49 protein-coding genes and 3 tRNA genes (1 of these 52 running past the window's edge) are annotated in these 57,671 nt (G+C 37.3%); 23 read left to right on the forward strand and 29 right to left on the reverse strand.

Annotated elements, in window-relative coordinates; all coding sequences use genetic code 11:
• Nucleotides 1-171: 171 nt before the first annotated feature.
• Nucleotides 172-1,710 carry a YifB family Mg chelatase-like AAA ATPase gene (locus EO244_RS14690; RefSeq protein WP_129255448.1) on the reverse strand — a complete coding sequence of 513 codons (1,539 nt, stop codon included), beginning with the start codon at nucleotides 1,708-1,710 and terminating at the stop codon, nucleotides 172-174.
• 249 nt (nucleotides 1,711-1,959) lie between these two features.
• Here EO244_RS14690 and EO244_RS14695 point away from each other — a divergent pair, with 249 nt between their 5' ends.
• Both EO244_RS14695 and EO244_RS14700 read left to right on the forward strand, forming a co-directional pair.
• Nucleotides 1,960-2,754, forward strand: coding sequence for a thymidylate synthase (locus EO244_RS14695; RefSeq protein ID WP_129255449.1), 795 nt, complete (start codon nucleotides 1,960-1,962; stop codon nucleotides 2,752-2,754).
• A gap of 47 nt (nucleotides 2,755-2,801) precedes the next feature.
• Nucleotides 2,802-3,287: a dihydrofolate reductase gene (locus EO244_RS14700; RefSeq protein WP_129255450.1), complete on the forward strand. Its 486-nt coding sequence runs from the start codon at nucleotides 2,802-2,804 to the stop codon at nucleotides 3,285-3,287.
• A gap of 70 nt (nucleotides 3,288-3,357) precedes the next feature.
• Here EO244_RS14700 and clpX read toward each other — a convergent pair whose 3' ends face one another.
• The 8 genes from clpX to EO244_RS14740 all read right to left on the reverse strand — a co-directional run bounded on the left by clpX (nucleotide 3,358) and on the right by EO244_RS14740 (nucleotide 12,668).
• Nucleotides 3,358-4,572, reverse strand: a complete 1,215-nt coding sequence (clpX, locus tag EO244_RS14705) for an ATP-dependent Clp protease ATP-binding subunit ClpX (RefSeq protein ID WP_129255451.1) — start codon at nucleotides 4,570-4,572, stop codon at nucleotides 3,358-3,360.
• 178 nt (nucleotides 4,573-4,750) lie between these two features.
• On the reverse strand, nucleotides 4,751-5,431 hold the full coding sequence (gene clpP / locus EO244_RS14710) for an ATP-dependent Clp endopeptidase proteolytic subunit ClpP (protein WP_129255452.1): 681 nt from the start codon (nucleotides 5,429-5,431) through the stop codon (nucleotides 4,751-4,753).
• 199 nt (nucleotides 5,432-5,630) lie between these two features.
• A complete protein-coding gene (tig, locus tag EO244_RS14715; RefSeq protein WP_129255453.1) occupies nucleotides 5,631-6,980 on the reverse strand; it encodes a trigger factor in 1,350 nt (449 codons plus the stop codon).
• A 104-nt stretch (nucleotides 6,981-7,084) separates the two neighbouring features.
• A tRNA-Leu gene (locus tag EO244_RS14720) sits at nucleotides 7,085-7,166 on the reverse strand.
• A 150-nt stretch (nucleotides 7,167-7,316) separates the two neighbouring features.
• A complete protein-coding gene (gene lptB / locus EO244_RS14725) occupies nucleotides 7,317-8,048 on the reverse strand; it encodes an LPS export ABC transporter ATP-binding protein (protein ID WP_129255454.1) in 732 nt (243 codons plus the stop codon).
• A 126-nt stretch (nucleotides 8,049-8,174) separates the two neighbouring features.
• Nucleotides 8,175-10,685, reverse strand: a complete 2,511-nt coding sequence (locus tag EO244_RS14730; protein ID WP_129255455.1) for a DUF5686 and carboxypeptidase-like regulatory domain-containing protein — start codon at nucleotides 10,683-10,685, stop codon at nucleotides 8,175-8,177.
• A 114-nt stretch (nucleotides 10,686-10,799) separates the two neighbouring features.
• The gene (tatC, locus tag EO244_RS14735) at nucleotides 10,800-11,612 is read right to left on the reverse strand and encodes a twin-arginine translocase subunit TatC (protein ID WP_129255456.1); all 813 of its coding nucleotides are present in this window, start codon (nucleotides 11,610-11,612) and stop codon (nucleotides 10,800-10,802) included.
• Between the two features lie 87 nt (nucleotides 11,613-11,699).
• Entirely contained in the window at nucleotides 11,700-12,668 is a 969-nt protein-coding gene (locus EO244_RS14740; protein WP_129255457.1) for a KpsF/GutQ family sugar-phosphate isomerase, read from the reverse strand.
• Between the two features lie 358 nt (nucleotides 12,669-13,026).
• On the opposite strand from EO244_RS14740, the gene recQ reads away from it, so the two are divergent.
• The gene (gene recQ / locus EO244_RS14745) at nucleotides 13,027-15,204 is read left to right on the forward strand and encodes a DNA helicase RecQ (protein ID WP_129255458.1); all 2,178 of its coding nucleotides are present in this window, start codon (nucleotides 13,027-13,029) and stop codon (nucleotides 15,202-15,204) included.
• Nucleotides 15,205-15,276: 72 nt separating this feature from the next.
• On the opposite strand, the gene EO244_RS14750 is transcribed toward recQ, so the two are convergent.
• Entirely contained in the window at nucleotides 15,277-16,458 is a 1,182-nt protein-coding gene (locus EO244_RS14750; protein WP_129255459.1) for a hypothetical protein, read from the reverse strand.
• 24 nt (nucleotides 16,459-16,482) lie between these two features.
• Complete coding sequence (locus tag EO244_RS14755; RefSeq protein WP_129255460.1) at nucleotides 16,483-17,481, reverse strand: lysylphosphatidylglycerol synthase transmembrane domain-containing protein; 999 nt, start codon at nucleotides 17,479-17,481, stop codon at nucleotides 16,483-16,485.
• A gap of 324 nt (nucleotides 17,482-17,805) precedes the next feature.
• Here EO244_RS14755 and rsmA point away from each other — a divergent pair, with 324 nt between their 5' ends.
• From rsmA to rodA, 8 genes are all read left to right on the forward strand, one after another.
• Complete coding sequence (rsmA, locus tag EO244_RS14760; RefSeq protein WP_129255461.1) at nucleotides 17,806-18,585, forward strand: 16S rRNA (adenine(1518)-N(6)/adenine(1519)-N(6))-dimethyltransferase RsmA; 780 nt, start codon at nucleotides 17,806-17,808, stop codon at nucleotides 18,583-18,585.
• 245 nt (nucleotides 18,586-18,830) lie between these two features.
• Nucleotides 18,831-20,189, forward strand: coding sequence for a magnesium transporter (gene mgtE / locus EO244_RS14765; protein ID WP_129255462.1), 1,359 nt, complete (start codon nucleotides 18,831-18,833; stop codon nucleotides 20,187-20,189).
• 375 nt (nucleotides 20,190-20,564) lie between these two features.
• Nucleotides 20,565-22,097 (forward strand): bifunctional phosphoribosylaminoimidazolecarboxamide formyltransferase/IMP cyclohydrolase, encoded by a 1,533-nt coding sequence (purH, locus tag EO244_RS14770; RefSeq protein ID WP_206734577.1) that lies wholly within the window; start codon nucleotides 20,565-20,567, stop codon nucleotides 22,095-22,097.
• A gap of 128 nt (nucleotides 22,098-22,225) precedes the next feature.
• Nucleotides 22,226-23,248, forward strand: coding sequence for a rod shape-determining protein (locus EO244_RS14775; protein WP_129255464.1), 1,023 nt, complete (start codon nucleotides 22,226-22,228; stop codon nucleotides 23,246-23,248).
• A 110-nt stretch (nucleotides 23,249-23,358) separates the two neighbouring features.
• Nucleotides 23,359-24,186 (forward strand): rod shape-determining protein MreC, encoded by an 828-nt coding sequence (gene mreC, locus EO244_RS14780; RefSeq protein ID WP_129255465.1) that lies wholly within the window; start codon nucleotides 23,359-23,361, stop codon nucleotides 24,184-24,186.
• The gene (gene mreD, locus EO244_RS14785; protein WP_129255466.1) at nucleotides 24,183-24,686 is read left to right on the forward strand and encodes a rod shape-determining protein MreD; all 504 of its coding nucleotides are present in this window, start codon (nucleotides 24,183-24,185) and stop codon (nucleotides 24,684-24,686) included. Before mreC ends, mreD begins: the two co-directional genes overlap by 4 nt.
• 16 nt (nucleotides 24,687-24,702) lie before the next feature.
• Complete coding sequence (mrdA, locus tag EO244_RS14790; RefSeq protein ID WP_129255467.1) at nucleotides 24,703-26,577, forward strand: penicillin-binding protein 2; 1,875 nt, start codon at nucleotides 24,703-24,705, stop codon at nucleotides 26,575-26,577.
• Nucleotides 26,570-27,994 carry a rod shape-determining protein RodA gene (rodA, locus tag EO244_RS14795; RefSeq protein WP_129255468.1) on the forward strand — a complete coding sequence of 475 codons (1,425 nt, stop codon included), beginning with the start codon at nucleotides 26,570-26,572 and terminating at the stop codon, nucleotides 27,992-27,994. Before mrdA ends, rodA begins: the two co-directional genes overlap by 8 nt.
• 403 nt (nucleotides 27,995-28,397) lie before the next feature.
• Here rodA and rpsT read toward each other — a convergent pair whose 3' ends face one another.
• The 4 genes from rpsT to EO244_RS14815 form a co-directional block, all read right to left on the reverse strand.
• Entirely contained in the window at nucleotides 28,398-28,649 is a 252-nt protein-coding gene (gene rpsT, locus EO244_RS14800; protein WP_129255469.1) for a 30S ribosomal protein S20, read from the reverse strand.
• Between the two features lie 30 nt (nucleotides 28,650-28,679).
• Nucleotides 28,680-28,751 (reverse strand) — tRNA-Glu (locus EO244_RS14805).
• A 43-nt stretch (nucleotides 28,752-28,794) separates the two neighbouring features.
• Nucleotides 28,795-28,866 (reverse strand) — tRNA-Glu (locus EO244_RS14810).
• Nucleotides 28,867-29,086: 220 nt separating this feature from the next.
• A complete protein-coding gene (locus EO244_RS14815) occupies nucleotides 29,087-30,028 on the reverse strand; it encodes a hydrogen peroxide-inducible genes activator (protein WP_129255470.1) in 942 nt (313 codons plus the stop codon).
• Between the two features lie 495 nt (nucleotides 30,029-30,523).
• On the opposite strand from EO244_RS14815, the gene EO244_RS14820 reads away from it, so the two are divergent.
• A complete protein-coding gene (locus EO244_RS14820; RefSeq protein ID WP_129255471.1) occupies nucleotides 30,524-31,840 on the forward strand; it encodes an acetyl-CoA hydrolase/transferase family protein in 1,317 nt (438 codons plus the stop codon).
• A 79-nt stretch (nucleotides 31,841-31,919) separates the two neighbouring features.
• On the opposite strand, the gene EO244_RS14825 is transcribed toward EO244_RS14820, so the two are convergent.
• Nucleotides 31,920-32,717 carry a BtpA/SgcQ family protein gene (locus tag EO244_RS14825; RefSeq protein ID WP_129255472.1) on the reverse strand — a complete coding sequence of 266 codons (798 nt, stop codon included), beginning with the start codon at nucleotides 32,715-32,717 and terminating at the stop codon, nucleotides 31,920-31,922.
• A 15-nt stretch (nucleotides 32,718-32,732) separates the two neighbouring features.
• On the reverse strand, nucleotides 32,733-33,740 hold the full coding sequence (locus tag EO244_RS14830) for an OmpA/MotB family protein (RefSeq protein ID WP_129255473.1): 1,008 nt from the start codon (nucleotides 33,738-33,740) through the stop codon (nucleotides 32,733-32,735).
• Between the two features lie 292 nt (nucleotides 33,741-34,032).
• Here EO244_RS14830 and dxs point away from each other — a divergent pair, with 292 nt between their 5' ends.
• Entirely contained in the window at nucleotides 34,033-35,934 is a 1,902-nt protein-coding gene (dxs, locus tag EO244_RS14835) for a 1-deoxy-D-xylulose-5-phosphate synthase (RefSeq protein WP_129255474.1), read from the forward strand.
• A 100-nt stretch (nucleotides 35,935-36,034) separates the two neighbouring features.
• On the opposite strand, the gene EO244_RS14840 is transcribed toward dxs, so the two are convergent.
• Nucleotides 36,035-36,502, reverse strand: a complete 468-nt coding sequence (locus EO244_RS14840; RefSeq protein ID WP_129255475.1) for a Dps family protein — start codon at nucleotides 36,500-36,502, stop codon at nucleotides 36,035-36,037.
• A gap of 359 nt (nucleotides 36,503-36,861) precedes the next feature.
• Between EO244_RS14840 and EO244_RS14845 the strand changes: the two genes are divergently transcribed.
• Complete coding sequence (locus EO244_RS14845; RefSeq protein ID WP_129255476.1) at nucleotides 36,862-38,514, forward strand: SulP family inorganic anion transporter; 1,653 nt, start codon at nucleotides 36,862-36,864, stop codon at nucleotides 38,512-38,514.
• A 135-nt stretch (nucleotides 38,515-38,649) separates the two neighbouring features.
• On the opposite strand, the gene EO244_RS14850 is transcribed toward EO244_RS14845, so the two are convergent.
• Nucleotides 38,650-39,843, reverse strand: a complete 1,194-nt coding sequence (locus tag EO244_RS14850) for a C1 family peptidase (protein ID WP_129255477.1) — start codon at nucleotides 39,841-39,843, stop codon at nucleotides 38,650-38,652.
• Nucleotides 39,844-40,013: 170 nt separating this feature from the next.
• On the opposite strand from EO244_RS14850, the gene EO244_RS14855 reads away from it, so the two are divergent.
• On the forward strand, nucleotides 40,014-41,660 hold the full coding sequence (locus EO244_RS14855) for a dipeptidyl-peptidase 3 family protein (RefSeq protein ID WP_129255478.1): 1,647 nt from the start codon (nucleotides 40,014-40,016) through the stop codon (nucleotides 41,658-41,660).
• Between the two features lie 100 nt (nucleotides 41,661-41,760).
• Here the strand turns inward: EO244_RS14855 and EO244_RS14860 are convergent, their stop codons facing one another.
• Complete coding sequence (locus EO244_RS14860; protein WP_129255479.1) at nucleotides 41,761-42,189, reverse strand: globin domain-containing protein; 429 nt, start codon at nucleotides 42,187-42,189, stop codon at nucleotides 41,761-41,763.
• A 193-nt stretch (nucleotides 42,190-42,382) separates the two neighbouring features.
• Between EO244_RS14860 and EO244_RS14865 the strand changes: the two genes are divergently transcribed.
• Nucleotides 42,383-42,736 (forward strand): TM2 domain-containing protein, encoded by a 354-nt coding sequence (locus tag EO244_RS14865; RefSeq protein WP_129255480.1) that lies wholly within the window; start codon nucleotides 42,383-42,385, stop codon nucleotides 42,734-42,736.
• On the forward strand, nucleotides 42,729-43,142 hold the full coding sequence (locus EO244_RS14870) for a DUF2752 domain-containing protein (protein WP_129255481.1): 414 nt from the start codon (nucleotides 42,729-42,731) through the stop codon (nucleotides 43,140-43,142). Before EO244_RS14865 ends, EO244_RS14870 begins: the two co-directional genes overlap by 8 nt.
• A 3-nt stretch (nucleotides 43,143-43,145) precedes the next feature.
• On the opposite strand, the gene EO244_RS14875 is transcribed toward EO244_RS14870, so the two are convergent.
• Complete coding sequence (locus tag EO244_RS14875) at nucleotides 43,146-44,090, reverse strand: NAD(P)-dependent oxidoreductase (protein WP_129255482.1); 945 nt, start codon at nucleotides 44,088-44,090, stop codon at nucleotides 43,146-43,148.
• A 107-nt stretch (nucleotides 44,091-44,197) separates the two neighbouring features.
• Between EO244_RS14875 and EO244_RS14880 the strand changes: the two genes are divergently transcribed.
• The 3 genes from EO244_RS14880 to EO244_RS14890 all read left to right on the forward strand — a co-directional run bounded on the left by EO244_RS14880 (nucleotide 44,198) and on the right by EO244_RS14890 (nucleotide 47,277).
• Nucleotides 44,198-45,058 carry a DUF6398 domain-containing protein gene (locus EO244_RS14880; protein ID WP_129255483.1) on the forward strand — a complete coding sequence of 287 codons (861 nt, stop codon included), beginning with the start codon at nucleotides 44,198-44,200 and terminating at the stop codon, nucleotides 45,056-45,058.
• 93 nt (nucleotides 45,059-45,151) lie between these two features.
• Nucleotides 45,152-46,426 carry a double-cubane-cluster-containing anaerobic reductase gene (locus EO244_RS14885; protein ID WP_206734578.1) on the forward strand — a complete coding sequence of 425 codons (1,275 nt, stop codon included), beginning with the start codon at nucleotides 45,152-45,154 and terminating at the stop codon, nucleotides 46,424-46,426.
• Between the two features lie 89 nt (nucleotides 46,427-46,515).
• Nucleotides 46,516-47,277 carry an acyl-CoA dehydratase activase gene (locus tag EO244_RS14890; protein ID WP_129255484.1) on the forward strand — a complete coding sequence of 254 codons (762 nt, stop codon included), beginning with the start codon at nucleotides 46,516-46,518 and terminating at the stop codon, nucleotides 47,275-47,277.
• Between the two features lie 65 nt (nucleotides 47,278-47,342).
• Here EO244_RS14890 and EO244_RS14895 read toward each other — a convergent pair whose 3' ends face one another.
• The 4 genes from EO244_RS14895 to EO244_RS14910 all read right to left on the reverse strand — a co-directional run bounded on the left by EO244_RS14895 (nucleotide 47,343) and on the right by EO244_RS14910 (nucleotide 51,595).
• Nucleotides 47,343-48,110: an NYN domain-containing protein gene (locus EO244_RS14895; protein ID WP_129255485.1), complete on the reverse strand. Its 768-nt coding sequence runs from the start codon at nucleotides 48,108-48,110 to the stop codon at nucleotides 47,343-47,345.
• Nucleotides 48,111-48,150: 40 nt separating this feature from the next.
• On the reverse strand, nucleotides 48,151-49,857 hold the full coding sequence (locus EO244_RS14900; RefSeq protein WP_129255486.1) for a patatin-like phospholipase family protein: 1,707 nt from the start codon (nucleotides 49,855-49,857) through the stop codon (nucleotides 48,151-48,153).
• A 216-nt stretch (nucleotides 49,858-50,073) separates the two neighbouring features.
• Nucleotides 50,074-50,709: a lactate utilization protein gene (locus tag EO244_RS14905; protein WP_129255487.1), complete on the reverse strand. Its 636-nt coding sequence runs from the start codon at nucleotides 50,707-50,709 to the stop codon at nucleotides 50,074-50,076.
• A gap of 10 nt (nucleotides 50,710-50,719) precedes the next feature.
• Nucleotides 50,720-51,595, reverse strand: coding sequence for a DMT family transporter (locus EO244_RS14910; protein WP_129255488.1), 876 nt, complete (start codon nucleotides 51,593-51,595; stop codon nucleotides 50,720-50,722).
• A 200-nt stretch (nucleotides 51,596-51,795) separates the two neighbouring features.
• Here EO244_RS14910 and EO244_RS14915 point away from each other — a divergent pair, with 200 nt between their 5' ends.
• Entirely contained in the window at nucleotides 51,796-52,428 is a 633-nt protein-coding gene (locus EO244_RS14915; RefSeq protein WP_129255489.1) for a MarC family protein, read from the forward strand.
• A gap of 81 nt (nucleotides 52,429-52,509) precedes the next feature.
• Here the strand turns inward: EO244_RS14915 and EO244_RS14920 are convergent, their stop codons facing one another.
• From EO244_RS14920 to EO244_RS14935, 4 genes are all read right to left on the reverse strand, one after another.
• The gene (locus tag EO244_RS14920; RefSeq protein ID WP_129255490.1) at nucleotides 52,510-54,699 is read right to left on the reverse strand and encodes a B12-binding domain-containing radical SAM protein; all 2,190 of its coding nucleotides are present in this window, start codon (nucleotides 54,697-54,699) and stop codon (nucleotides 52,510-52,512) included.
• Between the two features lie 158 nt (nucleotides 54,700-54,857).
• Entirely contained in the window at nucleotides 54,858-55,787 is a 930-nt protein-coding gene (locus EO244_RS14925) for a magnesium transporter CorA family protein (RefSeq protein ID WP_129255491.1), read from the reverse strand.
• Nucleotides 55,788-55,951: 164 nt separating this feature from the next.
• Nucleotides 55,952-56,215 carry a zinc ribbon domain-containing protein gene (locus tag EO244_RS14930; protein WP_129255492.1) on the reverse strand — a complete coding sequence of 88 codons (264 nt, stop codon included), beginning with the start codon at nucleotides 56,213-56,215 and terminating at the stop codon, nucleotides 55,952-55,954.
• 122 nt (nucleotides 56,216-56,337) lie between these two features.
• On the reverse strand, nucleotides 56,338-56,796 hold the full coding sequence (locus EO244_RS14935; protein WP_129255493.1) for an Lrp/AsnC family transcriptional regulator: 459 nt from the start codon (nucleotides 56,794-56,796) through the stop codon (nucleotides 56,338-56,340).
• 206 nt (nucleotides 56,797-57,002) lie between these two features.
• Between EO244_RS14935 and EO244_RS14940 the strand changes: the two genes are divergently transcribed.
• Both EO244_RS14940 and EO244_RS14945 read left to right on the forward strand, forming a co-directional pair.
• Nucleotides 57,003-57,545, forward strand: coding sequence for a 2-oxoacid:acceptor oxidoreductase family protein (locus EO244_RS14940; protein WP_129255494.1), 543 nt, complete (start codon nucleotides 57,003-57,005; stop codon nucleotides 57,543-57,545).
• 41 nt (nucleotides 57,546-57,586) lie between these two features.
• Nucleotides 57,587-57,671 carry the start of a 4Fe-4S binding protein gene (locus EO244_RS14945; RefSeq protein WP_129255495.1) on the forward strand. 215 nt of this gene lie beyond the right edge of the window, so the window shows 85 of its 300 coding nt (coding positions 1-85); its start codon is at nucleotides 57,587-57,589; the stop codon falls past the right edge of the window.

The raw sequence follows: 57,671 nt of genomic DNA on the forward strand, positions 1-57,671 counted from the left end.
GGTACAATACATGTAGAAGACATTCTTCTTTAAATTATTTATCTCCTTTAGAATATGGAAGGCTATTAAATAATGACAAGAGAGCGGCATGACTTAACTTATTGTCCACATTTTTGTTGCAAGTCCAGTCCAAATATTATTAATTCATAACTCTTAATTCATAATTGAATATCACCCTCCCCAACCATCGCGATCGAGACTGCGATACTGAATGGCCTCAGACAGATGATCTGTTTCAATATTTTCGGAGCCAGCTAAATCGGCTATTGTTCGGGAGACCTTCAAAATTCTGTCGTAAGCCCTGGCTGATAGACCCACTTTTTCCATAGCAATCTTCAACAGATTCATCCCTTCTTTATTGGGACGGCAATATTTTCGTAAAAGCCGTGAACTCATCATTGCATTACAATACACTCCCTCTTCATCGGCAAAACGAGCCGATTGAATCTCACGTGCCGCCTCAACTCTTGCTCTAATATCCGCTGATTTTTCAGATAAACGGTCTTCTGAGATTTTATCAAATGAAACCGGAGTCACCTCGATGTGAATATCAATCCGATCGAGAAGTGGTCCAGAAATTCGGCTCAAATATTTTTGAACCATACCTGGTGGACACAAACAATCTTTCTCAGGATGATTATAAAAACCACAAGGACATGGATTCATCGACGAAATCAGCATGGTACTTGCCGGATAATCAACCGTAAATTTAGCCCGTGATATAGTTATCGTCCTGTCCTCCAAAGGTTGTCGCATCACTTCAAGGACAGTTCGTTTAAATTCGGGCAATTCGTCCAGAAAAAGCACACCATTGTGAGATAAGGAAATTTCACCGGGCTGAGGAATAGTGCCGCCCCCTACCAGTGCAACATCAGAAATGGTATGATGCGGGCTGCGGAAAGGGCGCTTGGTCATCAAACCACTTTCTTTTTCCAACGTTCCGGCTACCGAATGAATCTTAGTTGTTTCTAGAGCCTCTTGCAAACTCAAAGGTGGTAATATACCCGGTATGCGTTTTGCCAACATGGTTTTACCTGAACCTGGAGGACCTATCATGATGATATTATGTCCGCCGGCAGCTGCAATCTCAAGAGCTCGCTTGACGTTTTCCTGACCTTTGACATCAGCAAAATCGTGTTCAAAATGATTCAAATGGGAATAAAACTCCGCTCGGGTATCAACCTCAGTAATAAGCAACTCAGCATCCCCATTAAAGAAATCAATCAGCTCCTTAATATTTTCGATACCATAAACCTTTAAATTATTAACAACAGCAGCTTCTCTTGCATTTTCCTTGGGTAGAATTAAACCTTCAAATCCTTCTTCTCTGGCTTTAATCGCCATGGGTAAAACCCCTTTTATAGGGACCAAACTACCATCAAGCGAAAGTTCCCCCATAATCACATACTTCTGCAAATCGGGACATTTAATTTGTTCCGTAGCCGTCAGAATCCCAATAGCCAAAGGCAAATCATAAGCCGATCCTTCCTTGCGAATATCAGCAGGAGCCATATTGATAATAATCTTTTTCCCGGGAATTTTATATCCCACTTCCCTAAGAGCAGAATCAATCCGTTGCTGACTTTCTTTCACGGCATTATCAGGCAAACCCACCAAACTAAAACGAACACCGTTAAAAACATTCACTTCTATTGTAATGGTCGTAGCATGTATGCCATATACAGCACTCCCATAGGTCTTGATGAGCATAGTAGCTTATTTTTAGTGTATTAAGAAATACAATGAGACTTTAATTTAATAATTTATGTTGAGTTTAATACCAAATAATTTAGATATTTGTCATTTTTCAAATACATTATATCCCTCTTATTGATGAATAGATAAAGTTTTCAACAGACTTGTTAATAAGTTGAATCTCGAAATATTTCTATCAGTGAAACATTCTTTCAATGGAAAGTTTAACTTTAAACTAATTTTCAAAAGTAAATGTGAACAACTATGCGCCAATATCTCGATTTGCTAAAAAGAGTAACTCAAGAAGGTAACCAAAAAGGAGATCGAACAGGAACCGGAACCATCAGTATTTTCGGACATCAGATGCGATTCGACTTAGCAGAAGGCTTTCCTGTGTTGACAACCAAAAAGCTTCATCTAAAATCAATTATTCACGAACTGTTATGGTTTTTGAATGGCGACACGAATGTCAAATACCTACAGGATAATGGTGTGAAAATCTGGAATGAATGGGCTGATGAAAAGGGTGATTTGGGACACGTTTATGGCTACCAATGGCGTTCGTGGCCTAAAGCAAATGGCGAACATATCGATCAGATTTCTCAATTGGTAAATGACATTAAAACGAATCCAAACTCTCGACGATTAATCGTGAGTGCCTGGAATGTTGCCGATATTGAAAATATGGCTTTACCCCCATGTCATGCCCTATTTCAATTTTACGTAGCTAATGGCAAACTATCGTGTCAGTTGTATCAACGGAGCGCCGATATCTTTCTGGGTGTTCCATTTAATATCGCATCCTATGCCTTGCTGACTATGATAATGGCTCAGGTTTGTGATTTAGAACCGGGTGATTTTATCCACACTTTAGGCGATGCACATATTTACAACAACCATTTAGAACAAGTTGATTTGCAATTGACTCGTAAGCCTAAAAAGCTACCGCAAATGAAAATCAATCCTGATGTAAAAAATATTTTTGATTTCAAATATGAGGATTTCAGTCTTGAAAACTACGAGGCCGATCCGCACATCAAGGGAGCGATTTCCATTTAATATCGGATAAATAACAACGAAATTATATTCACTAATATATTCCTATCATGTCTCTATCTATCATAGTAGCAGCTTCTCAAAACAATGTTATTGGAAAAGACAATCAACTGATATGGCGTTTATCTGCCGATCTGAAACGATTCAAGGCTTTGACAACTGGACACCATATTATTATGGGGCGTAAAACATTCGATTCAATAGGGAAACCCCTTCCAAATCGTACCTCAATTATTATTACCCGTCAAGCGGATTATGAGGCAGAAGGTTGTATAGTGGTAAACTCGTTGGAAGATGCTTTGGCTAAAGTTCCTGCAGATGAGGAAGCTTTTATCATTGGTGGTGGAACCATTTATAAAGAAGCCATTGATAAAGCTGATAAATTGTATCTAACACGAGTACACAGCAAATTTGATGGGGATACATTCTTCCCCGAAATTGATGCTAAAGTCTGGAATAGTATCAAACGTGAAGATCATATGCCGGATGCTAAAAATGAATATGCCTATTCATTTATTGACTACGAGAGAAAATAGAAACGAAAAAATATAATAAAAACAAAAGTCTGGTGATTCACCAGACTTTTGTTTTATATAGAAAACTAATTTAAGCTATTCTCAAATGCTTCATATTGGTCTTTTCCAATTTTGCAGAAGCATATTTTGCATCGATTGTCACAGACTTTTCCTCAGAAGTTGGCAATTCGAACATGGCATCAATCATGATAGCCTCGCAAATCGAACGTAAACCACGGGCTCCAAGCTTATATTCGATGGCTTTATCAACGATATATTCTAAAGCACTTTCATCAAAAGTCAATTCAATATTATCGATTTTGAACAACTTGCTGTATTGCTTAATGATTGAGTTTTTAGGCTCAGTCAGAATATTTCGAAGGGCTTCACGATCAAGTGGCTCCAAATAAGTTAAAACCGGTAAACGACCAATAATCTCAGGTATCAATCCGAAAGATTTTAAATCCTGAGGAGCAATATATTGTAAGAAATTTTCCTGATCGATTTTCTCAGCCTGCTTACTTGCATTAAAACCAACTACAGATGTATTTAAACGCTGTGCAATTTTACGCTGAATCCCATCAAAAGCACCTCCACAAATGAAAAGAACATTCTTCGTGTTAACTGGTATCATTTTCTGATCGGGATGTTTACGACCGCCTTGTGGTGGAACATTGATAATAGATCCTTCAAGCAATTTCAACAAACCTTGCTGAACACCCTCACCTGAAACATCACGGGTGATTGAAGGGTTATCGCTTTTACGTGCAATTTTATCAATCTCATCAATAAATACAATGCCTTTTTCAGCAGCCTCAACATCGTAATCAGAAGCTTGCAATAGTCGAGTTAAAATCGATTCGATATCCTCTCCTACGTATCCTGCTTCAGTTAATACTGTTGCATCTACAATCGTGAAAGGCACATGTAGCATTTTAGCAATCGTTCTTGCCAAAAGTGTTTTACCTGTTCCGGTTTCACCAACCAAAATGATATTCGATTTTTCGATCTCTATTTCCTCATCGTCTTGTTCCTGAAGCAATCTTTTATAGTGATTGTATACGGCAACAGACAGGTATTTTTTTGCATCATCCTGACCAATAACATACTGATCGAGAAACGCTTTTATCTCAGTAGGTTTCAACAATTGAACCTCTTTCAGGTTAAGGTCAGAATTAATTTTTGATTCTTCCTTAATGATCTCATGAGCTTGGTCGATACAACTATCGCAAATGTGACCACTGATTCCCGCAATTAAAAGATTGGTATCTTTTTTATCTCGCCCACAAAATGAACATTTATCCATAAGTAAAATATAGTCTTTTAGCTTGCCGATGTCAGTTCATAACATCATTAAACCATGTTGTTTACAATTAAATAGGTCTCTGTATTTTCAAAATACAATATCCTCTTATATTAGAAATGCAAAGTTAAGCATTTTAAGCTTAACTCTGCATTTCTCAAACTTTTATGATTTTCAAGCCTTATTTCTTTGGCTCTCTCAACAATACTTCGTCAATCATACCATATTCCTTGGCTTCCTGAGCAGTCATCCAATAGTCACGATCTGAATTCTTTTCAACCGTCTCAAAAGGCATACCTGAATGATCAGAAATAATGGTGTAAAGCTCTTTTTTCAACTTCATAATCTCACGAGCCGTAATTTCAATATCAGAAGCCTGGCCTTGTGCGCCACCCATGGGTTGGTGAATCATCACACGAGAATGTTTCAAAGCTGAACGCTTACCTTTTTCTCCGGCAGTTAACAAAACAGCTCCCATTGAAGCAGCCATCCCTGTACAAATAGTTGCGATATCGCAATTGATATACTGCATGGTATCGTAAATTCCTAAGCCAGCATGAACAGAACCTCCAGGGGTATTGAAATAGATTTGAATATCCTTAGATGGATCAGTCGACTCCAGGAATAAAAGCTGAGCCATAATAATATTAGCCACATAATCATCGATAGGCACACCCAAAAAGATGATTCTATCCATCATCAAACGCGAAAACACATCCATAGATGCAATATTCAACTGACGCTCCTCAATAATTGTAGGAGAAATATATGAATTACTAATAGAGGTGTATCGATCTAAATTAAGACTACTAATGCCTCTATGCTTAGTTGCAAATTTTTTAAATTCGTCTTGTGGTATCATAGGATGAATATATTTATTTGAGCTTTGCCTGGAATATCTTCCCAAACAAAAGACTATAATGGGATATACAAATTCAACATTTAAGTTTAGCTAAAATAACGAAAAAAAATGCTTCTTGTACATCTGCTTTGCAAAATACTGAATAAAAAACAACCACGCCCTAATGAGCGTGGTCGAAATATATTTATTCTATAAATGCTTATTCAAACATTTTATTGAATTCTTCTGTAGAAACTTCTTTGTCTTCTACCTTAATTGTTTCTTTAAGATACTCAACAACTTTGTCGTCTAACTTACGATCCCAGATTTTTCTAGCCTCGTCTTTGTGTTCCAACATTTGCTTAGCATAGTTGGTTAAGTATTCTTCAGGTACTTCCATCATACCATACTGCTGGAATTGCATTAAAGCTTGTTTCTTAGCAAACTCAACAACTTCTTCTTCGTTAACCTTAAGATCGTTGTCTTTTACTAATTTGTCTTTAATCAACTGCCATCTGATATCATCAGAATAGTTTTCAAAATCAGTATCTACTTGCTCAGCAGTTAGGTCTTTGTTTGTTGCAATAATCCAACGCTTCAAGAATTCAACTGGCAATTCAATCTTAGCTTTCTTAACTAATTTATCTTTAGCATCGATAAGGAATTTATAATCACTATCGTTTACCAATTGAGCTTCGATATCCGCTTTAATTTGATTTCTGAATTCTTCTTCAGAAGCAACTTTTCCTTCACCGAATACTTTATCGAATAATTCTTGATTGATTCCTGCAGGTACAAACTTAGAAATATTTGTAATTGTGTATTGGAAATCAGATTCAAGAGTTTCAGCCATCTCAGGAGCGATACCCAACATAGAAGCTAAATCAGTTCTGTTAGGGAATGCCTTAGCAGGATTGAAAGTAATAATCTGGTTTTTGTTAGCACCTACAAATTTTGCTTTAGACTCTTCGTCTTTCATATATTCCAATGAAATAGCAACATCTTCGCTTACGATACCATCTTCAACAAGATTTCCTTCAGCATCAAGTTGAGCGAAATTTCCTTTAAGGATTTCTTTATCTTCAACAACTTCAGCTTCTTCGTTAGAACCAAAACGACGAGCGTGCATGTCTACACCATTCTGAATCATCTTCTCATCAACAGTAATTTTATAGAAGTTGATTTTATCTCTTTTGCTTAGGTTTAGAGCATACTCAGGAGCCATAGCAATATCAAATACGAATTCGAAATCAGTATCATTCTCCCAATCGATATCTTTTTGTTCAGTCTCATTTGGAAGAGGCTCACCTAGGATATCCAACTTGTTTTCCTCGATATACTTGTATAGCTCACGACCTAGAATTTTATTTACTTCATCAGCTAAAACAGGAGTACCATACATTTTCTTAATCAAACCCATTGGCACTTTACCAGGACGGAAACCATCAATACTTGCTTTTCTACGATGGTCCTTAAGCACAGAGTCAACTTGACTCGCATAATCTTCCTTTACTAACTGTAACTTAATTACAGCATTCAAATCATCAGTGTTGGTTCTTGTGATATTCATTTTTTAGCTATTAGAATGATAAACCCTTTGTAATTGCAAAAAACCGCCTCAAGCATGATGCATTCACATCTTCAGCAGGGCGGTTTAAGGTTATTTCTCTGTAGTGCGGATGAAGGGACTCGAACCCCCACGCCTTACGGCACTAGATCCTAAGTCTAGCGCGGCTACCAATTACGCCACATCCGCGGGTTAATTGCGGTGCAAATATAAATCTCTTTTTTTATTTGTGCAATAGTATTTTTCAAAAAAACTAATATTTTTTCACTTATCTTTTTTAAGTCATTAAATATCAAACAAACATCTCCAAAAACAAATCGAGATAAGTCTCAATAAAGTTTATTTCGATCGCCTTAATTCAAAATTCTTACCTAAATAAACACGACGAACATCTTCGTCTGCTGCCAACTCTTCAGCGGTACCCGATTTAAGAATATTACCTTCAAATAAAAGATAAGCTCTTTCGGTTATCGAAAGGGTCTCCTGCACGTTGTGATCGGTAATTAAAATACCAATATTCTTATCCTTTAAAGTTCGAACTATATCCTGAATGTCCTCAACAGCAATTGGGTCAACTCCCGCAAAAGGTTCGTCCAATAAAATAAATTTGGGTTTTATCGATAAGGCTCTTGCTATTTCAGTTCTTCGTCGCTCTCCTCCGGAAAGCTGAATACCCAAACTCTTACGAATTTTCTGAAGACTGAATTCGTTCAACATTTCTTCCAAGCGCTGTTCCTGATATTCTTTGGTGAAATCAGACATTTGTAAAACAGCCTTAATATTGTCTTCAACACTCAACTTACGAAACACCGAAGCTTCCTGTGCCAAATAGCCAACACCCATCTGAGCTCTTTTGTAAACTGGCTCATTGGTAATTTCCCGTTCATCAAGATATATCCGACCGCCATTGGGCTGAATTAAACCAACAATCATATAAAAAGATGTGGTTTTACCAGCACCGTTAGGCCCCAACAATCCAACAATCTCTCCCTGTTTCACTTCAACCGAAACACCTTTAACAACTGTACGGCTTTTATATTTTTTTACTAAATTTTCAGCTCTTAAAATCATAAGAATACTTTAGGTTTTGTCCCCGAATTTTGCAAATATATGAAACAACCGGGAATAGTCTTGGGCTGATGTGTTAATATATCTTACAAGTATCTATTTTAAATCAAATATAAAGTTAAGTCAGCTCTAAAAAGTCATCTGAAACATGGCACGAATACCAAACTTCTCAAAATCCTGATTGGGATTTGGTTCCAGATGGTTCAATCGCCACATGGCATCTACACGAAAAAACTTAAAAATATTCTCAACCCCAACACTAGCCTCAAAATAAGGATCAGTTACATCAGACAAGCCAACCGGAAATTTTAGAATCGCCTCACTATTGGCTAATGCGCCATTATTTTTATCAGATAAAGTTCCCCATAAACCTTTTGCGGAAACAACGGTACGCCATTTCAATCGCTTAAATAAAGGAATACGGTTCAAAATAAATCCCTGAAAATGATGCTCCACGGATAAACTCACATACTGATCACTTGCAAATTCAAAATAGTTCATCATATTAAACGCATAGGGATCAAAAGCATAAGTTTCGTTCCCTTCGTGAAGCGATAATAAGGGGTATGGGACCTTTCCGAATAACTTAGAAGCAGTTGCTAAATAACGCATTTTACCCAAAGGTGGTAAATCAAGTGTATGATCCACACTTAAATCTGCCTTAAAATATTCTTGTCCGGAACCCAGTACATTTTTCAGTCCCATCGTAAGATAAAGATTAACAATGGGCACAGGACCACCCAAATGAACTCTCTCGAATTCACCCATCACAACCTTCTCGTTTCTTGTCCACCGGGTTCTTAATTCAATTTCCGAATTCTTGATTCCTGAAATAGGCAAGTCACCATTAGGTGAAACAAATGGAACGATTGGTGTTGGTGAAATATCGCGATAACGAAATTTCAAACTGTTCATAAACCCCTGAAACCATTCTTTCTCATAATGTGCCTCAAACTGATTAAGCATCGTCAGCTTATTATTTGGATTCCGCTTAAGCAATGAGGCTAAGATATTTCCCTCAGTAAAAGCATTGGGACTTTTCCCCAGTTGATGAATATCGTGTTTCCACTGCATCCCAAAGGTTTCCCTCGGGAGTTTATTAATCATGTACAGAAATCCCAAACCATATTTAAATCGATTATCCTTATCTCCGTAGGCAACATGAGCGTTGTACATCACTTTCGTACTAAAATCATTCGATGTACGTCCCCCAAACATAAATCGGTTTCCTTCAATCTCATTGAATGAATAAAGCTTATAATAAGGTCCGTATTCAAAGTTCCCTTTTGTATAATAGCCCGTCACAAAAGTTTGAATAATATCGATGATATTCTTGTAGAGCGGAACATTCTGAATGGAGTCGACCATAGAATAAATTCCCGATTCACGCTTGGAAAGCTTAAATGGACGAGCGTCATCCCAATACGAAGCCTGCTTTCCCAATGCATCATCATTTACGATAACATTATTCTCCAGCTTCACAATTTCTTTACGAATCGGCTCATTCAATTTCACTTTGCGATAAGAGATTGTTTTTCGTCCAAAAAATCCCATTTGTGAAGTTGAATCTCTATTGGTCAACATGAAATCGACAAATAGATTTTGCTTTTTCAAAAACCAGGTTGAATCGTTTAACTTTTGAAATTCATTGGTACTCACCAAATCCTTAACCCAGTTGAGGTTCACATCTTTGGTGATGCGCATTTTCATATTCTCAACCGCAAAGGTCGTATCGGCTACCCAAAAATCGCCCACAAAACAAGGCTCTAATTTTCTTTTGGGTTTAAAAGACATATGATAGCACCAATTTCCATCACGATAGGCACTATCTGTCAGGTAATATTTGTAATAACTCAAACCTCCATCTGCAATCGGACTCACAAAATTTTTATTAAACAAATCGATAAAGTTATCGTAGATGTTTATATTTTGATGCAACTGTCCCGTAAACTGGGCCAAACTTGCATTATCCTTAATCCCTGACATTTGAGACGCTTTAATAACTTCTCTCTCAAGCTTTGGTGTCTTACGATAGTAATAATCTGATAAAGATTCGGTTATAAAAACGGGGAGATAAGATTTACCTGTAACAACTGATGTATCAACATAATCGAAAACAAACTGAAACTGACGCATGATTTTTTTATTCTTAAAATCATCGTTGATATTGTTTAAGTCCATCTCCATCTTCGTATAAGTCTCGTACTGATAGGATTCCAAACGAGATGGGTTATTTTTCTTTTTATGTGCTATGATTTTCCTCAAAAGGATATGAGCAGGATTCTCTCCCGGTAGAATTTTAATCTCTTGCAAGGCTACTGCTTCAGAATGCAACTCAATATTTAAAGTCTGAAAAACACCCTTCTGAACAGCATACACCCTGCCCTTATACCCCACAAAAGAAACCTGCAAAGAATCTGTTGGCGTTCGGGTCTCAATAAAATAATTCCCATCAAAATCGGTAGTCGCTCCTATTGTAGTCCCCTTAAAAGAGATATTAACAAAAGGTAACGGCTCTTGAGTTTTAGCGTCAACAACCTTACCTCTCAGTTTAGTTACCTGAGAAAAAGCAGTCTGATTTATTCCTACCCCCATAAGAATAAACAGCAGTAACAATAATCCTTTAGTAATCTTTAGCATGCACAATTTATAAGTGAATAAGATTGACAATTCCTGCAATTTAAGAATTTCAAAATTAACAATAAATCCATCTTGATAAAAAACTCGCTTAAACTAATTTTATTGTATAAATGCTTATTCAAATTCCTTTGCCTGCTTTTTTTGGATGCGCTTAGAAATACTAATCCCCACCTCATATAAAAGCAATAATGGTAAACAAACCAATACTTGAGAAAAGATATCCGGCGGTGTAATAATTGCTGACAAAATCAGAATCAAAACAATGGAATGCTTTCTGTATTTTCTTAGAAACTCAGGGCTGACTAAGCCTATTTTACTCAGAAAAAAGATGAGAATTGGCAATTCGAATATGATCCCACTAGCCAAAACTATCGATGTAATTGTTGAGATATATGAATTCAAATTAATCTGATTCATTACCTGAGACGAAACATTGTATGAACCTAAAAAATGAACCGACAAAGGTGTAATAATGTAATAACCAAAGGCAACCCCAAGGGCAAACAAGAAACTGGTATAAAAAATAGAACCTCTTGCATGCTTCTGTTCTGAAGAATATAAAGCCGGTTTCACAAATCTCCAAAACTCAAAAAACAAATAAGGGAAACCTGCAATGCAACCAACAACTACAGAAACAGTTATATGAGTAGCAAATTGTCCGGCCATGTTAATGTTTATCACTTGAAAAGGTTTGGTATTAATCTTTAAAGACTCAACACCCGTATAATCAGACAAAAGAGCAAACATCCTGTTGGTAAAAAAGTCAACATTTTTAGGCGCTAATATGATTTTATCAAAAATAATATCGTAAAATACAAAAGCTACAACAGCAAATACTAATACAGCTAAAGCAGAACGAATCAGGTGCCAACGTAGTACTTCAAGATGTTCAAGGAAACTCATTCCATCTTCTTCTTTTTCTGACATATAATTTCAATTACAATAAACAATTCCTAATTTGAGGCTTAACAGCCTTATCTCAAAAAGGCCACCTCTCTCTCTTTCAATAAAATACTATACAATTCCTTCTTTCAGAATATCATGAAGATGAACCAAACCTAAATATTCACCGTCCTTACAAACAACCAACTGCGTAATGCTGTTTTTCTCCATTAAATGAAAAGCATTTATAGCCAACTCATCTTCTGCAATTGTCTTTGGGGACACTGACATAATATCTTTTGCCTTAAGTGGTTTCACATCCTCATATTGCTGCATCATTCTACGCAAATCACCATCGGTAATAATGCCGGACAATTTATTTTCATCACTGATTACAGCTGCCGCTCCCATTCTCTTCGAAGAAATCTCAAGAATAACAGTCCGAATATCATCATTTAATTTTACTTGTGGAGCAGATTGTTTTACCAAAAGATCACTCACACGCAAATACAACTTTTTACCCAAAGCTCCACCCGGGTGAAACTTAGCAAAATCCTGAGAGCTAAACTGACGGCATTCAAGCAAGGCAACAGCCAAGGCGTCTCCAATAACCAACTGTGCAGTTGTTGAATTTGTAGGCGCTAAATTGTTAGGACAAGCTTCTTTATCAACTACCGCCTTAAGCACATAATCCGATTGTTTCGCTAAAAAGGAATCCAGGCCAGCAACCATGCCTACTAAAACATTTCCCAGATTTTTAATCAATGGTGCCAAAACTTTGATCTCTGGCGTATTTCCACTCTTCGATATACAAATAATGATATCATCAGGCCTAATCATACCTAAATCACCATGAATTGCATCAGCTGCATGCATAAACATAGATGGTGTCCCGGTAGAATTTAATGTCGCAACGATCTTATTGGCAATATTTGCACTTTTCCCGATTCCGGTCACAACAACACGACCTCTGCTTTCTAAAATAAGCTCAACAACTTCTGCAAAGTCATCATCTATATAATCAGCAAGTTGACCAATGGTTCTAGCTTCCTCTTTTATTGTATTTATTGCGATCTCTTTTATCTTATTTTTTGAATTCAAAACTTATCAGTATTATATTATTAATGTTCTATTTAAGCCCAAATCTCAGCTAAAAACATAAAAAAAGTTAAAAGCTGTTAAATGACTTCAAGGTTTTGTTTTCTTCAAATGTTTATCTAAATTTAAAATACAAAAGTATTCATTTATTGAATAAAAAAGACTGAAGAGAGGTAAAAATCACACCTTTAAAAGCTAAATCTGCAAAACATTTTTATTAGCTTCGCAGGTTCTCAGCTATACTTAAATTAGCAACTAATAATATTAAGATTATTTTTAAAACAATTGGAGCAACGTTTTTAACGCGAATCCAAAAAGAAAAAGAATCTTACAAATATCTAATGACAACAAATTACAGAAGATGAAAACGGAGTTTGAGCTAGTTAGTCATTTAAAAAAGAATTTTGGATTTGACACCTTCAAAGGGAGTCAGGAAGAAGTTATAAACAATGTCCTTAATGGCAACGATACATTTGTATTAATGCCTACTGGTGGAGGAAAATCGCTTTGCTACCAACTACCAGCTATGATGCTGGAGGGTACTGCAATTATCATTTCCCCACTAATTGCCTTGATGAAAAATCAGGTTGATGCGATGAGGAATTTTGGTGAAGATGATGGAGTGGCACACTTTATGAATTCATCTCTGTCAAAATCAGCCACACTTAAGGTTAAAGAAGATGTCATTGAAGGCAGAACCAAACTATTGTATGTTGCTCCAGAGTCTTTGACTAAAGAGAGTAATATTGAATTTCTTAAAAACATCAAGATTTCATTTTATGCAGTAGATGAGGCACACTGTATTTCTGAGTGGGGCCACGATTTCCGTCCTGAATATCGCAAAATAAGACCTATCGTTGAAGAAATTGGGAAAGCACCGATTATTGCACTAACTGCAACAGCAACACCAAAAGTTCAACACGATATACAAAAGAACCTTGGCATGTTAGATGCCAATGTTTATAAATCATCCTTCAACCGTTCGAACCTTTATTACGAGGTAAGACCCAAAGTTGATGCAACCAAAGAGATTATCAAATTCATTCGGAAGAATGAAGGGAAATCAGGTATCATCTACTGCTTAAGCCGTAAAAAAGTTGAAGAATTAGCAGAAACACTTCAAGTCAATGGCATCAATGCAGTTCCTTATCATGCGGGGATGGATTCTGCCACTCGATCGGGTAACCAGGATAAATTCCTTATGGAAGATATTGATGTTGTTGTAGCAACCATTGCATTTGGAATGGGAATAGACAAACCCGATGTTCGCTTTGTTATTCATTACGATATCCCTAAAAGCCTGGAAGGTTATTATCAGGAAACCGGTCGTGCCGGTCGTGATGGTGGTGAAGGACACTGTTTGACTTTCTACAGCTACAAAGACATTCAGAAGCTTGAAAAATTTATGCAAGGCAAACCTATTGCCGAACAGGAAATTGGGAAACAACTTTTACTGGAAACCGTTTCCTATGCCGAATCTGCACTCTGCCGACGTACCGTTCTACTCCACTACTTCGGAGAAACTCACACTGAAGAAAATTGTGGCAGCTGTGACAACTGCCTGCATCCTAAAAAAGAATTCCAGGGTGAAGAATACGTGGTAAAAGCTCTTAACGTTGTTAAAGCTGTAAAAGAACGTTTCAAAGCAGATCATCTCGTCAATATTTTAACGGGCGAATCCAATTCCTCAATAAAATCATACAAACACGACGAACTTGATATCTTTGGCTGCGGTAAAGATAAAGATCAACATTTTTGGAATATGGTTTTCCGCCGTGCCTTAATCAACATGTTCATCGAAAAAGATATTGAGCAATATGGGGTCATCAAGATTAAAAAGGAAGGTCACAACTTCTTAAAGAAACCAACACCTTTCATGCTTACTGACGATCACGACTTTGATGAATCAGACACTGATGCTCCAAAATCAGGGGGAACTGCGGCTGTTGATACAGTCCTGCTTAAAATGCTGAAGGAACTTCGCAAAAAAATCTCTAAAATTAAGAAAACACCACCCTACGTTATTTTCCAGGATCCATCTCTTGAGGATATGGCTATTCAATACCCCATCACCATTGAAGAGATGTCACATATCCAGGGTGTAGGAGCTGGAAAAGCAAAACGTTTTGGTAAAGAATTCATCGAACTGATTGCCAAACATGTTGAAGAAAACGACATTGAGCGTGCACAGGATATGGTTGTCAAATCTATCGCTGACAAGTCCAAATTCAAGGTATACATCATTCAAAGTGTTGATAGAAAAATGGATCTCGAAGACATTGCTGATGCAAAAGGAATGGAATTCGAGGATCTGCTTAAAGAAATGGATGCCATTGTATATTCTGGTACCAAACTCAATATCGACTATTATATAGATGAAGTCATCGATGAGGACAGACAAGAAGAAGTCATGGAATACTTTAACGAAGCTGAAACGGATGATATTGATGAGGCTCTTGAAGAATTAGGAGAGGAAGATTATTCTGAAGAAGACATTCGTTTGATGCGAATAAAATTCCATACTGAGAATGGATTATAAAAGAAACTAAAGCCGTCTTACAAAGATGGCTTTTTTTATCTCCCCAATTCAAGTCTTAAAACTGAATGACAATCATTTGATTATTGGAGAACGTTCAAATTTCTTTTTCTCATCAAAAAGCTTACGAAAAGTGATATGGGTTTTATAAATTTTTGCACCGATATGCTCCATCATATGCATCATACGGGGATTAAAGTCACCAATCCAATTCATCTCAAGAGTTTCAAAAGGGAAATTTGGATTAAATCCTTCTTTTGAAAATTGGTAGATCATAGCAGCATCAACACCTTTGGATTGGAAAGCCGGAACAACGCCAAATATCAAACCAACTGCATTTTTATTCTTCTTAATATACTTATAATGTAAGAATTTCAACTTAGCCAGCCAACCGAATCGACCATTGCCCCCCTCAATAACCTCATTCATATCGGGACTCATAATAAAAAAGCCAATAGGTTCATCTTTGTAATAAGCAAACCAGAGTAGTTTTTTGTGCAAAACTGATCGAAGACTGTTAAAATTCTCCAAAGCTTGCTCTTCAGTCATTGCCTCAACACCCGGAATAGTAGACACCCATGCTTCATTGTATATATAAACAAAATCACGAATGTACTTTGTCCAGTCTTTCTCATTAAAATGAACAATTGAAAAATCCGGGTTGCGTTCAATCCGCTGGGCTTTCCAGGCAATAATTTCACTTAAGCTCTCAACAGAGAACTTCGTTTTATAAGTATACTGCTCAAAATAAGTTTTAAAACCGTATGATTCAAACAGATTTCTATAATATGGAAGCGAATAAGGCATTCCGTATAAGGGCTTGTGAAAACCATCAACCAGTAAGCCCCACCATTGATGACGATCACCAAAGTTAATCGGCCCATCCATAGCTTCAATCTCTTGGTCTTTCAACCAATTGGTACAGCAATCAAAAAGCTTAAATGCAGCATCCCTGTCATCAATACACTCAAAAAAGCCCATTCCTCCAATAGGAAATTCACCTAAATCCCGTGTTTTATAATCGATAAAAGCTGCTACACGTCCAACAGTTAACCCATCAGCATTTTTCAAAATCCATCGGCAACAAGTCCCTCTCTGAAACATTTTATTTTTCCCGGGATCAAAAACAGCTTCAACTTCACTATCCAATGGACGAATCCAATTCGGTTCATTCTTGTAAAGACGCACAGGTAGTTCCAAAAATTCCTGCTTTGACGGCGCATCCACCACCTCTTCTATTTGAAACTTACTATCCATACAATTCTAACTACTAATTCTAACCTACAATTTCTTTCTGTTAACAATAGGCAAAGCAATTACCGAAAGTGCCCCAACTATAATTATCATCGCTGTTTGAGAACCATGAACAACCAAAGCAAAACTTCTGGATAACTTCTCAATATCAGGTGTGCCTGGCAGGTAAATCAAAAGTGTCCCAATAACCATAAAATGCCAGGCTCCAATGCCTCCCTGAACGGGGGCAACCATACCAAAACTTCCCATCACAAAAACAGTTAATCCTGCAAGAGCTGGCAGATTCGACGTGAAACCAAAACTAAAGAAACAAATGTAGGTCATCATATAATACATCACCCAAATAAAAATGGTGTGAAGAACAAATGGCAACTTATTATCCAGTTTACGAATCGCTTTAAACCCATCCATAAAGTTCCCTAACGTAAACATGATCTTTTTATAAAAGAGGGTGTGCTTAAATTTTTTACGAAAAATAAATATTAATAAAACCAGACCTCCCAACACATACATGGTAATGGAAGAAGCAAAAACAGTCGATAATTTCGAGCTAACCTCTGGATTACGAGTCATAAAATCTGATAAAACTTCGAACTGAGTAACCATTGTTAAAAGCAAAAACAACAACAGCATCACAATATCAAGAGCTCTTTCAAGGACAACTGTCCCAATAAGCTTTGAAAATGAAACATCCTCATATTTACTAATCACCCCGCATCGGGAAATCTCCCCCATTCTTGGTAAAGCCAAATTCGCAAAATAACCAACCATTACAGCTAAAAAGGTATTGGTAAAACGTGGTTTTTTACCTAATGATTCAATCAACATATTCCATCGAAGCGTCCGACTAACATGACTTAACAGTCCAAAAACAAGAGAAGCCAGAATCCAGAAGTAATTGACTTCATTTTTTAATACGTCAAAAATTTGAGATGTGTCTTGTCCTCTATAAATTAACCAAAATAAAAAAGCACTTATGGAAAAGAAAATAAGGAATTTTATGCCTTGACTTAATGTTTTCTTCAATGTTCTATGTTTTTGTATGACATCTATTCTTAGAACTGATACAAGTCTGATTATATTTCGAACAAAACAGATCCCAATCTGATTAAACCATCAATCAAAATGAATTTTTACTACACAAATAATGCTGAAATAAACGAATCTGAATTTTCTTGCCAATGAATTTTAAAATTTCAACAAGTAAACCCTGTTCTTATGGTATTTAGTTCTAAATTTGCCGTAATTTACGACAGGTGAAGCGCAAAAATAACGAAATGTTTGTAAAATACTTTGGTTTTTTAGCTTAAGAATAAAAGCTCCTGTTAAAAAAGTATTGAAGACCTGAATATGGGATACGTTAGAGCAAAGAAAAATTTAGGTCAGCATTTCTTAAAAGATTTAAACATCGCTAAGAAAATTGTTGACAGTTTAGATGGTGAACAAACAAACAAAGTATTGGAAATAGGACCGGGTATGGGCGTTCTCACACAATACCTGTTGCCCAATAAAAATTTCGAAACACACGTTGTTGAAATTGATACCGAATCAGTAGCCTATCTAAAAGAACACTATCCTGAACTTGAAGGTCGGATTATTGGTGAAGATTTTCTTCGATTTGATTTATCAAAATTATTCGATGAACCATTTTCTGTCATCGGTAATTTCCCTTACAATATTTCATCACAAATCTTTTTTCGGGTTCTTGATTATCGCGATCAGATTCCTGAAGTTGTTTGTATGATTCAAAAAGAAGTTGCTGAACGAATGAGCGCAAACCCTGGCTGCAAAGCTTATGGTATCTTAAGTGTGCTTATGCAAGCTTTTTACAATATCGATTACCTTTTTACAGTCGGAGAAAAAGTATTCGATCCACCACCAAAAGTAAAATCAGCGGTTATTCGCATGCGTCGAAACACAACAACAGACTTAAAATGTAGTGAACCTCTATTTTTCAGAGTAGTTAAAACGGGTTTTAATCAGCGACGCAAAACACTCCGAAATTCGCTTAAAAGTGTACTCGGTGAATTAAAACTTGAGGATGAAATCATGAGCAAAAGACCTGAGCAACTTAGCGTACAGGAATTTGTCGAACTAACTAATAAAATTGATGCTCTTTTGGCTGAATAAAATCTTTATTCAATCTTTTAAGCACTTTTCAAAAAAAAGTTAGTATTACTTTATCAACTATTTAATTATATTAGATGCTAAAGTTGATAATCCTATGTTCTTATCATTTAAACAAAGGCCTATTTTCATATAACTGGTACAATCATTCTGACACTTTTAATAAGCGCAGACTAATTACAACATATCAATAATAAGATATGTGTCTTACAAAGAAAATTCGTCACACACTCAAAAAATAAGATGTTATGCAATTTGAATTAACACGCGAATACATCGATGATCTAAGAGAACTTATAGATCAGAAAAATGAGAACGAAGCAAAAGCTAAGATCGAAGATCTGCATGCGGCAGATATTGCAGACATCCTGGACGAATTAAATACCGAAGAAGCCGTATATCTCTTTTTACTTCTCGATGCAGACACGGGTGCTGACGTGCTTGCTGAAATTGAAGAAGATGACCGCAGACGTTTTATCAAAGTCCTTCCGATAGAAGTCATTGCTAAAAAGTTCATCGACCATATGGACTCTGATGATGCTGCCGACCTTATTGGCGGACTTTCTGAAGAGAAACAAGAAGAGATTCTTTCGCAAATAGAAGATGTCGAAACTGCGGGTGATATTGTTGATCTTTTGCATTACGACGAAGACACTGCAGGGGGTCTGATGGGCAAAGAATTAGTTATTGTCAACGAAAACTGGACCGTTCTTACCTGCCTTAGGGAACTTAGCCGTCAGGCTGAGGATATTGATGAAATTTACTATGTCTATGTTGTTAATGACGACAACAAACTCATCGGAACTCTATCACTTAAGAAAATGATATTGAGTCCAACTTCTGCCAAAATCGTCAATATTTATGAACCAGATGTCATGTCAGTTCATACCGATGCTTCGGACGAAGAAGTTTCTCTTATTATGGAGAAATACGACTTGGTTGCCCTCCCAGTTGTTGATAGTATAGGTCGATTAATGGGACGAATTACTATTGATGATGTTGTCGATGTCATTCGCGATGAAGCCGAGAAGGATTATCAGATGGCTTCAGGTATCTCGGAAGATATTGAAGCAAGTGACTCAATCTGGCTGCAAACACGCGCCCGACTTCCATGGCTTCTGATTGGACTGGCTGGTGGAATACTTTCTGCAATGGTTATTTCTACACATGAAAGTGGTTTAATTGCGACCCCGGCTATGGCTTTTTTCATCCCGTTGATTACGGCCATGGGAGGTAATGTCGGCGTTCAATCTTCAGCTATCATCGTACAAGGCTTAGCCAGCAACTCGCTTGGATTTGAAAGCACATTCAGTCGCTTACTTCGTGAATTAGGAGGCGCATTCGTAAATGGTATCACCTGCTCTTCACTTTTATTCACATACAATTATTTTTTCAGTGACTCATATGCTCTCACCATCAGTGTATCTGCCGCGCTTCTATCTGTCATTATTTTTGCATCAGCAACTGGCACACTAATCCCTTTGATGCTAAATAAAATTAAGATTGACCCAGCCTTGGCAACAGGCCCTTTTATCACAACATTAAATGATATTATTGGTCTTTTGATTTACCTATCGATTGGGGCCTATTTTTATGGCGTAATCTAATCACCTAAATTATTACCCAAACCATTCATGCATAAGTCGTAATTGTTAGAATAATTCCACAATTACAATTTATTTCAAAAAAATCGTTCCTTCAAAATCTCGTCCCGCATTTCAACGACAAAAAAAACAGTTATCATTTCCCAACACACCTCTAACCCACTCAAAAACAAGGAGAACTGTTTTTCTCAGAAATTGCTTGAAAAAAGCTCTGATTCTGAGTCTTATTTTTTAGGCTTTTTCTTAACTTTGCGTGAAACTAGACTTAGTCATATAAAATGTTAAATACTAGCACTTTACAATGCCTATCCTAGTATGAGAAATATTTTGCTGTAAAGTTAATTTTCTACACATATAAATTACCCCAAAAAACGAATCATGAAAAGAGCTCTAATCAGTGTTTTTGATAAGACAAACGTTGTTGAATTTGCAAGAGAACTCGACCAACTGGGATGGGAAATCATTTCAACTGGTGGAACTTCTGCTAAATTTAAGGCTGAAGGAATTCCTGTTATGGACATTTCAGATTTAACTCAATTCCCTGAGTGTTTTGATGGCCGAGTAAAAACGCTTCACCCAAATGTTGAAGGTGGAATTTTGGCTATTCGCGACAATGAAATGCACCAAAAACAAATGAAAGAATTAGGTATTGAAGCAATTGACATTGTTGTATGCAACCTATACCCTTTCAAACAAACGGTTCTAAATCCTGAAGCTGGTCACGAAGAAATTATCGAAAACATCGATATAGGTGGTCCAACTATGCTTAGAGCTGCTGCAAAAAACTACAAATTTGTTTCAGTCATTACTGATCCTAAGGATTACGATACTGTTATTGCAGAGCTTAAAGAAAATGGTTCAACAAGTTTCGAAACGAAAGAATATTTAGCAGCTAAAGTGTTTCAACACACGGCTCACTATGACGCTTTAATTTCAAACTATTTCAATACAAAACTGGATATCAAAACTCCGGATACAATTACTCTTACGTACGAGAAGAAACAAGATTTAAGATATGGTGAAAATCCACATCAGCAAGCAAGTTTCTATACTCAAATTAAAGAGACCGAAGGAACACTTACTGCAGCAAACAAAATTCACGGTAAGGAGCTTTCATACAATAACATTGGTGACACCGATGGAGCATTGGAAACTTTAAAAGAATACCAGGAACCAACAATTGTTGCTGCTAAGCATGCAAATCCTTGTGGAATTGGAAGTGCTGATACAATTGCTGAAGCCTTCAAAAAAGCTTACGAAGCTGATCCGGTTTCAATCTTTGGAGGTATTGTTGCTTCAAACCGCGAAATTGATGCTGCTACTGCTGAGATCATGAGCACTATCTTCCTTGAGGTTGTGGTTGCACCTTCCTACAGTTCAGAAGCGCTTGAAATTTTAACTAAGAAAAAGAATTTAAGATTATTGGAACTTCCTGAAATCTTAAAAACCGGATATTCAACCTTCAAAGCACGTACAGTTCTAGGAGGCTTGTTAATCCAGGAACAAGATCAGAAATTAATTAATGATGAGTTGAAAGTTGTTACAGAGCGTCAGCCATCAGAAAAAGAAATGGAAGATCTGCTATTTGCATGGAAAGCAGTGAAACACGCCAAATCGAATGGAATTGCCATTGCCAAAAACTTAACAACCTCAGGCGTTGGTCCTGGACAAGTGAGTCGTATTTGGGCACTGGAGAATGCCATCCGTCAAGGAGGCGAAAACATCAAAGGAAGTGTGATGGCATCGGATGCCTTTTTCCCTTTCGGCGATTGTGTTGAAGCTGCCAATGAGGCTGGAATCACTGCAATTATCCAACCTGGAGGCTCAATTCGTGACCAGGAATCTATCGATTTAGCTAACAAATATGGTATTGCAATGGTGTTTACAGGAATGCGTCACTTTAAACATTAAAATTATAATCAGATTCTTTGTTTCGAGCTAAGTGAAAATCTTAAGAAACTTACTACCTTAGGAAGCTTCTTAGCTCAGACGACAAAGTTCTGATAAAACACAGATAAAACCGAGATACACACGACTATATGGGATTTTTTTCATTCATGACACAGGAAATTGCCATCGACTTAGGTACGGCGAACACAATCATCATCTGCGATGATAAAATTGTGGTAGACGAGCCTTCGATTGTGGCACTTGACCGACGCACCGAAAAAATGGTGGCTATTGGCGAGAAGGCTCGCCAGATGCAAGGTAAAACTCACGACAACCTTCGTACAATCCGTCCGCTACGCGACGGTGTGATTGCAGACTTTAATGCTGCCGAACAGATGATACGTGGGATGATCAAAATGATCAATAAGAAACCTCGTTTATTTCCTCCTTCATTAAGAATGGTTATTTGTATCCCATCGGGTAGTACTGAGGTTGAAATGCGTGCTGTTCGTGACTCATCAGAACATGCCGGAGGTAGAGATGTTTATATGATTTATGAACCGATGGCTGCTGCAATTGGTATTGGAATCGACGTTGAAGCCCCTGAAGGCAACATGGTGGTAGACATAGGAGGTGGAACAACTGAAATTGCCGTTATCTCACTGGGAGGTATTGTTACCAACAAATCCATTCGAATTGCCGGTGATGATTTAACGGCAGATATTCAGGAATACATGCGTCATCAACACAATATCAAAATTGGTGAACGTACTGCTGAAGATATCAAGATTCATGTTGGATCGGCACTTTCTGAATTAGAAGAACCACCAACTGATTTCCGTGTTCAAGGACCGAATCAGATGACAGCTCTTCCGATTGAAATTCCGGTTTCATATCAGGAGATTGCACACTGTCTTGAAAAATCGATCTCAAAAATTGAGATTGCGATTTTAAGTGCATTGGAGCAAACACCTCCTGAATTGTATGCCGACATTGTGAACCGCGGAATTTATCTTGCCGGTGGTGGTGCGCTGCTTCGTGGCCTTGATAAACGTTTGATGAATAAACTGAATATTCCATTCCATATTGCAGAAGATCCATTGAGAGCCGTTGCAAGGGGAACAGGTGTTGCACTAAAAAATGTAAACAATTACTCATTCTTAATGAGATAAAGACACCGTAAATGATCTGGTATCATTTACAAAATATAGCTTGTTGATTAGTTGAACTTACAACTAGTCAACAAGCATTAAATTAAAACCGCTTACCCTTTTATCATTGAATGAAGAATCTACTCCAACTCATTGTCAGATTTCATTTCACAATTCTATTCTTAATAATAGAGTTGGTCTGTTTTTTACTCCTTGTAAACAACAATAACTATCACAAAACAATATTCTTAAACTCGAACAATGCCCTAAGCGGAGGCATTTACAATAAGGTTACTTCTTTCTCAGATTACATCCGACTAACGGAAATCAATGATCAACTGAACAAGGAAAACACACAGCTTCACAACTTACTTTCTGAGAATTACAAACTCACTGCCGATTCATTTTTCTTTTTCGAAGATTCACTATTCAAACAACAGTATGTGTATCGATCGGCAAAAGTGATCAACAACTCAATCAACAAACAACGAAATTACATCACCTTAAACAAAGGTCGGAAGCACGGAATTAAACCTGAAATGGGAGTGGTTGCAAACAATGGTGTAGTTGGTATTGTAAAATCTGTATCCGACAACTATTCCACTGTTTTATCGCTATTGAATAGCAGATTGAAAATTTCAGCAAAAATAAAAAAGAACAATCATCATGGCTCGCTATATTGGGACGGAAAGGATTACCGAAGGGCAAAACTAATTGAAATCCCATCCCATGTGAACATCAATGTAGGTGACACAATTACTACAAGTAGCTTTTCTTCAGTATTTCCTGAAGGGATATTAATTGGGACAGCTGATAAAATCCTCCCTTCAAGTGGAGGTAATTTCCGTGAAGTTATTGTCTTACTTAGTAACGATTTCAATCAACTATCATATGTTGATGTCATTGGCGATTTATTAAAGAATGAAAGATTAGAACTAGAGAAAGAGGTTGAACAATGAATTTTATAGTTAAAAATATTATCCGGTTTATAATATTAATCTTACTTCAGGTTACTATTTTTAATAACATACAACTTAGCGGTTTTATCAACCCTTACCTGTATGTTCTATTTATTTTACTCCTCCCTTTTGAAACGCCTCCATGGCTTTTATTAATCCTGTCTTTCTTTATGGGACTGAGTATCGATATTTTCTCAAACACAATTGGCATGCATGCTTCAGCTTGTGTTTTTATGGCATTTTTAAGACCCTATGTCTTGAATTATATTTCCGTTCGTGATAATTATGAGTCGAATATTGAACAAGGCCTTTATGTCTACGGATTTTCCTGGTTTTTTAAATATGCCCTTATTTTAATTCTTGCCCATCACAGTTTTCTTTTCATTGTTGAAGTTTTTTCCTTTAATAATTTCGGAGACACATTATTACGAATCATACTAAGCAGTATTTTCTCATTAATACTCGTAATTGCAAGTCAGTTTATCATCTCAAAAAAATAAAATTGTCTGAACCGATATGAATAACTATTCAAACCGAAAATTTATTGTTGGAGGCATCTTTGCCTTTGTTATTCTAATATTCATAATCAGGCTTTTCAACTTACAGATTATTGATGATCAGTACAAACTATCGGCGGAAAGTAACTCTCAACGTCGAGTTACTCAATATGCTGCAAGAGGTTTAATTTACGATCGAAATGGCGAGCTTTTGGTATACAACCAAGCTGCTTATGACTTAATGATCATCCCTCGTCAGGTTAAAACATTTGACACACTTGACTTTTGCTATCTACTTGGTATTGATAAAGAAGATCTGATTCATCGAATTCAAAAAGCAAAAAAACACTCCTGGTATCGGTCATCAATTTTCATAAAACAACTTTCATCTGAACGCTATGCAGTTCTGCAGGAAAAGCTTTATAAGTTTCCTGGTTTTTTTGTACAAACCCGTACACTTAGAAAATACCCACACCATAATGCAGCCCATACTTTAGGCTATTTGGGTGAGGTTAATGACAGAAATATCAAGAAAGATGATTACTACACACAGGGTGACTACATCGGTAAAAATGGAATAGAAAACACCTACGAAGAAATTCTACGAGGCGTAAAAGGTCTAAAAGTATATTGGGTCGATGTTTACAATCGCATCAAGGGATCGTTTCACGATGGTAAACTAGATAGAGATGCGATTGAAGGACAAGATATTAAAACAACATTGGATATTAATTTGCAGGAGTATGGTGAAAAACTCATGCAAAACAAAAAGGGAGGTATCGTAGCTATTGAACCAAAAACAGGAGAAATTTTGGTTAAACTCTCCAGTCCAGGGTACGATCCTGAAATGTTTGTTGGCCGTGCCATGTCAAAAAACTATCGTGAACTTGCAAATAACGACACATTAAAACCTTTATTTGACCGTTCGATGATGGCCACTTATCCTCCTGGCTCAATCTTCAAGCTTGTGAATGCACTTATTGCCCTGCAAGAAGGAATAATCACTCCATATACACGAATCAAATGCCAGAATGGTTATCATGCCGGGAGTTTTACAATGGGATGTCACCCTCACAAATCACCTGTCGACTTAAAAGAATCCGTTCAAATCTCTTGTAATGCATATTATGCCCAAACATTCCGCGACATTCTTGATGCACCCCGTTTTAATTCAATCAACGAAAGTTATACCAACTGGAGAAGACATGTGACCTCTTTCGGCTTTGGGGAGAAACTAGGAACCGATTTACCCAACGAGTTAACGGGATTTATTCCGACAGCAAACTATTACAACAAAGTAATAAGAACACGTAACTGGAAGTCTTTAAATGTGGTATCTCTCGCAATTGGCCAAGGAGAACTTTCCATTACACCGCTTCAAATGGCAAATATGGTTGCCTGCGTTGCCAACAGAGGTTATTATTACACACCTCATATCGTCAAATCAATAGGTTCTAATAACAGTATAGATCCAAAATTTCTGAAAAAAAATAAAACCACAATAGACCCAAGCTATTTTGAACCTGTAATTGAAGGTATGGACCTTGTTGTTCATGGTGGTGAAGGAAGTACCGGGCGATCATCCGCAATAAAAGACATCCGCGTATGCGGAAAAACGGGTACCGTACAAAATCCTCATGGCGATGACCATTCAGTTTACGTCGCCTTCGCTCCCAAGGATGATCCTAAAATTGCCATTGTGGTGTATGTTGAAAATGGCGTTTGGGGTGCCCGATATGCTGCACCTATATCAGGCCTAATGATAGAAAAATATCTCAAGGGTGAAATTTCTGAAAACAAGAAGTATCTCGAAAAGAAGATGCTTGAAGCAGATTTGATTAAGGAACAGGAAATAAAGAAAGTTCAATTGAAAAAGGAAAGCAGTCATGAATAGAAAAGTAAGCCTTATCAAAAACCTGGACTGGATGACGATTATGCTTTATGCCATACTCGTTTTTTTAGGGTGGATAAATATATATGCTGCTGTATATAACGAGGATCACCAAAGTATATTTGACGCAACTCAGCGTTACGGAAAACAATTAATGTGGATTGGTGCGGCCATTTTCATCGCCATTATCATACTTACCATCGAAAGTAAATTCTATTCAGCTTTTGCCTACCCCACACTAATTCTGATGATTTTACTCCTATTGGCCGTCCTTACCTTTGGTGTAAAAGTCAATGGTGCGCGTTCCTGGTTTGAGTTGGGGGCAATACGTTTCCAGCCTGCCGAGTTTGCAAAATTTGCAACCAACCTGGCAATTGCCAGATACTTAAGTCAACACAATTTCAAAATACACAGACTAAAATCACTGGCCGTTACGGGATTGATTCTCTTTACGCCTGCGGTATTAATTTTAATGCAAAATGACACCGGTTCTGCCTTAGTCTATTCGGTTTTCATATTAGTTCTGTACAGAGAAGGCTTATCTGGCTTCGTATTATTTCTAGCTTTATTGGCAGCTATTTTCTTTGTTTTCACACTTATCTACTCCAGTTTTACTGTTTCAATTCTTATCCTGATAATCGCAGCTATAAGTTTAAAAACGATCGGTATTCAGACAAAACAAATAGCAATTGCGACAGCTATGCTTGCCGGAAGTTTTGGAACTTTATGGCTAATTAATAAGGGAACAAATTTTCAACTTGGAAACTTCTCTTTGGTTGTTATTTCCATTTTGCTTAATACGATTCCCTTTTTGATATATACCTATCGACAGAAAATAAAGAAGGCTGCTCTTGTTCTTTTATTGGTAATTGGAAGTCTTTTTTACACGTTTTCGGTTAGTTATATTTTTGATACAGTTTTAGAGTCACATCAACAACAGCGAATCAACGAACTCTTGGGTATAAAATCCGACCCATATGGAACAGGGTATAATGTCAACCAATCAAAAATTGCCATCGGTTCCGGAGGCTTTAATGGAAAAGGCTTTCTTAATGGTACCCAAACCAAATTTAATTTTGTGCCTGAACAAAGTACCGACTTTATCTTCTGTACAGTTGGTGAAGAATGGGGATTTTTAGGTTCAGCTCTTGTCCTGCTTTTACATTTGAGCCTCATCCTGCGATTGATCTATTTGTCAGAAAGGCAACGCTCCAGTTTTAGTCGAATATATGGCTATGGCGTGGCCGCCATTCTGTTTTTTCACGTTGCAGTAAATGTAGGGATGACGATTGGTTTAGCACCCGTTATTGGAATTCCTCTGCCCTTTTTTAGCTACGGAGGCTCTTCTCTATGGTCATTTACCATTCTACTCTTTATCTTCTTAAGATTGGATGCAAACCGTCTGGAACTACTTAGATAAAAGCTAAGGCGAGCGCCATACTTGAAAAAACTGCAACGATCCGTTCAAGGCTATCAATTGTAATTATACTAACTCAAAAGTACATTGCACTCAAATACAAATATTGAGACGGGGCAATTTCAAAACTTACAGCTCTGCAACCTAAAACATGCAGAGCAGTAATTTGTTTCTGTCTAATCGCACAAGCAGATATCACGAAATCAAATCTCTTAAAGATCGTGCGCTATTATTTTTTCTTGTTCATACCTGCTAAAATATAAGCTCAAATAAAAGCAATCTACCTGAAATTTGGATTGATCCGAATTCAACTTGATCCATACCAAGCTCCAATCTTTAAAATAATAAAGCACACAAAAGCCTACTAAAAAAATTAGTAGGCTTTCACATAAGAGTTTATTGAGTCTTACAACGCGTTAACGTGTGAAGCTAATTTCGATTTCAAGTTAGCTGCTTTGTTCTTATGAATAACGTTGATTTTCGCCAACTTATCCAACATAGCTGTAACTTTAGGTAGCAACTCAGAAGCAGCTTCCTTATCAGTGGTCGCACGTAAATTTCTTACGGCATTTCTGGCAGTCTTAGCATAGTACTTGTTATGCACTCTTCTAGCCTCAGACTGACGAATTCTTTTAATTGCGGATTGATGATTTGCCATCTCTTTATTGTATCAAATTATTTAAAACTGTAGTCCGTACGGGAATCGAACCCGTGTTACCAGAATGAAAATCTGGCGTCCTAACCCCTAGACGAACGGACCAAAAAAAATCTCCAAAAAGCAATTAAAGAATTGCAAAACTATGTAGTCCGTACGGGAATCGAACCCGTGTTACCAGAATGAAAATCTGGCGTCCTAACCCCTAGACGAACGGACCAAACGAATTTGGAGCTGCAAAGATAATTGAAGTTTTTAATAAGACAAACTCTTTACAGTTTTTTTTTGCTTGAGAAAGAAGCTTAAACACAAGGCCTATTTCCTTTCTTTTGCGATGCAAAGTAAATTATAATTCTTCAATCCCACAAGTGCCAATTGCAAAAAAAATCAAGTTTTATGCAACAAAAAAGCTAACCCCTTATTCCTGAGGACAATTATTTTTAATTCCACTCAACAATTGTTCCTCTATTTTTATCCAAATAGGCTGTAGGTATTATTTTCTTTATATGTTCGCCTAATAAATTCAATAATTTATTCTTCGAATAATGTCGGGAATAAACTAAACTAACCTCTCGTAAAGGGTGCAAATTAGTAAAAGACTTCACTTGTTTCAACTTTTCAGCCGACATATACTGAGTTGCCAGTTCTGGAATTAATGTAAATCCACCTTCCCTGTCAATAATTTTCATAAGTGTCTCCAAAGAATTACTCTCAAATTCGAAAGGCAACTCCTGATGTTGCATACTATGCATATCACAAAGATTGATTACCTGGTTGCGGAAACAATGTCCATCTCCCAACATCCAAATTTCAGAAGTGGCAATATCCTTCACCTCAATAATCTCCTGCTTTAGTATTTCATGATCTTTATGGGCATAAATCATCATCTCTTCATAAAACAAGGGCACTTCTTTAATTTTATCATCCCGTAATGGAGTAACAAAAACGCCCACGTCCAATAAATCTTTTTTCAGTGCTGAAACAATATCATCAGAAACCATTTCTTCAACCTCGACTTTTACATCGGGGTAGTTTCTGATATAATCCCCAATAAACATTGGTAATAAGAAAGGAGCCAAAGTCGGGATAATTCCAATTTTCAGACTTCCCTCAACTGTATCTCTGTGGTTTTTGACAATCTCATCGATCTTTTTCGACTCTCCTAATATAATACGAGCCTGCTCTATTATCTGTATGCCTACATCAGTTGGAATAATGGGTTGCTTACTTCTATCGAAAATGGTGATATCTAAAAATTCCTCCAATTTCTTAATTTGCATACTCAAAGTTGGCTGTGTAATAAAACAGCTATCTGCAGCTGTAGCAAAATGCCGATGTGTATCAACTGCTACAATATATTCCAGTTGTGTTAATGTGACCATATGGGATTATTTTGTTTTATATTGATTTTAAACACAAATATAAAAATAATCTATTGCTTTATATACAATATTGATTTGATTGATGTTTAGAACTATTCTATATTTGTATAAACTATATAAGATAAACCTATGTATCAGATACACTCTGATATTAATTATTAGTCTATCAGCTCTGTAATAACTAAAATTTAGCATTAGTTATCATATTTAAAGAGCCGAAAAAAGTCTCAGATTACAGGTTTTACTTTTTTCAAGAACAATACGACTGTTTGATAGTTTTTTGTTATTTAAGTTTTATTAGATGTTTGGGTTAAACAGCCGGAAGGATATCCTTCCGGCTGTTTTTGTGTGCGGAAAAAAATAACTGAACTTTAATCAACACAGCACCAACATGTTGTTTAGCAACAATGCTAAACAGCAGATTTCAGGCTTAAAAAATATACTATTTTAGCGAACGATTTTGAAATTCATAAGCTCAATATAAACTGAATAACAATGCAACAAGGTATTAAAACAGTATCATTCGAAGAAGCTGCAAAGGTGATTAAATCAGGTGACAGAGTACACCTACACTCAGTTGCACTAGCGCCACACAAATTTATCAACGCAATGTGTGAGCGTGGCCGTAATGGTGAAATCTACGATGTAACCATTCAACATATCCACACCGAAGGTCCGGCTCCATATGCTGCGACTGAGTTCGAGGGTATTTTCAACCTTGAATCTTTATTCGTTGGATCAAATGTTCGTAAACAAACTCAAGCTGGATACGCAGATTATATCCCTGTTTTCTTAAGTGAAACTCAGCAATTAATCCGCGAGGGCTATTTAAATGTAAACGTAACTGTTGTTCAGGTTAGTCCTCCGGACAAGCATGGCTATGTATCATTAGGAACTTCTGTAGATTGTTCTCGTGCAGCTGTTGAAATGGCTGACACAGTTGTGGCAATTATCAATCCAAACGTACCTCGTGCTTTTGGTGATGCCATGATGCCATTAAACTCTTTCGATATCTTCTGTGAAGATGATTCTCCACTTATCGAGCATCACAATGCACCTCTTTCTGATATTGATATCGCTATTGGTAAAAATGTAGCAAACCTTATTCCTGACGGAGCATGTCTTCAGATGGGGATTGGTGGTATTCCGAATGCAGTATTAGCTCAGCTTGGTAACCACAAAAATCTTGGTGTTCACACTGAAATGTTTGCTGACGGCCTTCTTCCTTTGGTTGAAAGCGGTGTTGTAAACGGTATGAACAAAAAACTGGACAAGGGTAAGATTGTAGCAGGTTTCCTAATGGGAACAAAAGAGCTTTACGATTTCGTTGACGATAACCCAGGCGTATTGATGATGGATGTTGCTTACACCAATGGTGTTCACATTATCAAACAAAACCCTAAGGTTTGTGCAATCAACTCAGCTCTTTCTATCGACCTAACTGGTCAGGTTTGTGCTGACTCAATCGGAACAACTCACTACTCAGGTGTAGGTGGACAGATTGACTTTACTCGTGGAGCTGCTGCTTCAGAAGGTGGTGTACCAATCATCGCAATGCCTTCAGTAACAGGTAAAGGTGTTTCTAAAATTACACCAACTCTTTTACAAGGATCAGGTGTTGTAACAACACGTAACAACATGCGTTGGTTTGCTACTGAGCACGGTTGTGTTAACCTATTTGGTAAAACACTTCAGCAAAGAGCTAAAGCAATTATCTCGGTTGCTCACCCAGACTTTAGAGAAGAGTTAGATAGAGCTGCTTTCGAAAGATTCGGTTCTCACTACCATTTCGTAAATTCATTGGTGAAATAATTTTTTCACTGATTGCAAAATATAAAAGCTGCTCAAATCGAGCAGCTTTTTTTTTATCCATTTAATTTTAAGAAACCTACTAGCGGGATCTCAAAATTTCAACCCTATTCATAAATTCAGTCAAACGCTCATCCGAAATTGGATTCATCCAATAACCCTTTTCTTTAAAATGCGAACCAATGATAAAGGCATTGGCATAATGCCAATACTCAGCAATATTATCTGCGGTTATACCAGAGCCAACCAAAATCGGTTTATCAACTGTGTCTTTCAGTGCATCAAGCTCTCGAATATCAACAGCTTTTCCGGTTGACGACCCCGTTACAATTAAACCATCACTTAGGAAAAATTCAGCAGCATGAGCTGTTTCCACTATATCAACATCGGAGGTTATGGCATGAGAACTGTGTTTCTTTTTGATATCCGTAAATACGTTCACTTCATCTGCACCAATCATTTTTCGATAGCGCATCAATTCTCCGGCGCATGAATCTATATAGCCTTCATCAGCTACATGCCCAAAAACGAAACCTTCTGCTCGTATAAAATCCAAATTTGCAGCTTTAGCAACTGCCAGGGCCTCTTTATTGGCGCCAGCCAAAATCTGAATGCCCAAAGGCAAACTCACTGCATTTCGAATCGCTTGCGCAACAAAAGTCATCGCAGCTGTAATTTCCGAACCAACCTGACCTTTCAGATAAGGAACATCGTGCATGTTTTCAATCATGATTGCATCCAGCTTTGCTTTTTCGTATTGCTTAGCCTCATTAACTGCCACAGCAGAAATTTCTTCTACACTTAATTTATGATTGGGTGTACCAGGCAATGCCTGAACATGAATCATTCCTATTATCAACTTCTTATCCGAAAATTGCATTTCTCTATCTTTAATTTATGACTGACCCAATATCTTGAAAAGCTCATCAAGTTTAGGCGTTAAGATAATTTCAGTACGACGGTTTTTACTTCGACCTTCAGCCGTGGCATTGGTTCCTATTGGTAAATATTTACTACGACCTGCAACCGTCATTCTTTGAGGATCGATTCCCTTATTCAGGCTTAGAATTCGAACGATAGAGGTAGCTCGTTTCACACTCAAATCCCAATTATCCTTTAAAGCTCCACTCCCTTTATAAGGTACATTATCGGTATGGCCTTCGATCACAATATTGATATCCTTATTCTGAGACAGAACCTCAGCCAGTTGATTTAAAGCCTGAGCGCCACGCACATCTACTGTATAGCTTCCCGATTTAAAAAGAAGTTTTTCATCCATCGAAACGTAGACTTTCCCATTTCGATTCGAAATACTTAATCCCTTATTATCAAAACCCGTCAAAGCTTTCATGACTTTCGACTTAAGAGCCATTACGGCCTCATCCTTTCTGGACAGTGCCCTTTCTAATTCCCGCAAACGCTTATCGCGTTGACCTATTTCATCCTGCAAAGCTTCCAATTTCTTCATTCTGCGCTTCATATCCTGTTCCAAACGCACAAGCTCATCTTCACGAAGATTTAAATCATCCTGAGTTTTATGAATCTGATCCAATAAAGCTTTGGTCTCCCGAGCACTTCCTTTTTGTTGTTTTGCTAACTGACCGAGTAAATTTTCCTGATTCTCTTCACAACGCTTTAATTGTTCCTTGCTCTTAAGCAAACGTTCAGAACTTTCCTGATATTCTTCATCAGCTTGTTTGTATTTATCTTCTAAAACCTCAAGTCTCCCTTCTAATTCAGTATTGCTTTCTGTCAACAACCTGTTGGCATCCTTAAGCTTTTCATACTTTTCATGGTTCTCATTTGCACGCGCTTCTAAATTCTGATACTGACGTGCAGGTACACACGAAAGAAGTACACCACTTACTGCAATAACAATCAAAAACTGCCTATTTCTCTTCATCTCTTAATTATCAATTAATTACCCAACGATTTCTTTTAAGTCATACATGAGACAATCTCAAAAACAAATATAAAGAGTCTCAAATTAGCACACAATTAATATCCCTTATAAGAATTAATGACTCTATCCTGTAACAACACTAATGTATCAAACAATAATCCTTACAATTTATAAGGTATCCAGTAATGCCTTTTGCAGTCTGATTGCTCAATTTTTCCTATCTTCGTCCCCTAGACCATTTACTTAAATCTGAACAAAGATCTTACAGCAACTGACTAAAAATTGAGTAATAATGACAAAATCTGAAAAACCACTATTGGATCAAATCAACTTTCCGCCCGACCTGAAGAAGGTATCGGAAGATGATCTAATACAAGTTTGTGCAGAACTACGTCAGGAAATTATAGAACAAGTCTCCTGTAACCCAGGTCATTTTGGTGCCAGTCTGGGTGTTGTTGAATTAAGTGTGGCTTTGCATTACGTTTTAAATACACCATACGACAATCTAATTTGGGATGTAGGGCATCAAGCCTATGGTCATAAAATTTTAACTGGTCGTAAAGATCTTTTTCATACCAATAGAAAATACAAAGGCATCAGCGGCTTTCCCAATCGTGGTGAAAGTGAATACGATGCATTTACCGTTGGACATTCATCAACTTCAATTTCCGCAGCTCTCGGTATGGCAGTTGCTGCCCAGCTCAGCGATGATAAAGAACGAAAAACGGTCGCCGTCATTGGAGATGGTTCTATGACAGCAGGTTTGGCTTTTGAGGGCTTAAATAATGCTGCCACTAATAATGCCGATTTATTGGTGATTTTGAATGACAACAACATGGCAATCGACCCCAATGTGGGTGGTTTGAGCGAATATTTGTTGGATATTACAACATCACAAACCTATAATAAAGTAAAAAATGATGTTTGGCGATTTCTCGGAAAATTTAACCGGGTGAATCCCAACACACAAAAGCTGTTTCAAAAAGTAGAGCATGGTATTAAAACCATTCTTCTGAAACAAAGTAATTTATTTGAAGCTTTAAACTTCAGATATTTTGGCCCAGTTGATGGCCACAATGTAAATCATCTGGTTAAGGTATTGAGTGATCTTCAGAAAATCCCTGGTCCTAAGATTCTACATTGTATTACTAAAAAAGGGAAAGGATTCGAACCTGCTGAGAAAAATCAAACCTACTGGCATGCTCCGGCAAAGTTTGATGCTAACACAGGTGAAATTCTTCAAAAGAAATCCAATAATCCTCAAATTCCAAAATTTCAGGAAGTCTTTGGTCATACACTTGTAGAATTGGCTGAACAAAACGAGAAAATTGTCGGAATAACACCAGCTATGCCAACTGGTTCTTCATTAAATATCATGATGGAGAAAATGCCGGATCGAGCTTTTGATGTGGGAATTGCTGAGCAACATGCCGTTACATTTTCTGGTGGATTGGCAGCAAATGGAAAAATCCCTTTCTGCGCCATCTATTCGTCTTTTATGCAACGGGCCTACGATCAGGTTATACACGATGTTGCCTTACAAAATGTAGATGTCGTTTTCTGTCTGGATCGAGGAGGTTTGGTTGGTGCCGATGGGGCAACCCATCATGGTGTTTACGATCTTGCCTTTTTCCGATGCATACCAAATATGACAATTTCGTCACCTCTAAACGAAGAAGAGCTCCGAAATTTAATGTACACCGCTCAATTGGGAGGCAAAGGTGCCTTTTCAATTCGTTACCCTCGCGGAACCGGCCGTGAATTAAACTGGAGGAAACCTTTCAAGGAAATTGAAGTGGGTAAAGGACAAAAACTGAAAGATGGAAAAGATCTCGCTATCCTTTCTATCGGCCCAATTGGTATGCTAGCCAGTGATGCACTGGAAGAGTTAGAAAAAGAAGGACATTCTATTGCACATTACGATATGCGTTTTCTGAAGCCTATCGATGAAGAAATACTTCACGAAGTCTTTAAAAATCATCAAAATATTATCACTCTTGAAGATGCTTGTATTACCGGTGGGCTCGGTTCTGCCGTTTTGGAATTCATGAGCGATAATCAATATGCTGCACGAATTAAACGTCTGGGCGTACCAGACAGATGGGTCGAACATGGGACTCAGGAAGAACTCTATAAAGAATGTGGATTCGACAAGGAGGGTATCAAAAAAGCCTGTTTAAAATTCCTTGAATAAATCACAATTCATAATATTTAAAAGCACCGTACTTCATCCATAAAGTACAGTGCTTTTTTTGTATCACTTCAAACATTAATTAAAACTTCGATCTAACTGACTATCGAAGATAAGAGTTCAACATCCACAGGGTTTTCTCCGTTTCTGAGATATAGTCACTCATTAAGCTAACAGTTCCTTCATCTTCAGCATCACCTGCCAAACTTAAAATCTCTCTCTCTTTCAAAATTAAAACGGAGAAATTTTTAACGACAACTTCTATACCTTCAATTCCATTTGTAATGCCTTTGGCTTCTTTTAGCTCAGATACTTTCAAATAATCTGAAAAGGTATGCAAGGGTTCTGACTCAAGAGTTAAAATTCTTTCTGCAATTTCATCAACCTTAATAACAGCATCGTTGTATAATTCTTCAAATTTCAAGTGCAATTCAAAAAATTCCCGCCCTTTTATATTCCAGTGAAGTCCTCTTAAATTCTGATAAAACATCTGATAATTTGCCAATAAGTCGTTTAATTTTGCACTTAAGACTTTCGCTTTTTCCTGATCTATTCCGATTAAATTTTTCATCTTGATTTCTATTTTAATGATAGGCTATTGCCCGATTTAATTTCAACAATCGGGCTTAACTTGATTATTTCTAATTGCTTATATTAACATTACGAAGATACAAATAAATCACACATAGATCAAATTGATTGTTTTTATATTTCCATAGATTAATACTATTCATCATTCCAAAGACTACAGACAGGGCTCTTGATATTTTATTCTGAAAAATTTATCAACTTCTTTTATTCACTTTTCAAATATCTTCTCCCGACATCGTTTCCGCTCAAATATTCTTTATTTAAGTGAGAGTAGATCACAACGATAGAATAAAAATCACTACTTTTGCGCCCTTTAAAACAAAATTTTGACAAAAAAATATGGTAGAATTTTTCAAGCAGAAAGCTGCTAATTCAAAAGATGATATTCTTTCAGGTTTAACAGTGGCCTTAGCACTGGTTCCCGAAGCTGTAGCTTTTGCCTTTGTTGCAGGGGTTGATCCCTTGGTTGGTCTTTACGCGGCATTCATGATAGGATTAATCACATCTGTTTTTGGTGGACGACCAGGAATGATTTCAGGTGCAACAGGCGCCTTAGCCGTTGTAATGGTTAGCCTAGTAAGTGAAGGTAATCAAATGGGGCTTGATATGGTGGAACCCATACAAAACATGGGCTTAAATTATTTATTTGCCACTGTAATTCTAGCGGGTGTTTTTCAGTTTCTAGCGGGTGTCTTTAAATTTGGAAAATTTGTCAGACTCATTCCACACCCCGTAATGATGGGATTTGTAAATGGTTTGGCCATTGTTATTTTCATGTCGCAACTGGGGATGTTCCCTCAGCTTATAAATTGGGATGCCATTTCATTTGCAGACAACGCAATACATATCAATCGCGAATCGTTTTGGTTAGCAGATCAGGCTTTATATACTATGATTGGTTTAGTTGCTTTAACCATGTCCATCATGTATTTTCTCCCAAAAATCACAACTAAAATTCCTGCAGCTCTTATGGCTATTCTAACGGTATCAGCGATTGTTATATTCGGTGGATTAGATGTAAGCACGGTTGGATCATTCATTCGCGATGGTGGAGGTGCCGGACTTAAAGGTGGTCTACCAACATTCCAATCTCAACTATTCCAATTGGTTCCTCTTAATTTAGAGACGATTAAATTCATCTTACCCTATGCCGCGATTATTGCAGCTATCGGATTGATTGAGTCACTAATGACACTTAATCTTCTGGATGAAATTACAGAAAGCAGAGGAAATGGCAATCGCGAATGTATGGCTCAGGGCGCTGCCAATATCGTAACAGGTTTCTTTGGCGGTATGGGTGGCTGTGCCATGATTGGCCAATCACTTATCAACGTCAAATCCGGTGGACGTGGTCGATTATCAGGAATCATTGCTGCCTTAACACTTCTAGCATTTATATTATTCGCTTCTCCGCTTATCGAGCAAGTTCCTATTGCGGCATTGGTTGGTGTGATGTTTATGGTGGTTATCGGAACTTTTGCATGGGCCACCTTCGGAATCATCAATAAAATTCCTCGTGCCGATGCCTTCGTTATTGTTCTGGTTACAGGTCTTACCGTAATTTTCGATCTTGCAATTGCTGTATTGGCAGGCGTTATTGTATCCGCATTGGTATTTGCATGGCAGGATGCGAAACGTATTCGTGCGCGTAAATCTTTCAGAGAGGATGGAACAAAGGTATATGAAATCTGGGGCCCTCTTTTCTTTGGATCAATCACCACTTTTAATTCAAAATTCGATGTTCATAGCGATCCACAAAATGTTGAAATTGATTTTATCGAATCCAGAGTAGCTGACCATTCGGGAATTGAAGCCATCAGTAATTTGGTTGATAAATATGAAAATGCAGGAAAAAGCATTAAATTAAAACATTTAAGTGCCGACTGTATCAAATTATTACAACGTGCTGATGCTCGTTTTGATAATGTAATTATTCGCGATATTGACGATCCGCGTTACTATGTTGTAACCGACAACGTGAAGATCGAATAAAGGCTTTTTTTTTCTCTGGGGTGAAAATCGCAGAGTTTTTTTTCACCTCTCCAACGCCTGTTGGAGAGGTGTTTTTATTTTTAAAAAATGCAATCTGTATTTCAAATAAGCATTGTTAAGATTCTTAAAATCAACTTACTTCAAGCCTAACTTATTAGCAATTTCAAGTGGAATAGCATCTTTATGAATCAAGACAGACACAGTTTTATATTGCAAGAATGGCTTCGATGCATAGAAATAGCCCTTGTACGAATTCAAATCAGTCCCCCAGGAATTTTTCACCAGGTAATACTTACTGCCATTCTGATCTTTTGCCGTTCCTACAATATGCATCATATGATCTTCTGTCGATTCATAATTATCGAAAGCCACTTGACGCATTTCCTGAATAATTACCTTTTCCTTAACCGGATATTCAGTGCCATAAGCTGATTTTTGATCTTTACTCATATTTTGCCATTTTGAAATTTCAGAATCAGCCATATTCTTTGACTCCGTTTCAGGAACAACGGCAACGCCTTTTCTAAAAGCAAAACCTTTTTCACTCACATCACTTCCCCAGGCGATACTATAACCAGTCTCGATAGCATGATCAACAATCTGCATCATTTCGTCCATGGGCACATTAAGTACTTCGCCCAAAGACCAGTTATCGGCACCTTCAAAAATAAAACTTTCATAAAAAGGATGATGCGTGTAAGACGTAATTGTAACGTAATCATCCATATTTAATCCCAAAGACGAAGCGAACGATTTCGGAGTATACTCTTTCCCTTTGTACATGAATGATTCAGGAATTTCGCCCAAATACGCCTCAAGAACACCATCAAAACCTTTTCTCCAAATTGAGGTAATTTTCTTGTTCTTATTCTTTACAACAGCATCAACATATGCCTTCAGAATCTCATCCATTTCGCCATGAACAGGAAGGGTTTCATCAAAAGTATTTCCGGTATATGCCTCCTGAGGCATAATTCCAAACTGCTTAATTACGTTCAAAACATCCCAACCTTCCGCTCCGGCTGAAAAACTCTTCATCCCATGAAAACGCACATAATCTTTTGCTCTTAAATGGTAATTTCTATTCACAACAAACATCTCAGAAAGGTCGAACTCTCCTTTTCCCATTCGAATTAATTCTGACTCTAAAAAAGAACTCATTGCATAAGCCCAACAGGTTCCTGAACGGTGTTGATCTTTTACCTCTGTGGCTTTCAACTGCTTTTCGATAGTAAACTGATACGTTTTCTTTTCCTCTTTTTTCTTTGCAAATGACGATGAAATTGATCCTAAAGTCAAAAGGATTGCAATTATTATTCTAGTATTCATTTTAAATAAAAGTTTTGGTTGTTTAAATATGCTTAAGTATTGATATTACAATTCTTTGCTTGTATTTTTGAACATCTAAAATACAAAACTATAGGTTCTTCAAAAGAATACGGACAGTTATATTATAGAAAAACGCACAAGTAATAAACACTAATTAATAATTCATTCAAATGAACAAACTAGCAAGTCTGGCTTTAATCGCCATTTTTAGTTTAGGATTTACATCTTGCAAAGAAAAGCAATGTTGTAACAAAGAAAAGGTATCACCTCTTCAGGAAAAAGTAAATCAATATGCTGAGGTTGAACTAAAAACCGATATATCGGTTCTTACTGAAAAAGAAAAGCAAATGCTTCCTATCCTGATCGAAGTATCAGAAATTATGGAAGAAATCTTCTGGAAAGATGCTGTTGGGGACAAAACCGAATTCCTTTCGAAATTGAAAGATCCTGCAGCTGTTGCTTATGCAAAAATCAATTACGGACCTTGGGACAGACTTGATAATCAAGCTCCTTTTATTGATACTTATGGTAAAAAACCTGCTGGAGCTAACTTTTATCCTGCAGATATGACCAAAGAAGAATTCGATGCTATTCAGGATGAATTAAAGAGCAGCACCTACTCTGTTATTCGTCGTGATGAAAATGGGAAATTAGTTGTTCTTCCTTACCACCTTGCTTACAAAGCTGAAACTGAAAAAGCATCAGCATTGTTGCTTAAAGCTGCTGAATTAGCTGAAGATGCAGGTCTTAAAAAATATTTGGAACTTCGTGCTGAAGCATTATTAACTGATGACTATTTAGCTTCGGATATGGCTTGGATGGATATGCAAGACAACACCATTGATTTTGTTGTTGGTCCTATCGAAACCTACGAAGATGCACTTTATGGCTACAAAGCGTCTCACTCTGCTCAAATCCTGGTTAAGGATAAAGCTTGGTCTAAAACCCTTTCTCGTTTTGGGGCACTTCTTCCTCGTTTACAAGAAAGTCTTCCGGTTCCTGCAAAGTATAAAGCTGAAAAAGCAAATGCTAATGCAGATATGAATGCCTACGACGTAATTTATTACGGTGGTGATTGTAATGCGGGTAGCAAAAATATCGCTATTAACCTACCAAACGACCCAAGAGTACATCTTGCAAAAGGTAGCCGTAAGTTGCAGTTGAAAAATGCAATGCAGGCTAAATTCGATAAGATTTTGGTTCCAATCTCAAATTTATTGATGGACGAAAGTCAGCGTAAGCATGTTAAATTCGATGCTTTCTTCGAAAACACCATGTTCCACGAAGTGGCTCACGGTTTGGGTATCAAATACACACTTGCAGACCAAACACTAACTGTTCGTAAAGCGCTTAAAGATGCTTATACGTCTATTGAAGAAGGTAAAGCTGATATTTTAGGTCTCTATATGGTGACTAAACTAGCTGAATGGGGCGAAATCAAAGACAAAGATCTAATGGATAACTACGTAACCTTTATGGCAAGTACATTCCGTTCAGTTCGTTTTGGTGCATCAAGTGCACACGGTAAAGCCAATATGATTCGTTTCTATCGTTTCCAGGAAGCTGGTGCTTTCACACGTGACGAAGCAACAGGAACATACAAAGTGGATTTCGAAAAAATGAAAGCTGCAGTGAACGCTTTAGGAGAAGAGCTATTGGTACTTCAAGGTGATGCTAACTACGAAGCTGCTAAAAAATTAATCGCTGAAAAAGGAAATATTGGTGAAGATCTACAAGCTGATCTTGATCGCGTTAACAATGCAGGGATTCCTAAGGATATCGTTTATAAACAAGGTATAAAAGTACTTGGCTTATAAACTGAAATAATTAAAATACAGAAGCGGCTATCTTAATAAAATAGCCGCTTTTTTTATTTTTGAATCTCTGATAAAAAATTCCCTTTCTGAAAAATAGTCTTTATGAATTAACCATCCAAATGGAAAAGATGTTGAGATAATTCCAAAAAGAAACGACCACATCTTCAGGAGCATCAAGCTTAGGTAAAATCTCTTTATAAGCATTTAACCAGATTTCACGTGCCTGCGCTGTAATTTTAAAATGAACATGTCGACTGACCAACATAGGATTTCCCTGATTCTGATTGAAATAATCAGGACCACCTAAAGCTTGAATAAAAAAATCGGAAGAACGCAGTTTTGCTGCCTCAAATTCCTTATCCCAGCGAGGGAACATCCCTCCTATTTCGCTTAATCGCAATAGATCATAGTGGTCGCTCACCATCTTTCGAACCCCCTCTTCTCCAATACAAGCCAATAGTTTTACATCGGGGCGAGTAACTTGTGGACGTCCTCCTCCTGGTGGAACTGGTGCTATCTCTAATTTCATGCTTAATCTCATTTTATAACCATTTTAAAATGGCTCTTATTTTTATAATTCTCAAAAGGCAATACAAATTAAATACTTTCATGTCTTAATTTAGCATTTTAAGGCAAGGATTTTTAATATGATTTTTTTTTCATAAATTTAAACTTGACAAATCAAATAACAAAACAATTATTTTTTGTTTAAAATATGACAAATGGATACAAGTAAAGTTGACCTTTTCTTAATGACGAATGCAAAATATTTTGAAAGTTATCAGATCTCAACAATCAAAAATATGATTCAGGATCTAGATGATGACAAATTTATTATTTTGCAAACTTTAAATTTAAAAGATCCAACAATAGCTCTTATTCTGTCCCTTTTAAATATTGTCGCACCCTTTTCATTCGACCGTTTCTTTATTGGTGATATTGGTTTAGGTATCATCAAACTATTAACCTGTGGTGGTTTATTTATCTGGATCATTGTTGATTGGTTCATCATTATGGAAAGAACCCGCCAGATTAACTTCGAAAAACTTCAACAAGCATTACAGTATAATGCCTAAAAAGAAATTATACGGTCTCGTTATTTTACTTTCCATTTTAGCTTATAGCTGGCTCATTTACAATTTCTACTTTCTTAATTCGTCCAAAGATGGAATAACTGTTTGCTGGTTTAAAATCCTAAGCGGCTTCCCCTGTCCGGCATGTGGTTCAACCAGTGGTATGATAGAAATTTTTAAAGGACACTTCGCTCAAGCCTTTCAATACAATCCCTTTTCATACAGCTCACTTTTTATCCTGATTTTTTCCTCAGGCTGGGTGGTGGCTGATCTGATTCGTAAAAAAGATGGCTTTTACCATTTTTACCATACCATCAACAACCAACTAAAAAAAAAGAGAATAATCATACCGATTATCCTCTTGTTTATAATTATCTGGATATGGAATATCTATAAAACTTTAAACTGAGTTTTAGTTCATAATATTACGAGGTTTTCCTTGCAACCATAATTTTATATTTTCCATCACAATTTCGATGCGTTTATCAAACGATTCATGAGTAGCAAATGCCAGGTGCGGGAGCATGATTAGATTCGGTGCCGAAAACAAAACATGCTCTTTTTCCAAAGGCGGTTCCTTCTCATAAACATCAACAGCTGCTCCGGCAATTTGTCCTTCTTCAAGAGCCAAACAAAGCGCCTGACTATCGACTACCGGACCTCGTGCCGTATTGATTAAGATAGCAGTATCTTTCATCGCCTTAAATTCATCAGAACCAATCAGTCCTTTTGTCTCATTGGTCAGTGGTGTATGCAGCGAAATAATATCAGCTTCCTTCAATAAAGTTGCCTTATCAACAAACTCAACACCTTCAACCTGCTTCTCCGTACGAGAATAAGCCAACACCCTGCAATTAAACACCTTTGCAATTTCAGCAACACGTAAGCCTATAGCACCTGCTCCTATTATTCCCAGACATTTCCCATTCAACTCCGTTCCCAGAAATGTGCCACGACTCCCACCAAAGCGCGTAATGGCATCACCTCCAACAATTTTTCTATACAAGGAAATAATCATCCCTATGGTAAGCTCAGCTACAGATTCATTTGAGAAACCTGCTGCATTACTCACCAGAATATCTCGTTCATTACAAGCCTGCATATTGATATGATCAACACCTGTAAAAGCAACAGATATCATCGCCAAATTGGGGCAATTCGCAATAAAATTGGCGCTTATTGGAATATTACTCACAACAATTACCTCTGCATTTTCAGCTCTCTTTATCAATTCTTCCTCATTTTCATTTCGATCTGAATAAAACGTCAGTTCATGACCAAGAACTTCAAAATCCTGCTTCAACTGAGCATATTTACAAGAAGTAATTCCGATAGGTTCTAAAATAGATATCTTCATTTTGTGTTTATTTTGGGAAAGTAAAAATACTTTAATCTTATTGATCTCATTAAGCTTGAATAATCATCAATATTGCTTAATTTTATTAAGATCTAAAGTCAAAGTTGATGCTATCAAAAATAGAAATTATAAAGGAATTGCTGAATGATTTCTGTAACGAAATCTTAAATTGTCCGGCTTACGCAAAAATCTGCCATCGGGTCCTTCATGAACTCGACCAACACCCCGACCATCCACTTGACAGGGGGAAGGAAAACATTTGGGCTGCAGGTATTGCTCATGCCGTTGGTAGTATCAATTTCCTTTTTCAAACCTCATCTTCTCCCCATATAAGTGTTAATGACCTGAACTATTTTTTCGGTACACGAGCAACTACTACAGGAAAAAAATCACTGGATTTACGCGACTTACTGCATATTTCGCCTTACAATTCTGCCTACCAAATCAATCAAACTTATTCTGATGATCCATTGGACCAGATCAAAGACGCGATTGTTAAAAAATTTGGTGTTTCGGAAGAAGATGTTGAAGCAATTTTAAACAGTGTCAACCGTCCTGATTGCCCCGTTATTCCTAAAACTGATTACAGTGCCATCAGAATTATCCCCAAACAAAAATTCTGGGATTGGGTAGAGACTCAAATCGATTTGGATCAAATTGATCCAAAAATGCGACAAGATTATAACATATATTTGATTTATGATATCGAATTAAAATCTTCAATTGAAGAAGAACTACGCCTGAAATACAAAGAGATATGGGAAATTGAAGCAACCCGATACATCAACTCAGACTCTGATTTTCCAACAGGATCATTTCTGGAGTTTCTGCAATGGTTCGAGGTTCGTGTTTCATCACATGTTATGGATCTGACCGGCGAACTTTTAGATGATTTCAACGAAGAAGATTTTGATGATGAATTGGGATCTAATGATAACAATTTCCCACCTGACTTCAGCCTGAATTGACTAATTCTATATTTCTAAAAAATCGATCACATCGTTAGGAATGAGAGTGAAAGCTTTCTACTTTTGCGGCCAATCATAAAAAACAATAATATTATGGCAGATTACACGCAAATGTGGACTGATCTTGGTTTGAACCATGACAATCACAACGCACTATTAGACAACTTAGGACAAGCATACCAGTCAATTTTTATGACACAGGAAAATCGACCTGAAGGGATGTCTTATTTTGATTTTGTAATGAGTGAAGCTCATGGCTTAAGAATACAGGAATTGCGTGAAGAACAAGAAGCGGGGCGCAAGATTATTGGTTCTTTTTGCGTTTTTGTTCCTGAAGAAATCATATTAGCGGCTGGTTGCACCGCAGTAGGACTATGCGCTGGAGCCGATTTTGCTCAGGAAGAAGTTGAAAAAGTTCTTCCTCGTAACACGTGTTCACTAATCAAATCATTTTTTGGATTCAAGCTTGGAAAAGTTTGTCCCTACATGGAAGTATCAGATATGATCGTGGGAGAAAACACCTGTGATGGTAAGAAGAAATCATTTGAAGTATTCAAAGAAATGGTTCCCAACTTCTATCAAATGGATCTTCCTCAGACCAAAACACCTATGGCCAGACATATGCTGAAGCAAGAGTTTAAGAGTTTTGTTGAAAAACTTGAAGAAATGACCGGCAAGCGCATTACCATAGAAGATTTAAAACAAGGAATTGCGACTGTAAATGCTAAACGCCAGGCTTTACGTCGCTTATCAATGCTTCGCGCAGCTGACCCTGCACCTATTTCAGGTTTGGATGCCCTATTGATTAATCAAATTGCTTTCCTGGATAATCCAATCCGTTTCACCGAAAAAGTGAATGCGATTTGTGATGAACTTGAATTGCTAATTAAAGAGACAAAAGGCGCCAAAAAAGCCAAAGCTCCTCGTGTTCTTATCTCAGGATGTCCAATGGCTATTCCAAATTGGAAATTACCTTCGATTATCGAATCAACAGGTGCCGTTATCGTTGGTGAAGAGTCATGTATTGGGGAACGTGGTCAACGCAACCTAACTGATGATTCCGCTGATAGTTTAGAAGGCTTAATGAATGCTATTGTTGATCGTTATCTTAAAATTGATTGTGCCGTATTTACTCCTAATCAAGAGCGTGTTAACCACATCAAAGAAATGAGTCAGCAATACAATGCTGATGGTGTCATTCATTATGGACTTCAGTTTTGCCAGCCCTACATCATGGAGTCATTCTCTGTTGAAAAGGAATTGGAAAAACAAAACATTTCGGTATTACGACTGGAAACAGATTACAGTCAGGAAGATATGGGACAATTATCGACTCGAGTAGAAGCCTTTGTCGAAATTATTAAATAATTCAAGCTTACTAAATAATCAAGAGTGAGAAACAAATCGTGTTTCTCACTCTTGATATTTGAATCTTAACCAGAATAAAATAGGAAACAATGAGAGTAGCAGGTATCGATATAGGCTCACGAAGCATCGAACTAATTGTACTGGAAGATGGACAGGTGGTTCATAGCAAACAGGCCGAGTCGGGCTACAATCCTATAGAAAGAGTCAAAGAGTTAATCTCAGATGTATCCTTTGATAAGATTATGGCAACAGGCTATGGACGAGGCATTGTGGAGGTAGCTTTCGATTACCCCACTGTAACCGAAATAAAAGCCTACGGAGCCGGAGCCACAGCTTTGTATCCCGGAGTTAGAAGTGTCCTGGATATTGGAGGGCAAGACACCAAGGTCATTTCTATAAACGAAATGGGAAAAGTTGTGAAATTTGAAATGAATGATAAGTGTGCTGCCGGAACGGGTAAATTTCTGGAAATGATGGCCACAAGTCTGGGCTATCAGGCACAAACACTAGGTGCAGCAGCTCAAAAAGGAACTGAAGGTATCGAAATCAATAGCATGTGCGCTGTCTTTGCCGAATCAGAAGTAACCTCCTTACTGGCTAAAGGGTGCGATAGAAACGATATTGCTTTAGCAATCCATCAATCGGTATGCAGACGTGCAATTGGCATGATCCGTCGCCAGAATATAAGCACCCCTTTAATGTTTGCCGGTGGCGTTGCAAACAATACTTGTATGGTACAACTCTTAAAAGAAGCTTTGGGCGAAGATATCATTATTCCTGAAAACCCTCAATTTGTTGGAGCACATGGTGCTGCCATTTTGGCTAGCCAATACGAACCAACGCCATATTAAAAACACATCCTGAAAGAAAAGAAAAACCTGTATTCAATCTCTAAATACAGATCTTTTACTATCAGTTATGCTTTTTTCTTCGCTCGGATGTACACATGTTTTATTGTAGCTCTATCCGTCTCCCTCTCATCAATATCAAAATACTTTTTGAGAGATTTAATCAATGGGGTTAGCTTATCAAACCCATAATTTCGTGGATCAAAATCCGGTCTTTTCTTTATCAACAAGTTCCCAACATCGCCCAAAAATGCCCAGCCATCCTCATCGGCTATATCGTTAATGCTGGATGTGAACAAAGCAATCACCTTTTTATCCAATTTGTATATGGGACTTTTCTTTGCATGATCAGGTTTGGGCACGACTTCATCAACTGAAGGTTCCGAGCTACCCGAACCTTTAAGAATTTCGAGATATATAAACTTATCACAGGCTACAATAAAAGGCATAGGTGTTTTTTGTTCGCCAAAACCAAAGACCTGCATCCCTGATTCTCTTAACCTGATTGCCAATCGGGTAAAGTCGCTATCGCTTGAAACAATACAAAACCCATCAACCTTCTCGGTATAGAGAATATCCATTGCATCGATAATCATAGCCGAATCGGTTGCATTTTTACCCGAAGTATAACCATATTGCTGAATGGGTGTAATCGCATTTTCAAGAAGAACCGATTTCCAACCAGCTAAGTTGGGTTTTGTCCAATCGCCATAAATCCGCTTGAAAGTTGGGGTTCCATATTTGGCAATTTCTTCCATCATGCTTTTCACATTTTTGGCAGGGACATTATCGGCATCTATAATAACGGCTAATTTTAAATCGTTTTTGGTTTTCATCGTATTCTATTTTTTTGAAAGCTATACGTTAATCCTAAATTTACCCGACATTCCTAACCTCACGGGCACCCTGCAGATAAAAATCATGTTGATAATACGGATCTTTAATAAACGTATTCCAATCATACTGAAAAACCCGAATCATCTGATCGAGCAGTTCCCGATCAACATCAACCTCAGCTTTTCTCAAATCGACACAGTATTTCAAAAGATTATAACAAGCCGTAAATTGTCCGCATGCAACGAGATTTTTAAGTCTCTCAACATCTCTGTCCTTGTCAGTAAACCAAAGTGTCGTATCCATTTCTGAAGCAATTTTAGCCGCATTATAAATCAGATTACCTGGTTCATTTATTTCTTCATCCTTTTTATCAATAAGCAGCTCATCCGAATCACCCTGCTTGTATTGTTCTCTTGTAAGTTCATAAATAAGAGACGTAATCCTTCTGTGCTTAAGGCTCTCGTCCTTATAAAGCAAATCGTAATTAAGTCGCCTGATTTGCTTCAAAAAAATATCACTAATCATGATCAAAGAAGAGGTCCCGCGTTCTTCAATCATTCGTTGAATTAAACGGAGTTTCAAGTTTTGAAAACGAACAAGCTTATTTTTCATAAATTTAGGCACCATTCCCATTAACCAAAACCAAAACTGAAGAACCTTCTCCTCCATTTTGCCGATCAAATACTTCAGTGCAATTGCAAAAATCGCAAACATGGCCATTGCTCCTCCACCTATAAATAAGCCCACACTAGGCTTATTCATAAAACCAAATACCAATAAACCAATACTAAGAATCATCGGCAACCACAACCACCAACTCAATTTCAGTTTCTCAACCAAAAGATTAAATAATTGCTTTGGACTCTTTGACCAGCCAATACGATCCATCTCAATTTCGGAAGGCTCCCAAGGCTCCATAAAATAGCTACCGACATCACAAACCATAATTAAATCGTAGGAATTCCCTTTCCTTTCACGACGAACATCGGCATTCATGATACTACCTATTCCCTGATTATCGACAATACCACCATCCATAATACCAACACCATTTTCAAACACTTTCTCAGATTTAACAGCCTTATAAACTTCAGAATGATGATCACTCACATAATCATCAGGCATTACTAAAGGTTCAAATCCTACAGGAAAACATGAAGAAGAAGCAATAGCATCAGAAATCTTCATGTCATCAGCGAGTAAATTGAGGTGTGAATTATAAAGACGATAGTTACCAAATCGACCCGTTGTCTGAAAACGAAATGCCAATCCAAAAGAAAAATCAGTCGCATTAAAACAAATATCTTCGAGATGAGAACGATTTTGTTTTAAAAATCTAAAGTTTTCGTTGGTTAATAAGTCTTCATAAGCTAAGGCAAAGGCATTAATAAGAGAACGTCTTTTATGGGATTTTTTCCACAACTCATCCGAATCAAGTTTTTCAAGTGCCAGGCTTAAAAGTTCATCCTCGTCAAGCACTTTATAAAAATCAGTATAGAAATTCTCGAATTGATTTCCTTTTGCCATATGGTAGGCATAGGTTCCCCCCATTAAACTTCCTCCACTTACGGTGCTTAATCCTTTGACGTGTTGCAACAAGGGTTTACCTTTAAACTGCACCCGGTTAAAATAGGACAAAACACCCAAGCTAAAAGCAGATGCACGATAACCGCCACCACTAAATGTTAAAGCTATATTTTCGAAAAGATTAATACTTGGGTTCGAATGTGTGTTTTCAGTTTCCATACCGGTCTCTTTTAGGAAGGTTCTTAGTGTTGATTAAGTTACTTTCTTACTAGACTAAATTTAACACAAAAACAATTTAAAAGAACAATATAGACCTCAAAATATTATTAGAATATGTAAGTTATAGAATAAACGCAACAGATTGTACAAACGGCTTTAAAAGAGATACAAAGGTCTTAAAATAAGACAAATCAACTTTCTAAAGTAAAGCGATATCTAATACCCCAGTTCCTCATCAATTAAAATGATTTTGATTCTTTTCTTTGGATACGACTTTTCGATTATCGACCATGAATTACAGATGCGCTGGGGACTTATACAATCGTGACAAGTCCCTGTTATTTGACAAGGAAGTTTTAAATCGGGGTGTCTTTTTGCATTTAGTGGGGCTGAAATTGTTTTTATACGCTTAAAAGCTTCATCCAAATCTGCCACCAGTTTATTTTTACCAATAAATAAAACAACATATCGGGGACCAAAAGACAGAGCTGAAATCCGATTTCCTATCATGTCTAAATTCACCAACTGCCCCGCTTCGGTTATGGCATTGGTACCCGTCAAAAACAAATCGACAGTCAAAGCCTTTTTCCTCTGATTGATTTGCTCTCTCCAGCTATTTTCCGGATCAAAAGTATCAACAAAGTCGATATCTGTTTTCGCACGAAGAATATCAAGAACACCTGTCGATTTCATCGTGATGGAATCAGCATAAGAAACAGTAGATAACTCAAGCTTATCAAGAATCTCTTTTTCAAAAATTTCTTTGGCTGATCTGAGATCGGAAGCCAAAAACACCTCAAAATTATTCCTCTCGAGTTGAATAATAAGCTTTGATAAGTTTTCTTTACTCATAACAACTGGCTTACTTCTTTTTATTAATCAGATAAACTCCCAGAAGTATAATCAACATACAAATCAAATGCAGGGCCGTAATTCTTTCATTGTCAAGAATCCCCCACATAATAGCAAAAATCGGAATAATATAGGTAACTGATGATGCATAAACGGCTGAAGTATACCGAATCAAACTATTCATTAATATCAAGGCTATAGCTGTACCAATTATCCCCAAACCTGCCAAAGCTAAAAAATGAAGCGCCCAATTCGGATTCTCAAGCACCGGAGCAAAATCAGTTGTTAACAGGTAGAACAAAGCGGCCGGCCCCGTAAAGAAAAATGCTAGAGATGTAATCTGCATTCCTGTAAGGTGCGACAATCTGGCCTTAATTTCATTAATATTTATCGCATAAAAACAGGTTGCCAGAACAATATATAAAGCATATGAATTGATATGTCCGATCTCCAAACCGTTCCCCGATGCAATTAAACCTATGGCTCCTAACAAACCCAGAGCCAAACCCAAAACCTGAAGGATCTGAAATTTCGTTTTATGAAAAAGCATGCCAACAAGTAACGTAAACACAGGTGTCAATGAATTTAACATCCCAGCCAAAGCACTATCAATTTGAGTTTGAGCTTTGGTAAACAGAAAAGCGGGAATAAAACTTCCTAAAAATCCGGCAATCAACAGACTCTTGAGATCTTTTTTCTTTAAATGCTTTAAATTCTTTATTGAATAAGGCAACAATACTAATGAGGCCAGCAACATTCTGATACCGGCAGCCTGATCATTGGTAAAACTCTTCAATCCAATTTTCATCAGAATAAAGGATGAGCCCCATACAAAGGCCAGAAGCAAAACAATAGAGTACTGAAACCAAGGTTTTTTCCAAATCATAGTGTGAATATTTAAGGTCTGCAATATAGTTTGATTCTCCACTCAATTTGCAAGTCGTTAAAAAAATTATGAAAAAAAAGGCTAAAACTGGCCTAAAGAATTCCCCGATCCGAACAATTTTATCACACAAAATTAACAAGAGCATAATATAAGGATAACACGCACATCCCCCTGTCTATCTAGATTTGAATAAAAAACAAATGGAACTATTTATCTTCTCATTCGGAGCATTATTCTCCATTATGAACCCACTTGGGACTGTCCCGGTCTTTGTTGGGCTGACACAAAACAACAGTAAAAGAGAGAGAGCGGGCATCGCCTTTTGGACATCATTTAATGTCCTCATCATTCTTTTACTTTCCTTTTTTGCAGGAAAATACATTTTATCCTTTTTTGGGATCAGTCTGAATTCATTGAAAATTGCAGGCGGTTTGATTATTGCCTCATCGGGTTTTGCTTTACTAACGGGCAAATTTACCGAACACAAAGGAATGAAAAAACCACGTGTGAAAGATGATATTCACACCCGATCGGAGATCTCATTAACGCCACTCGCAATCCCCATGTTAGCAGGCCCCGGAACAATTTCCTTGCTCATCACCTACAATCAGGAATATAAAGGCATGTTTGATTGTTTAATCATATTGGGCTCGGTTTTTGCCAGTAGCTTATGCATTTATCTCATCCTTAAATCATCGCATTATATTGTTCGAATGCTGGGTGCGTCCGGAATTAATGCCCTATCTCGAATCATTGGTTTTATTGTTATAGCAATCGGCATTGAATTAATCGTAGTCGCAGTACTAAGTATTCTTAAGTTAGCGGGCTTTTAACAAAAGCCATAATTAAAACACGAATGATCGGATATAATTCGAAAATTCGTGCTTTTTCTTTACTAAGAACGAGGCAAATATTTACAAAACCAGAAGTCCGTTTTCTCTAAGAATATTAATGGGTTTTGAATACCAAAACAATTCAAAATTTTCAAACTGCTCCTCGTAGCTTTCTTTTAAACTTGCGAAGGTGAAAACATCCTCATCATTTATTGACAGGCGATCAAGATGATCAAGCCACCATTCCCCTTGTTCTTTATCCATACTCACATCAACCATTCCTGTCTTACTATGAAAAGTCATTTCAAAAACCTCACGTGTGATGCCTCGCTTGCTTTTAGTGTAAGATGAAACCAAAGGCAAACCGCCTAACCAAACAATTTTTGCGGAAGGTTTCGTTATAAAAGGTTCTTCAGCCTGAAGGTAATTTCGAATAAAACCTCGTTTAATTGTTGTTTTGGGGATCTTAAAATCAAACCATTCCTGTAAAGGCAAATCGAAACCAATATCATGCATGTAGTTATACAGTGATTTCTTCAAGCCGAAACTAAATTTATCATGCTTAATTCCCGTTTGATCTTTAAACTGAATATCGTTATTGGCAAAACCAATCTCTTCGTAAACGGGCTTCAAGCCATATTTTTCAGGCGCCAGACCAATGGGGCTATGTGCTGTCAGAGCAAACTGATGCCAAAAACCGGACTGAATAATACCCAATTCGAATAATTGACGCACCATTTCAAGACTGTCAACCGTTTCCTGAACCGTTTCGGTCGGAAAACCATACATCAAATAAGCATGAACCATCACACCTGCCTCTGTCAGATTATGTGCTACGCGAGCGACTTGCTCCACCGTTGTTCCCTTATTAATCAGCTTAAGCATCCGATCAGAAGCCACTTCCAAACCTCCCGATACAGCAATACAACCCGAAGCTTTTAATAGCTCGCACATATCTCTGGTGAAACTTTTCTCAAATCGAATGTTGGTCCACCAGGTTAAACTCAGTTTTCGTTTGATAATTTCTATCGCCAAAGCTTTCATCAATGCCGGTGGTGCAGCTTCATCCACAAAATGGAAACCCGTTTCGCCCGTTTGAGCAATCAACTCTTCCATTCTGTCAACCAATTTAACTGCTGATAGCGGGTCGAAGGTTTTGATATAATCCAGCGAACCGTCACAAAATGTACACTTGCCCCAATAACAACCATGTGCCATGGTCAACTTATTCCATCGCCCATCGCTCCAAAGACTGTGCATGGGGTTGGCAATCTCAATCACCGAAATGTACTGATCAAGCAATAAATCGGAATAATCCGGCGTCCCCAAATCGTCTTGTTTGTAATCTTTTAGTGACGAATTATTCACATAAACCACTGCCCCATTTTCACAAACAAAAGTACGTTTCAGCTCTCTCTTCTCAGATGGATTTGAAAGATGTTGCCAAAGTAGATCCAAGGGCAATTCCCCATCATCAAGGGTGATATAATCCACAAAATCAAAAACACGGATATCTTTTACGCTTCTTAATTCCGTATTTGGGAAACCACCTCCCATTACAATTTTAATCTCCGGATAGTTCGCTTTTACAAACTGGGCACATCGGAAAGCACAATATAAATTTCCAGGAAAGGGTACCGATAAACAAAACAGCTTGGGCTGAATCTCTTTCAACTTTTGGTCAAGAATTCGCAACGAAATCTCATCGATATAGGTCGGTTCTTCCTGCAGTTTAGTGTGCAATTCATCAAAACTGGAGGCAGAACGCCCCAAACGTTCAGCATAACGACTGAAACCAAAATTCTCGTCAATACACTCGATAATAAAATCAGAAATATCCTCAAGATATAGCGTTGCCAGGTGCTTGGCCTTATCCTGAAAGCCCATCAAACCAAAAGCCGTCTCCATATCATCCACCTGATCGAAACGAGAAGCCTGGGGTAAAAAATTAGGACTGCAAATCTGTCGTGAGAAGCTCTGATTCTTGCCCTGAACAAACGCCACAATCGGATTTATGGTCTTTAAATAATCCTCTTTAAGGGCATAAATACGCTGAGCATTCTCAGACACAATCGTCTCGTTTTCATAGGCAAAATCGAATATATCCTGCAAACTCTCTTTCGTAAAAAGAGCCAGGATCACTTCAATTCCCAAATCCATCTGAAAAGATGAAATCCCTTTTGTATTGAAAAAACCTTTGAGATAGGCCGTAGCCGGATAAGGTGTATTAAGCTGTGTAAAGGGTGGTGTTACAAGGAAAATATCTTTCACAATAGAACGAGTTTAAATCAAATGACTTTAAGTATCCACAAAATTACAAGGATATGGAGAAAGTCACTTGTTTTTAACCCTATTTATTCTTGCTCTAAATGAAATTATCTTCCTAAGAGACATATTTTATTACAATCTCTTAATGAATCTTTAAGCCATTAAATCCACTGTCGTTTTCGAAATACAAAAACACCCAGTATCGATAAAAGCAAAGAACTCACAATGATTGCAGGCATGGCCCAAGATGAATTTTCAAATGAGTTGGGCACATTCATACCAAATATACTGGCTATCAAAGTTGGAATCATCAGAATAATTGAGATCAGAGTCAACTGCTTCATCACCACATTCAGATTGTTTGAGATAACCGATGCAAAAGCATCCATCATTCCACTCTGTATATCCGAATAGATCTGAGCCATCTCAAGAGCCTGTTTGTTCTCAATAATGGCGTCGTCCAGCAGATCCTGATTCATTTCACTGCTGATTTTCTTCGAATTCCGGAGTTTTGCCAAAACAATCTCGTTAGCTTTAATTGAGGTAATAAAATACACCAAACACTTCTCCATTTTTAGGAGTTTATTCAGTTCTCTGTTTTTAATGGATTTCTCCAGATCCTGCTCAATCAGTGCTGTCTGCTGATTAATCTGCTTCAAATATTTCAGATAAATATTTCCGGAACGCAGAAAAAGTCTAAGAATAAAATTATACACATCAGAAACAGCACGGTACTGCTCCCTAAAAGGTGACGATTGCTCAATAGGCAAAACCTCATTATTCTGCAAACACAAAGTAAGAGTGAAATCTTGAGAAACATAAATTCCCAAAGGGATAGTATGAAATGGCGTTCCCTTATTCGAACTTTCAACCGGAACACGCATAATCACTAAAGACCAGTCGTCGTCGAATTCAACACGCGATCGTTCGTCCGTATCTAAAATATCCTGAATAATATCAGCAGGTAGCTGAAACTCGTGGTGGAGTCGCTGAACTTCTTCAGAGGTAGGCTGAGTGACGTTTATCCAACAGCCTTTCTCAGCTTTGGGAATTTCAACATAACCCCCAAATGATTTAAAAATTTTAATCATTACATTTCCTTATAAGATGAGCTATAAGGAAACAAGACTAGCTCCTTACAGATCAGTTAATACGCTTATTCTACTATGATACGGGCCTTCGTCCATGACATTTTTAAATATTAATTACACGCAAAAGTAATTGAATTATTCAATTCACCAATTTAGAAACTTTTTTATTTCCACCTCTCAAGTTTCGGAATGCCCTTGGTAAAGAATCCTGCTATAAAACCAGGATAGCCCATTTCCTTAAGTTTCCCTTTACAAAAGGCTTGCATTTTTTCAGCGGTATCAATTTCGGGGCTCAGAAATTCACCCTCCTCAAAACAGTAGGAACAATACATATGGCACTTACTACCATCCTTGTTTGTACCACCTCCATTTTTATCTCTTTTTAATGGCATTCCACAGCTCTGACAATTTCTATAAGTCTTTTCCATATCGATAAATTTAATCGTAAATCAACTTCAAGTTAAAAAACTTATCTGACTTTAAGCTGTTAACAATTAAGACAATTGACTTCTACATTCTATCTTTGGACTAAAGAAATCCCAATTCACAACTATAAATCGTAACCTATCTTTTCTGCTGAAGAAATCACGAAGGTACTGTTGAAACGTGTGATGTATTCGAATTTTGAAAGTTTCTCCTGAATAAAGTGCTGAAAGGCATGCATATCCTTCACCATTATTTTCAGCATGGCATCAAAATTCCCCGACGTAATATAAAACTCCATCACCTCGGGTAAAGCCAAGACTTCGGTTTCAAACTTTTGAACCACATCTCGAGTATGTTTCGTTATTGAAACTGAGATAAAGACCACCATACTTCGGTCAATTTTCTCAGGATCGAGCACCGCCACATAATTTTTAATAATGCCACTTCGTTCCAACTTTTTCACCCTCTCGTAAACAGGCGTATTACTCAAATGAAGCTTTTCGGCTAACTCCTTGATAGTTATACGACAATCTTGTTGAAGCAACTCTAGAATTTTCCTGTCTGTGCGATCTAAACTTTCCATAAAAAGAATATTTTACTATTAAACCAACTGTTTCGAAGCTTTGTAAAGATATTAATTCTTTTAAAACCACCTTTCACTAGATCAGTTTTCTGTATTCAAGGCATATTCTAGTAAATAATTAGGCTTAAGCGTAATTTTACAAGACTTTTTAACCTGAATATCAGGTTCGATAAGTCACATTCAAAATCAAAACACAAACAAAACATATGAAAGAAATTAGATGGCACGGAAGAGGAGGACAAGGTGGCTTTACCGCTTCTCGTCTTTTAGGAATTGCAGCTAGTGTTCACGGAGGCAAGCATGCTTTAGCATTTCCATCCTTTGGACCTGAGCGAAGAGGTGCTCCTGTATTGGCCTTCACCAAAATTGATGACAGTAAAATTCATGATCGCAGTGAGGTGCAGGAAAGCGACTATGTGGTGGTGATGGATGAAACATTAATCACCCCGGGATTTGAAAAAGGAATCCGACTAGGCGCTTGTATTCTTGTAAATACCGAGAATATCGAAAAATACCGCGAGACTTTGAAAGGTTTTGATTTAAGAGGGATTGATGCAACTTCTCTGGCAATGGAGGTATTGGGCCGACCAATAACCAACACGGCTATGTATGGTGCATTGGCTGCCGCATCCGGATTGGTTAGTCTGGACGCTGCTCTTGCCAGTATCCGAACTGAAATGAAACCCAAATTGGCCGAATTGAACACGAAGATTGTGGAACGTGCCTTCGATTTAATAATTAACAATTAGTAATTATTAATTGCTAATCACTCATTACTAATTGAAATATAATGAACAGACCTAAACATACGGAATTTACTTTCCCAACACATATAGATGACTACCCTACCGGTCCACAATACAAGGCTGGTTACC

It is taken from the genome of Ancylomarina salipaludis, from assembly GCF_004122035.1.
In the GTDB taxonomy this organism is placed as follows: Bacteria; Bacteroidota; Bacteroidia; order Bacteroidales; family Marinifilaceae; genus Ancylomarina; species Ancylomarina salipaludis.

What these genes read in the sequence shown, in the direction of transcription:
- EO244_RS14690 (WP_129255448.1), bottom strand. Translation starts at nt 1,710, where the DNA reads ATGCTCATCAAGACCTATGGGAGTGCTGTATATGGCATACATGCTACG.
- EO244_RS14695 (WP_129255449.1), top strand. Translation starts at nt 1,960, where the DNA reads ATGCGCCAATATCTCGATTTGCTAAAAAGAGTAACTCAAGAAGGTAAC.
- EO244_RS14700 (WP_129255450.1), top strand. Translation starts at nt 2,802, where the DNA reads ATGTCTCTATCTATCATAGTAGCAGCTTCTCAAAACAATGTTATTGGA.
- clpX (WP_129255451.1), bottom strand. Translation starts at nt 4,572, where the DNA reads ATGGATAAATGTTCATTTTGTGGGCGAGATAAAAAAGATACCAATCTT.
- clpP (WP_129255452.1), bottom strand. Translation starts at nt 5,431, where the DNA reads ATGATACCACAAGACGAATTTAAAAAATTTGCAACTAAGCATAGAGGC.
- tig (WP_129255453.1), bottom strand. Translation starts at nt 6,980, where the DNA reads ATGAATATCACAAGAACCAACACTGATGATTTGAATGCTGTAATTAAG.
- lptB (WP_129255454.1), bottom strand. Translation starts at nt 8,048, where the DNA reads ATGATTTTAAGAGCTGAAAATTTAGTAAAAAAATATAAAAGCCGTACA.
- EO244_RS14730 (WP_129255455.1), bottom strand. Translation starts at nt 10,685, where the DNA reads ATGCTAAAGATTACTAAAGGATTATTGTTACTGCTGTTTATTCTTATG.
- tatC (WP_129255456.1), bottom strand. Translation starts at nt 11,612, where the DNA reads ATGTCAGAAAAAGAAGAAGATGGAATGAGTTTCCTTGAACATCTTGAA.
- recQ (WP_129255458.1), top strand. Translation starts at nt 13,027, where the DNA reads ATGAAAACGGAGTTTGAGCTAGTTAGTCATTTAAAAAAGAATTTTGGA.
- EO244_RS14750 (WP_129255459.1), bottom strand. Translation starts at nt 16,458, where the DNA reads ATGGATAGTAAGTTTCAAATAGAAGAGGTGGTGGATGCGCCGTCAAAG.
- rsmA (WP_129255461.1), top strand. Translation starts at nt 17,806, where the DNA reads ATGGGATACGTTAGAGCAAAGAAAAATTTAGGTCAGCATTTCTTAAAA.
- mgtE (WP_129255462.1), top strand. Translation starts at nt 18,831, where the DNA reads ATGCAATTTGAATTAACACGCGAATACATCGATGATCTAAGAGAACTT.
- purH (WP_206734577.1), top strand. Translation starts at nt 20,565, where the DNA reads ATGAAAAGAGCTCTAATCAGTGTTTTTGATAAGACAAACGTTGTTGAA.
- EO244_RS14775 (WP_129255464.1), top strand. Translation starts at nt 22,226, where the DNA reads ATGGGATTTTTTTCATTCATGACACAGGAAATTGCCATCGACTTAGGT.
- mreC (WP_129255465.1), top strand. Translation starts at nt 23,359, where the DNA reads ATGAAGAATCTACTCCAACTCATTGTCAGATTTCATTTCACAATTCTA.
- mreD (WP_129255466.1), top strand. Translation starts at nt 24,183, where the DNA reads ATGAATTTTATAGTTAAAAATATTATCCGGTTTATAATATTAATCTTA.
- mrdA (WP_129255467.1), top strand. Translation starts at nt 24,703, where the DNA reads ATGAATAACTATTCAAACCGAAAATTTATTGTTGGAGGCATCTTTGCC.
- rodA (WP_129255468.1), top strand. Translation starts at nt 26,570, where the DNA reads ATGAATAGAAAAGTAAGCCTTATCAAAAACCTGGACTGGATGACGATT.
- rpsT (WP_129255469.1), bottom strand. Translation starts at nt 28,649, where the DNA reads ATGGCAAATCATCAATCCGCAATTAAAAGAATTCGTCAGTCTGAGGCT.
- EO244_RS14815 (WP_129255470.1), bottom strand. Translation starts at nt 30,028, where the DNA reads ATGGTCACATTAACACAACTGGAATATATTGTAGCAGTTGATACACAT.
- EO244_RS14820 (WP_129255471.1), top strand. Translation starts at nt 30,524, where the DNA reads ATGCAACAAGGTATTAAAACAGTATCATTCGAAGAAGCTGCAAAGGTG.
- EO244_RS14825 (WP_129255472.1), bottom strand. Translation starts at nt 32,717, where the DNA reads ATGCAATTTTCGGATAAGAAGTTGATAATAGGAATGATTCATGTTCAG.
- EO244_RS14830 (WP_129255473.1), bottom strand. Translation starts at nt 33,740, where the DNA reads ATGAAGAGAAATAGGCAGTTTTTGATTGTTATTGCAGTAAGTGGTGTA.
- dxs (WP_129255474.1), top strand. Translation starts at nt 34,033, where the DNA reads ATGACAAAATCTGAAAAACCACTATTGGATCAAATCAACTTTCCGCCC.
- EO244_RS14840 (WP_129255475.1), bottom strand. Translation starts at nt 36,502, where the DNA reads ATGAAAAATTTAATCGGAATAGATCAGGAAAAAGCGAAAGTCTTAAGT.
- EO244_RS14845 (WP_129255476.1), top strand. Translation starts at nt 36,862, where the DNA reads ATGGTAGAATTTTTCAAGCAGAAAGCTGCTAATTCAAAAGATGATATT.
- EO244_RS14850 (WP_129255477.1), bottom strand. Translation starts at nt 39,843, where the DNA reads ATGAATACTAGAATAATAATTGCAATCCTTTTGACTTTAGGATCAATT.
- EO244_RS14855 (WP_129255478.1), top strand. Translation starts at nt 40,014, where the DNA reads ATGAACAAACTAGCAAGTCTGGCTTTAATCGCCATTTTTAGTTTAGGA.
- EO244_RS14860 (WP_129255479.1), bottom strand. Translation starts at nt 42,189, where the DNA reads ATGAAATTAGAGATAGCACCAGTTCCACCAGGAGGAGGACGTCCACAA.
- EO244_RS14865 (WP_129255480.1), top strand. Translation starts at nt 42,383, where the DNA reads ATGGATACAAGTAAAGTTGACCTTTTCTTAATGACGAATGCAAAATAT.
- EO244_RS14870 (WP_129255481.1), top strand. Translation starts at nt 42,729, where the DNA reads ATGCCTAAAAAGAAATTATACGGTCTCGTTATTTTACTTTCCATTTTA.
- EO244_RS14875 (WP_129255482.1), bottom strand. Translation starts at nt 44,090, where the DNA reads ATGAAGATATCTATTTTAGAACCTATCGGAATTACTTCTTGTAAATAT.
- EO244_RS14880 (WP_129255483.1), top strand. Translation starts at nt 44,198, where the DNA reads ATGCTATCAAAAATAGAAATTATAAAGGAATTGCTGAATGATTTCTGT.
- EO244_RS14885 (WP_206734578.1), top strand. Translation starts at nt 45,152, where the DNA reads ATGGCAGATTACACGCAAATGTGGACTGATCTTGGTTTGAACCATGAC.
- EO244_RS14890 (WP_129255484.1), top strand. Translation starts at nt 46,516, where the DNA reads ATGAGAGTAGCAGGTATCGATATAGGCTCACGAAGCATCGAACTAATT.
- EO244_RS14895 (WP_129255485.1), bottom strand. Translation starts at nt 48,110, where the DNA reads ATGAAAACCAAAAACGATTTAAAATTAGCCGTTATTATAGATGCCGAT.
- EO244_RS14900 (WP_129255486.1), bottom strand. Translation starts at nt 49,857, where the DNA reads ATGGAAACTGAAAACACACATTCGAACCCAAGTATTAATCTTTTCGAA.
- EO244_RS14905 (WP_129255487.1), bottom strand. Translation starts at nt 50,709, where the DNA reads ATGAGTAAAGAAAACTTATCAAAGCTTATTATTCAACTCGAGAGGAAT.
- EO244_RS14910 (WP_129255488.1), bottom strand. Translation starts at nt 51,595, where the DNA reads ATGATTTGGAAAAAACCTTGGTTTCAGTACTCTATTGTTTTGCTTCTG.
- EO244_RS14915 (WP_129255489.1), top strand. Translation starts at nt 51,796, where the DNA reads ATGGAACTATTTATCTTCTCATTCGGAGCATTATTCTCCATTATGAAC.
- EO244_RS14925 (WP_129255491.1), bottom strand. Translation starts at nt 55,787, where the DNA reads ATGATTAAAATTTTTAAATCATTTGGGGGTTATGTTGAAATTCCCAAA.
- EO244_RS14930 (WP_129255492.1), bottom strand. Translation starts at nt 56,215, where the DNA reads ATGGAAAAGACTTATAGAAATTGTCAGAGCTGTGGAATGCCATTAAAA.
- EO244_RS14935 (WP_129255493.1), bottom strand. Translation starts at nt 56,796, where the DNA reads ATGGAAAGTTTAGATCGCACAGACAGGAAAATTCTAGAGTTGCTTCAA.
- EO244_RS14940 (WP_129255494.1), top strand. Translation starts at nt 57,003, where the DNA reads ATGAAAGAAATTAGATGGCACGGAAGAGGAGGACAAGGTGGCTTTACC.